Raw genomic sequence first — 40524 nt, 5'->3', positions numbered from 1 at the left:
CTTCGGCGTCTGAAAAACTGAGCTGAGACATGATTGAGTCCGTTAGTTTGATTTTGGCTATTATCGCTTAATTTGTTGTATTTTTCAGAGGTGCCCTAGGAATATATTGATTGCTTTATCATTCCACTCTGACTCAGCAGCGTATTTGTGCAAATAGATCACATGGGTTTTTAACTCTCTAAGAAGGCTCCAGTATTTAGCCTGATATTGACTCATTTCATTCCCCTAATCAAAAGAATCAAAAAGGCCAGTGTCATCGATATTCATCAACCTCAATTTAATTAATGAATATCCTGCACCACCCTACATTTCGGAAACCCCGAACACCCCCAAAACTCCTTCCCTGCATTCTCGCCACGCTTAACCGTGCGAAGTACCATACTGCTACCGCATTTAGGGCACTTCCGCTCTGCATTTTTATCCGCCCGCGTTTTCAGCTGCTGCACATGCTGACGATGCGTCTTCAACGTTGGCGCTAGCCTGCCGGATGCTATTTGCGATACAGCCATTGTAACCTGAGTTTCATTAAGGACGGGTTTCGTGAACGATTTGATGTACCGGATGTACCCCATGCCTGCGGTTACATTGGCAGGCATGGGGGTTTTAAAGGTGCTTTCTCCGGTGAACACTACAACGGAATGAATGGTTTCTGGCGGTAAATCTAATGCGGCTTCCAGTGCTTTTACATGTTTGTAGTTTTGCCGCAGCGGGTTTTGGAATTTGAACGATTTTTTGTATATTTTCTGCGTCCACTGGGCTTGTTTTTCATTACCGAAAATCCAGCCTTTCATGTTCTTAGTTTCTACAACAAAGATGCCGAACGGGGATACAAAGATGTGGTCTATTTGCGTGGTTCCATCGGGTGTTGGCAGGGTGACGTTATGTATTCGCTGGTAAGTTTCTTCCGGTAGCCTCAGCTTTGCGGCAAACCTCACCAATGCTTCGCCAACCTGCCCTTTGAACCAGGGGGTTTTGAAGAAACCAATAATGAACATGATGGGCAGAAGCCACCACAGTTTGAAAACCTGGTTGATGATTGGGGAGTAATCCATCGCTCACACTCACCTGAATGTCACATACCGCGGGGCGGCGTTGCGGAGCGCTTTTTCGGGTTGAAGTCCTTAGCGGCTCCTCCTTTACTGCGATTATATTCGCGCTGTGAGCTATGCCTGTCAAATTGAATATCGAAGAAAGCACCGCCGGGAATTCACCCGCCTTTTTGGGGCGGCAAACTGTACCGGCAAGCACCACGTTACCCGCTCGAATTTTAACTTCCTGTTCGTACATTTATTACCTTAGCGGTTACCAGCCAACTCGCTGAAAAGTAGTGGTGAATGCCTTGCATAGGCCCACCCAGCGGTAATCCTGCAAATATACACACAGGGGTGAGGCCGATTAAGCGAATCTATGGCCCTGTCACGCCCGGTTTAACGCGCTTTGTTTTTCTTATTTTTGTACATAGCGGCATCTGCATTGGCAATCATTTCTTCCAGCGAAAGTTCGGTATCGTAGGGAAAGCTGGCCAGGCCAGCGCTGTATTCGATGGTATAAGGTTTATTAATCGCTTTGTTCATGGCATCCATTTCTGCCTTAATACGATCCAGAACCGCCGAGATTTGTTCGCCACTGGCATCGGTCAGCATGGTTACAAACTCGTCGCCACCGAGCCGGCCAATTACGTCGCTTTCGCGGAATACTTTGCGCATGACCTCGGCAAACTGCTTTAACGCAAAATCACCCTCGTGATGGCCGAAGTTATCGTTGATCGGTTTAAAGTCATCCAGATCAAACAGAATCACAGACATATCGATATAGTTGCGCCGGCAAACATTACGGCTGTGTTCAGCCAGCGTTATAAAGCCTCTGCGGTTCGATATCAGGGTTAATTCATCCAGCGTTGCAAACTGAATGGACCTGATTTCTTGCTCTATCATTGCGCCCAGGTCGTTTAACAGTTGCTTATCTTCTTCATCCAGGTACTTGGGTTTGGAGTCTATCAGGCACAGCGTGCCCAGATTTATGCCTTGCCTGAGCTTCAGCGGATAGCCCGCATAAAAGCGGATATTGGGTGCATCGGTCACCAGCGGATTATCACAGAACCGCTCATCGTCAATCGCGTTAGGAATAATAAACAAACCATCTTTGTTAATGGCATGGCCACAAAAAGAGATGTCCCGTGGTGTTTCTGTGGCATCTAAGCCCTGAGCGGATTTAAACCATTGACGGTCTTCATCAACAAGGCTGACCAGCGATATTTCGACACCGAACATACGTTTGGCCATGCGGGTAACGCGATCAAACCGTTCTTCGTGAGAGGTATCGAGTATTTGGAGTGTCCTTAAGGCATGAAGCCTTTCGGCTTCATTGGCCGGTAGTTCTGGCTTAATCATATCGGCTCCTGCTTACTGTTTAGGGTAAGTATAGGTTGTCTTAATGATTAGTCAGCTTGCGCTGGCCATAGGCTTGCGCCCTGCCAGCCGGCATAGTCTATTGCAGGGAGTAATCCACCGGCACCACCAGCGTTATCTGCTCGTCGGCCATGAGCTCGGGAAACGCTTTAAACGAGGTTTTCGCCATGCGTAAGGTGGCGTCATCCAGCCGTTCAAAGCCGCTGCTTTCGGCTATGGATGCCTGTTCTACCTTGCCATTGGCGTTGATAGTGACCGATATTTTAGCGATGCCCTCTTCGCCCTTTCGGCGCGATAAGGTTGGGTATTTTTTGTTTCGGGCCAGCTTTTTCATCACCGTTTGAATATAAGCGGCTTTGGCGGCCTCTGCTTCGCTGGAGCGCACCTTAGTAACACCCAGTTTATCGCTGACCACGCCCTGCCCGCTGCCCTGAGCAGAATTGGAACCGGCATAGGCACCTTGCGCCTGGCCTTGGCTGGCGTTGGCTGAATTCGCCTCACCTGTCTGCACGGCATTACTGGCGTTCGGGTTTGCGGCCGTCATTGGCGTTGCTGGCTCTGGTTCTGGCTCTGGCTCTGGCTCTGGCTCTGGCTCTGGCTCTGGCTCTGGCTCTGGCTCTGGCTCAGGCTCAGGCTCTGGCTCAGGCTCTGGTTCTGGTTCTGGTTCTGATTCTGGTTCTGGCTCTGGCTCTGGCTCTGGCTCTGGCTCTACAAAATAACTGACTGTGCTTGCCTGCTGGAATGCGGCCATTTCAATCTCGGCTTCCGGGCGTGGCTTGTGCGGTTGTGGCTGTGGTTTGGGTGGCTCATCCGGTGCGGTCCATAGGGGTACACTCACCGCCTGCTGTACCGGGCCATCGGTTGTGCCGGTGCCCAAGGTGCGACTACCCTGAAACAAGCCGGCAAAGGCTACAACGTGCAAACAAAAAGCAAAGATAAACGAGACTAAGTAAGATTTTTTCATCAGATATTTTTCAGTAGAGTCGCCAGGCTGACCCGGCGAATGCCGCTGGCTTTAACGTCCGATAAAATATGTTGCAGTTCAACCGCTGAAAAATCGGCGTCTACCTGCAGCAGCAAGTGCACAGACGCAGGTTGCGGGCTCGATTCCAGCGTCGTTGCCAACGTTTCAGTTAATACCGCTTGGGCTATGGGTTGAGCATCCAGCTGCATTTGGCCGGTGTTATCGATATACAGTTTTATAACCTGTTCTGATATTTCATCGTTACTGACAGAGAGTGGCAGCTCTACATCAATGTTGTCGGTTTTTTCTATATGCCCGGCCACCATAAAGAAGATGAGCATTAAGAAAACGATGTTGATGAGCGGGATCATGTTGTCATCGTCGCCCAGGGGTTTCGGTTTATTGGCGGAAACATTCAGCATCATTCAAGCCCCTGCAGGGAAACGTGCTCGGCACCGGCGTGGGTTAAGGCATCCATCACTTTTACAAGTTGTTGGGTGGTCACAGCATCCGTCACCGAAACCAGATACACCGCATCGGGCTGCACTGCAACCAGGCTCTGCAAGGCTGCACCCTGCTCTATAGATACGGTCTTTCCGGCAACTGTAATGGCCGAGCCACCCGTTTCTACCTGCACACTCAACAACACCGGCCCGGCATTCGGGCTGGCATCCGGCAAGGGTACGGGCAGCTGCCGGTAGGTCACAAAACTGGAAGACAGCATAAAAAACAGCAACAGAATAAACACCACATCGATCAAGGGCGTCAGGCTAATGGCCTTTCTGCTTGGCTTAGCAGGTAAATTAAGCAACACGCTGGTTGGCACCCAAAGCCGTGACGTTAGATTTCAGCGCTTCCGGCAGCTGGGTAAAGACGCGGGTCACGGCATCGTCCATTTTACTTGCGACAGAATCGACCCGGCGCTCCAGCCAGGTGTGCATGGCAACCACAGGTATGGCGACAGAGAGCCCCATTGCCGTCGTCAGCAGCGCTTGCCAGATACCACCGGATAATACCGATGGGTCAACATTGGCACCGGCGATTTCCATTTGCTGAAAGGCGGTTATCATACCCAGTACCGTGCCTAACAAACCCAGCAGCGGCGCTAAGGTTGCTATCACTTCCAATGGCCGTAACAGGCTGCGCAACGAAAGCATTTTCAGCTGCGCTATGCGGTTAAGCTCTTGTGTTAAGCGATCTTCCGGTAAATTTTTCTGTTCTACACCCTGCACCGCCACCTGCACAACATGCGATACCGGGCGCGAGGTTTTTAACGCCGCGATGGCTTTGGCAACGTCACCTTTTTGCCAGTGCTGCAAACAGGTTTCAACATCGGCCGTGCGGTTTGCGCCGCTGTACAGCAGTTGCCAAACCTTGATAAAAAAGATGGTCAGTGCCAGCACCGACATAGATAAAAGAATCCATACAATCGGGCCGTATTCAATGAGAGTCTGCATGGAAAATCCTTAACGATATTGAGTTTACTGAGTGATAACGACGAAAAACGTAGTTCATTTTCAATGTAATGAGATCCTATTGCATATAGGAATGATTCTCAAATCAAAAAATTATAAATTGGATTCAGATCAAAAAAAGCCTGCGCAAGGCAGGCTGAAAAGGACCAACCAACTATGAACTTAGATTCTGTATGAACTTACATTCTGAACGTGGCGTTAAAACCGATGGTGCGGGTTTGGCCAACAGAAACACGCTCGATTGCGCCATTATCCCAGTACACGATGTCTTCGTTGGTCAGGTTTTTAACGTAGGCATCCAGGGTGAAATCGCCAATAACATAGTTAGCGCGGATATCAGCAGTCACATAATCTCCGGCTTTGTAGTCACTGGTGTTATCCAAATCTGAATAGTATTCGCCCACGTAAACCACATCGGCACCTACCGAGAAGCGGTCGCTGAAGTACTGAGTGACACCCACACTGGTATTGAATGCAGGTGCGTTTGGCAGCTCGTTACCGTCAATAGTGTCATCATCGCTGATGACTTCAGTTTGTGTATAACCAACGGATGCACGCAGTGATGTGGAATCGGTCAGCCATTTATCGCCTTCCAGCTCTACACCGTAGGTCAGAGCATCTTCAACGTTTTCAATGTACTGAAGGGTATCGTCCAGGCTGCTGTCGTATTCAGAAACAAAGGCCTGATAATCTGCGTAGTCGTTAATGAAGGCGCTGACAGCCACGTTAGCGCCGGCAATGCTGGTTTTCAACGCAGCTTCATAGGCCCAAACGGTTTCAGAATCGTAGGTGTAGTAGCCGATGTTATCGGTATCCGATGCCCAGTTAACGGCACCACCGCCGGCGTTATAGCCTTTACGCACCGAGGCGCTGACAACTGTGTTGTCGGTCAGCTCATAAATGGCGGCAATTTTCGGCAGCAGAACATCTTCAGAGACACTTTCATCGAAGTTGTAATTGGTGTTACTGGCGTGATCCAGCATTCTGTCGGTCGATTCATTTTCATAGCGCAAACCGGCAATCAGGCTTAATTCGTCAAGCAGCTGATACGAGGCTTCACCAAACACGGCAGCTGTGGTGACATCACTTTCAACATCGATAACGCTAAAGATATCCTGCGTGGTTTCGGTGTTAGAAAGATACACACCAACAAACGCGGTTGCGCTGTCATCGCTTGCGCGGAAGTTAAGGCGATTCTCAACGGTTACATTATCGACATCCGAAATCACCGTACGCGAAGATGTGTATTCGTTAAATTCAACATCAGTCTCGGCATAAACAATCTGGAAGCTGTTAGATATCTGATCTGTCAGCTGATAATCCGCATCACCGGCAACCGATTTCACTGTGGAATCCTGAATACGGGTGTAATCCCGATCCGCACTGCTTACGGTAAAGGTTTGGGTGGAATAGTCCTCGTCTGTATCGTTCGCCCAGTTCAGGTAACTGCCGTCAAAGCTGCTGTAATTAACGGTGGCTTTGGCGCTTAACTCAGGAAGAAAACCAGGCTCCCAGAGCAGTTTGGAACGCAAATTCAGGTTGGTGGTGTTATCTAAATCGGGTGAATCGTCCAGCTCGGTGGCTGCCTGCTCGTAAGTGATGTAGCTTTCACCGGTGCTGCCATCAACAGCCAGGCGGAACGCCAATTCATCTTCAATCAACGGGCCGGATGCCATAACTGCAAGGTTAGACAGCGTGTTGCCGTTTTCATAAACCTCGGTACCCAGGCGAATGGCCGCCTCCTGGTAATAGGTAGGGTCGTTCGATTCAACAACCATGGCACCACCGATAGAGTTAGTACCCTGCGTGGTTGATTGCGGGCCACGGTATACCTCGACCTGTTTAACATCCCACGATTTTGAAGGCGTGAAGTTATAGCCCGACCAGGACTGGCTTACCCCGTCCACTATGGTGGAAACACGGGCACGCGCGCCGCTGTAAAAAGCGTAACCACCGGTCGCTGCGCCGGTACCGTCTACACCGCGAATACTAACCGCACCAAAACCGCCGTTAATGACATTGGGTGTGCTGGCAGCAATTTCGTTGATGGTTTGCGTTTCAGTGGTTTGTAACTGGTCTTCCGTAATCACGGTAACCGCAGTGGTCGCCTCTTTCAGGCTACGTTCAATCTTTTCACCTGAAATGACAATGGTGTCTGTTTCTATTTCGGTTGAGTCGTTTGCAACGGCAACATTTGTTGCTGTTAAACCGGCCTGGCTAACCAGCGCAACAACAAGCGCCTTGCGTTTAAATTGAGTTAAGGGCATTGATATTTACCTTTGTACACCTGTGAAGGGATGCAAACGATAATCATTATCAAATACAATCTCAACAAGTTATTTACAATTTTTTATAACTTGAGCGACCGGTTATTAAGTTTCCTTATGTTTAGAAGGGGTATTTCGAACACAATTACATCGCAAATGATAATCATTGGCATTTACAACCAAGGCTCTATTCGATAGCATCGCCGCAGCTTCAAAAAGGTGACTCTATGCAACCACTCAAACTGAATGTTTCAGCAACCTACCCTATTGGCACCTCGATGCACCGGCTGGTTTTAACCGGCCCGGGGCTGACAGAAGAAAGAATCCCCGCCAATTACGGCGGTTTACACATCAAGCTGCTTTTTAAAACCAAGACACAAGCCAAGCTTGAATTGCCCGAATACACCCATGGAAAACTGAAGTGGCCAGCACCCGATAAAAAGCCTGTTGCCCGCACCTATTCCATTGCAGGTTTCGATGCCACCCGGAAAGAACTGACGGTAGATTTCGTTAAGCACACCCCTGCTGGCATCGCCTGCGATTTCGCAACCCACTGCGCCGTGGGTGATGAAATAGGTTTCAGCGGCCCGGGTTTAAAACAATTAATCATTCCTGACGTAAAAAATCATCTGCTTGTCGGTGATGCTTCCGCCGTACCGGCGCTTTCTGCGGTACTTGCACACATACCTACTTCGGCAACGGTTCACATTTTTATTGAGCTGGAAGAACTGACAGAAATTGAAGAGATTCAACGGACTTATTTTTCTGAAACGTCTGCAAGCGTCACCTTTGTTCCGCAACGCTTTAGCCCTGCAGAAACGCTGACACCATTGCTGGAACAGCTTGCTATACCCGACGAAAGTTCAGACTGGAGCTTTACGCTTGCTGGCGAACACCAGACCGTCGTCGATTTACGCAAGCACCTTTCGCAAAAGAAAATTCCTAAAGAATTCATCTACGCCGTGCCCTACTGGCGTAAAGAATTTACCGAAGAGGGTTACCACCAGATGCGTCACGACACCATGGATAACGAACTGTAACCCTTAAACTGATAACCCCTTAAACCGACACCCCATATTTAACCAGACAAATTCGGAGACACCATGATTAAGCTTAAAACCGCCGGCCTGGCAGTGACGTTCGCTGCCCTGCTTCCTCTGGCACAGGCAAAAACAGTGACTCATGCACAAGGCACTACCGAAATAGACGCGGTGCCTGAAAAAATTATCGCTCTGGATTTAGCTGCAGTAGATACGTTAAACACCCTGGGGGTAGAAATTACCGGCCTGCCTAAACCACACGCTTACGATTATCTGGAAAAGTTCACCGGTGATCAGTACACCTCTGTCGGGTCATTCTGGGAACCGGATTTTGAAACCATTGCTGCATTGCAACCCGATCTAATTGTCATTGGCGGCCGCAGCCAAAAACAATACAAAGCGATGAGTAAGATTGCGCCTACTGTCGATGCCACCGTTTGGAACGAGCCGTTCCTGGATCAATTCTACAGTGTTACCGAAATGCTGGCCGATAGCGTTGATAAATCGGCACAGGCCGAAGCTGAACTGGCAGCCATTAAAGCACGCGTAGAACAGATTAAAACCGCACCACAGAACAACAAGAATGCCCTGTTTATTTTAACTTCCGGCGGCAAGATTTCGGCATTTGGCCCAGGCTCCCGTTTTGGCTGGATTCATGATGAACTCGGTATTGAACCAACGGTTAAAGATGTTGAAACAGAAACACATGGCGACCCAATCTCCTTTGAGTTTCTGCAGAAGGTCAACCCGGACATGATCTTTGTAATGGACAGAGATGCCGCCATTGGGCAAGATTCACAAGCCGCTAAAGCCCTGCTGGATAACGAATTGGTTCATCAGCTGACGGCCTATAAAAATGACGACATCACCTTCCTGAACGGCTATTCATGGTACATGGTGGCTTATGGTCTGACCGCGATGAACAACATGCTCGATGAGATCGAAACCGCACTCGGCATTGATCAATAAACCAGGATACGACAAATCTCATGAGGCTAACGACACCTGTAACGCTAATGCTGGCTATCGCCGCTGTGACCGGCCTGGCCGTGGTCAGCCTGTTTATTGGCGTAGCAGATATCAATTCGTTTGACGAATTCTGGTCGCTGGTTTTTCTTACCAGGCTGCCAAGAACGCTGGCCGTTATACTCACCGGCCTGTCGCTTTCGGTCGCCGGTGTTGTTATGCAATCGCTGGCCCGCAATAAATTTGTCGAGCCCACCACCACCGGTACAGTTGAGTGGGCGGCGCTGGGTATTTTACTGCTGCTGCTGTTTTGGCCGCAGGCATCTATGACAACCAAGCTGATTGTCGCCAGTTTGTTTTCACTTATCGGCGCCAGCAGCTTTCTGTTTATTCTCAGCCGTATTCAACTGCAGAGCAGCCTGATTATTCCGCTGGCCGGCATTATGTATGCCGGTGTTATCAGCTCGGTGCTGGCCTTTATTGCCTACCGGTTTGATCTGATGCAATCGGTCTGGACATGGATTCAGGGCGATTTTTCCATGATTCTAAAAGGCCGCTACGAATTATTATGGATCAGCGCGGCGCTGTGCGGCCTGGCTTACTTTACGGCAGACCAGTTTACGCTGGCCAGCATGGGGAAGCACACGGCGCTGAACCTGGGGCTGAACTATCGCTTCACGCTGTTCTGGGGTGTTTCCATTGTTGCCATGATCTCCGGCATTACCGTGGTTATTTCGGGCATCATTCCGTTTGTTGGTCTGGTTGTTCCAAATATTGTCAGCCTGCTGTTTGGTGACAATTACCGGCGAACCCTGCCCTGGGTGGCAGTGATTGGCACCGGGTTGGTTTTGACCTGCGATATTCTGGCCCGGGTGCTGGCCTTCCCTTACGAAATACCTGTCGCCACGGTCATGGGTGTTATCGGCAGTATTATTTTTCTGATTCTTATTCATAAGCAAAACCAACATGCATAGTAGCGCTTTACCCTTTACAGCCACAAAACCCCGATTGAGCTTTTCCAGCACCGGCATTCGGCTGGCCATTTTGTGCGCGTTTCTGCTGGTATCTGTCACCCTGTTTTTAACCTGGAACGTAAAAGCCAGCTGGGCATTTACCCTGGAGTACCGGGGCATGAAATTGCTCAGCCTGGTAATCGTTGGGGCTTCTATCAGCATCGCCACACTGTTATTCCAGACTATTTGTGGTAACCGAATCTTAACGCCCGGCATTATGGGGTTTGATTCGATGTATATTTTAATTCAGACCATCCTGATATTTTCGCTGGGCTCTGTTGGTTTTTCATCGATGAGCCCCTATTTGAAGTGGGCTCTGGAAACGGCCGTGATGCTCGGCTGTGTATTGCTGCTGGCGTGGATGCTGTTCCGCGGAACCTCGCAATCGCTGCACTACCTGATTCTGGTCGGTATTATTTTTGGTGTGCTCTTCACCAGCCTTTCTTATCTGTTCAGCCGCATGCTCGACCCAACTCAATTCTCGGTACTGCAAGATTCAATGTTCGCGTCTTTCGGTTCCGTTGACCCTGCCCTGCTGCTGATATCCGGTTTTGTGTTTACGGCAACAGCGCTATTTTTGTTTCGCATACATGCAGAGCTGGATGTTATGTTGCTGGGAAGGCAGTCTGCCCTGAATCTAGGTGTCGATTTTTCCAGACGTACACTCCAAACACTTTTTGTTACCGTTGTGCTGATCGCGCTTTCAACCGCATTGGTTGGGCCTGTTTCATTTTTCGGCCTGCTGGTCGCCCACCTCACTTACCGCCTGTGTGGCAGCTACAAGCACGGCATTATGATTCCGTTTGCAACGGTGCTTGGCATATTAACGCTGGTTTCCGGCGAGTTTGTGCTTCAACACCTGCTCAGCTTTCAAACCCGGTTGAGCATCATCATCGAGTTTATTGGCGGTGTTTTCTTTTTAGTCCTCATTATTCGACAGGGTAAAGCATGATTCAATTTAATAACGTTTCTGTTGATATTCGCTCCACACCTATTTTAAAGGACATCAGTTTCAGCATTCCTGAAACCGGATTAACCTCGGTGATTGGGCCGAACGGTGCTGGCAAATCGACCCTGCTTTCAGCACTCACCCAAACGGTTCCAACCAGCGCCGGAGAGATTCTGATCGATGACAAGCCGATTCAGTCTTACGAAAAAAACAAATTGGCGCGCACGCTGTCCATTCTGCGTCAGGATAACCACCTAACAGCACGATTGACGGTGGAAGATCTGGTCACCTTCGGTCGATTCCCCTACCACAAAGGCAGACCGACAAAAGAAGACGCACAAAAGATTGCCACTGCGATTGAATTTTTAGGGCTGAATGAATTCCAACACCGCTTTTTGGATCAGCTTTCCGGGGGTCAAAGGCAACGCGCCTTTATAGCCATGGTGCTGGCGCAGGATACAAAATACGTGTGCTTTGATGAACCGCTGAACAACCTGGATATGAAGCACAGCCAATCGATCATGAAGCAGTTGCGTCTGGCCTGCGACAGCCTGAATAAGAGCATTATTGTGGTGCTGCACGATATTAACTTTGCCGCCAGTTACAGCGACTCAATTATAGCGATGCACAACGGAAGGGTTTTCGAGATTGGTTCACCGGAAGAAATCATGCAGGACAACATACTGCAGGCGTTGTACGACATGCCATTGCATGTTCAAACCATCAATGGCCAGCCGCTTTGTCTTTACTACAGTTAAGCAGCCATTAGCTTAATGGCTGGTTTGTCGTGGAGCGCAGCAGAATATCTTTTAACGGCTGCATTGCAGCTTCTACATTGTTGACGGCAGATACGCTCATCAGGCGGAAGTAAACCTCATTATAAACCGCCAGCAAATTACAGCTGGAATCGTAACGCACCAGCGCACCGGCAAACTCAACAGCCGTTTCTACATAGCGACTGGCGTTTTCGTAAACGGGTTGATTGCTGAGCACGATCTCAGCAATTTCCAATGCATTACCGCCATACAACACTGCCCTGCCCAGATCATCGTTGACCGCATAAAACTGAGCAAGCTGAAGGGTTTTATGCCAGGACGTTTTAGCCTGTTTGGTGCAGGCCATTAAAATAGAGCGATGATGATCACATAGAAATTTCATTGTTTTTCCCACTAATACTGGCTGATGCTTATACCGAAAGTTCGCTGACCAATTGACTGCACTCGGCAATGAGGTGCTCTGTCCAGCTTGCTATTTGATGGTCTGTTACGATAGAGCCGTGATCTGCTTTTGTAACAGCAAGTTTATCTGCCGCAAATGGACAGGCCCGGTTACAGGCATTGGATGGCCAAAGGTTCACAACGGTAGCGCCGGTTTTGGTGACACATTGCGAAAGCCAGCTCATGGCATGGAGAAAGTAACCTTCCAGTTTTGGCGATTCGGCCATGACATAGATGGCGGCTATTTTTCCGCACAGATTACTGCAGGCGAACTGGGGTTCTATTCCTTCCCAGCAATGCTGAGTGTAATGGTAATCCCATGCAGGAATAGCAAAAATAAAGAAGTCGTAAGACTCACAGACCTTTGAATTAGCATCTGCGATATCCAGCACATCAACATCTATACCGTGCTTTGCCATTTGCTGTTGAATACGGGAACCGACCTTTTCGAACGTCTCAATATTGCTGCTAAGGAACAGACCGATATTCAGTTGGAATAATTCCATAATCACCCCCCATTAAAGATAACCTTGATTTTAATGAGAATAATTATCATTAGCAACTAAAACCGAACATCAGCATCGATTTTTTCGTACCTGCGAACAACGACCCGTTACAGGCCCTAAGAAACCTGATCATCCTTAAACATAAACCAGCTGCTTTCATGTTTTTCAAAACCAATCTTCGGGTAATAATTAACAGCCTGTGGAGCAGAAAGCAGCGTTAATAAACACCCCGGTTGCAGGCGTTCCAGTGTGCCTTGCACCAGGCCGGTTCCAATGCCCTGCCCCTGATGTTCGTTAGAAACCGCCAGGTCAGAAAGGTAGCAACAAAAATGAAAATCGGTGACTGAGCGTGCAACCCCAACCAGCTCATTACCCAACCATGCGGTTACCAGCAAGTCGGCATGCTCTAGCATGGCAGACATACAGGCTGGGTTTTCAACCGGGCGTCGGCCGCCCAAAGTAGTCTTCTTAAGAAGCGTCACAAACTGATCTACGGTTATCTGACGGTCAGAAAAATACTCAATGTTCACAAATACTCCTTTCTGCTTTGCAATAAAAAAAGGCTGATCACATGATCAGCCTTTCAGGGGTTTTAAGCTGTTACGGCTTAGAGTGACATCGCCTTTTCAAAGACAACGTGGCTGTAAGCACCCTCAGGCTGCTTGGTAATAACCGGCGCAGATTCGCTGCTCAGCAAGACATCAACAGTACGCTGATAATCAGCAGGGTCGAGGTAGCCAATGCCTTTGCCTTCAGAGCTCAACAGTTTGGCTACTTCAGTCATCATACGAATTTGATGCTCTTCGGTTTGTGCGCCGGTGTCATCGTAATCCAGAATGATCATGGCCGCATCTACTGGGTTTTCTTTCGCCCATTCCCAGCCTTTGATCGTTGCTTTCAGGAACTTGGCGTAGTTTTCAACCATTTTGCTGTCGGCCAAATCTTCTTCCATAACGTACAGACCGTCTTCCAGCGTAGCTACACCTTCGTCTTCATATTTGAACAGTTGCAGTTCTTCCGGCGTTAAACCGCCATCCAGAACCTGGCCGTATTCGTTGTACGTCATGGTGGAAACACAATCAGCCTGCCCCTGGAAGATTGGGTCGACGTTAAAGCCCTGCTTAAGAACCGTAACACCGCTGCCGCCCGTGGTTTCGTAACCAAGTTTAGACATCCAGCTCAGGAAGGGATATTCATTACCAAAGAACCAAACACCCAGTGTTTTGCCGCCAAAATCAGCCGGTGTAGAAATACCGCTTGATTTCAGACAAGTCAGCATCATGCCGGATTTATCGTAGATCTGACCAATATTCACCAGAGGCAAACCCTTTTCACGCGTTGCCAGTGCTGAAGGCATCCAGTCGACAATGATGTCTGCGCCGCCACCGGCTAATATCTGAGCGGGCGCGATATCCGGGCCACCCGGTTTGATGGTGACATCCAAACCTTCGTCTTCATAAAAGCCCTGTTCAAGCGCAGCGTAGTAACCGGCAAACTGCGCCTGGGTTACCCATTTCAACTGCAGTGTCAGTTCATCAGCCGCTTGTGCAGTTAAGCTGGACGCAAAAAGAGCTGCGCCAACTGCTAGAGAAGCAACGTATTTCTTCATTTAGATTTCCTCGTAGATTCGCCTAACAAAAGGCACTTTGGGTTTATCTGCCGCTTCTTACAGACGGATGCCAGAATAAAACCGCTCGCTCTAAAAGAGCTAAAGCACCGTAACTCATGGAGCCGGCCAGGGCCGCGACCAGAATCGTCGCCCAAACCATTTCCATATTCATTCGACCGACCTCGGTCGAAATTCGAAAACCCATACCAACGATGGGTGTGCCGAAAAACTCCGCCACGATGGCGCCAATAAGGGCCAGAGTAGAGTTAAGTTTTAGGGCGTTAAAAATGAATGGCATTGCCTGTGGCAGCTGACTTTTAGTAAACGTCTGAGATTTCTTTGCCGCATAGGTATGCATTAAATCTTTGTGCAGCGCATCAACCGATTGCAAACCGGCAAGCGTATTAATAAACATGGGGAAGAATGTCATCACCACAACAACGGCGGCTTTAGATGGCCAGTCGAAGCCGAACCACATCACCATAATGGGTGCGATACCGACAATAGGAATGGCAGAAACAAAGTTACCCAGTGGCAACAAACCGTTCTGCAGGAAGCGACTTTTAACCGCCCACTGCGCAACAATAAAGCCAGAGATACAGCCCATCAGATACCCGGCGATCACCGCCTTTAAAAAGGTTTGACGGAAGTCGGCCCACAGTGTTGGCAGGTTACTGAAGAAGGCGACGATGATTTCACTCGGTGCCGGCAGTAACACCTGCGGCACATCGTAACCCTGGGTCAGTGCTTGCCAGCTGACGACAACGACCAGTGCAAAAACAGAGGGTACTGCAATCTTAAGCGACTTTTTAAACGGATGATTCGCATCGACCAGCGCAGTGCAGGCAGACATCATACCAGCAGCGGCAAAGAACGAAGCCAGCAGAAGGAACAGCAACAGCGGCGCGCGCTCGTAGAAACCCGGCTCGGTAAAAAAAGCCAATGCTACCTGAGCGAACAGTACGGCTGCATAAATCAGTAATTTAGGCGTCTGGTTCATACGCTGACTCCTCGACGGCGTAACAGAATTTTTTCAAACAGACTGACCACAGTGACCAGAGACAGGCCCAATAAGGCAGCCATAAATAACGCGGCCCAAATCTGTACCGTCTGCCCGTAATAAGAGCCACTCAGTAAGCGTGAACCCAAGCCACCCTGCGCACCGGTTGGCAGCTCGGCCACAATCGCGCCGACCAGCGCCGCTGCAATAGCAACCTTGAGGCTGGCAAACAGGAAGGGTTGAGCCGAATACCAGCGCAACATCCAAAAGGTTTGAGAATTAGAGGCGTTATAGGTTTGCATTAATTCCAGGTGCATTCTGTCGGACGAACGCAAGCCCTTAACCATACCGATGGTGACCGGGAAGAACGACAGGTACATCGAGATGATCGCCTTCGGAACCACACCAGTGAGGTTGATGGCCCCTAACACCACGACAATAATCGGTGCGATGGCCAGAATCGGAATGGTCTGCGACGCAATCACCCACGGCATAAAGCTCATTTCCATGGTGCGGTTGTGAACAATACCGATGGCGATCGCAACGCCCAGTACCGTACCTAATACAAAACCGAGCATGGTGGATTGCAACGTCACCATGGTGTGATACACCAGAGAACGCTTAGAGGTTACCTTGGTATCAAAAACTGTTTTATACCACTGCGCAAACACCTGATGTGGCGGCGGCAACATGGGCCGTTTAACCTGATAGGCCTCGGCAATAATGGTGCTGTAAGTCCATTCCTGGTTCTTACGTTCGTAGGTTTTAACCAGCTGGTTGCCGTTCATCCACAAGGCGGCTGCATACCACAGTGCAGTAATCGCGATGATAAAAACAACAATGGCAAACCACTTCTTATCAAAAATAGATTCTTTCACGCTTGCTCCCTGCTCTGGGCTCAATCAATGGCATGTTCTTCTGCCAGTGCTGCACGTATTTCTGCTGCCAACGCATGGAAGGCTTCGGTATCTCGCAGCGCCAGGTCTTTCATGCGCGGTAGTGGGCTTTCAATGACCTTGGTGATTCGACCCGGCCGTGGCGACATGACCACGATATGGGTTGAAAGCATCACCGCTTCAGAGATGGAATGCGTTACAAAGACCACTGTCTTTTTAGTTTCATCCCAAATTTTCAGCAGCTCAACGTTCATGTGGTCACGGGTAATTTCATCCAACGCGCCGAAGGGTTCGTCCATCAACAGAAGGTCTGGCTCAATGCATAGGGCGCGTGCAATCGAAGCGCGCTGCTGCATACCACCGGAAAGCTGCCATGGATACTTTTCGTGAAAATCCTGCAGGCCAACCATTCTTAAATACTTATCAATCTGCTTATTCTGGTGCGCTTGCGAGTGACCGGAAATTTCCAACGGGACTGCACAGTTCTTTTTAATGGTTCGCCACGGCAGCAAGGCTGCCGCCTGAAAAACGTAGCCATAAAGACGGTTTAAACGCGCGTCTTCCGGCGTTGTGCCGTTCACGCTGATTGAACCGGCGGTTTGCTTTTCCAGATCGGCGATCACACGCAGCAAGGTTGTTTTACCGCAGCCGGAAGGCCCGATAAACGAAACGAAATCACCTTCACCAATTTTCAGATTAATATCTGAAAGTGCATTTACCGGGCCATCGTTGGTCTGAAACACCAGCGAAAGATCTTTAACATCAATCATCACACGCTTGTTTGATGACGGGCTTTGTGGCGACACGCTCTCTTCCGCCACTGTAGAGTTTTCAACAGCGTACATAGTCGGCTCTCTTAGTAATCCTGATTAGCGGGGCGGCGTTTACCGCTCTACCCCTTTTGGCTGGTGCAATTCGTTGTACTTTTGTACCGCATCAAAAATGGTCGGGAAGGCCGGACGCTGTACATAGTTACCGGCGCCTTCAACAACGTTCAGCTCACCATTGGCATAAACAACCTTGCCCTGGCTGATGGTGGTATCCGGTGCGCCCTTAACAGTGCGGCCTTCAAAGATGTTGAAGTCGATATTCTGATGATGCGTTTTTGCAGAGATCAGATGCTCTTTGTTGGCATCCCAAATAACGAGGTCGGCATCGGAGCCAACAGCAACACAACCCTTACGCGGATAGATGTTGAAGATTTTCGCAGCGTTGGTCGAGGCTACTGAAACAAACTCGTTTTCAGTCAATCGGCCCTGATTGACGCCAGAATCCCACAGAATCATCAGGCGGTCTTCAACACCGGCGGTGCCGTTAGGAATTTTCGTGAAGTCGTCCTTGCCAGCCGCTTTTTGCTCGGCACAGAAACAGCAGTGGTCAGTCGCCGTTGTTTGCAGCGTGCCACCCTGGAGTGCACTCCACAAAACTGCCTGATGCTTTTTAGGGCGGAACGGAGGGCTCATAACGTGTGCAGCAGCAGCGCCCCAGTCTTCATTTCGGTATACGGAATCGTCCAACTCAAGGTGACCGGCGAGAACCTCACCGTAAACGCGCTGACCCTCATGACGGGCACGGGCAATTTCATCAACCGCTTCCTGACAGGAAACGTGCACCAGGTACAAAGGCACGCCCAAAGATTGCGCAATTCGGATGGCGCGGTTGGCAGCTTCGCCTTCAACTTCTGTGGGTCGGGAAAGCGGATGCGCTTCCGGCCCGGTCAGGCCAGCGGCCAGCAACTTCTTCTGCAGGTGATAAACCAGCTCACCGTTTTCGGCATGAACCGTTGGCATCGCACCCAGTTCCAGGCAGCGGTTAAAGGAATTCACCAGCGTTTCATCTTCAGCCATGATGGCATTTTTATAAGCCATAAAGTGCTTAAAGCTGTTCACACCATGCTCGTTAACCAGCTTACCCATATCTTCGTAAACGCTGTCGTCCCACCAGGTTACGGCAACGTGGAAGGAGTAATCGGCAACCGAACGGGATGCCCAGCCCATCCAGGTTTCGTAGGCTTCCATCAAGGGTTGCTGCGGGTCTGGAATCACAAAGTCGATAATCATGGTTGTACCACCGGCCAGTGCCGCGGCGGTACCGGTGTAGAAATCTTCGCTGGCAACTGTGCCCATAAACGGCAACTGCATGTGGGTGTGCGGATCAATACCGCCCGGCATAACCAGTTTGCCTGCCGCATCCACGACCTCTGCATCGGACGGTACATCCAGGTCGGTTCCGATCTGCTTAATAACGCCATCTTCGCAATAGACATCGGCAATAACAGAAGCATCTGCGTTAACGATCTTTCCGCCCTTGATCAATAATCCCATGGTGCATCCCCTCCAGAACAATATTTGTTTGCTGAGTATTTTTAACGTTCGTTTCAGCTTTGTCTTAATGCCCTATGCAATCCGCTGACCAATTGGACAAAAGGTGTAAAAATATTTCTGCTCCTGCTTTATAAGCAACGCTAAAAAATTGATTTAACTTGGTTTTCTTTTTGGGCCGACAATTTGTCGCTTGTCTGACAAAGTGTTCACTTCTGAACCAACATAGAGCGAACTTTTTACATTCTGGTGCACAGCCTTCGAATTTATTTTTCTCCTGTGCCAACTTACGGCCTGAGAAGCATTCCCTTTTGCTAATTGTTTTCTTTTATAAACAAACACTTAACAAAAAAAATTTAACCTTTTGTCCAATTGGTCAGAGGATTGCTAATAATTTCCCACCAGCGCTATGCGCTCAGGACTAATCAAGGAGCCACCAGAATGAAAACTTTTAATATCAACAGCGACCGTCTTTGGAATAGCCTGATGGAAATGGCCAAGATCGGCGGCACCGAAAAAGGCGGTTGTCGCAGGCTGGCATTAACTGATTTAGACAAGCAGGGCCGTGAGCTTTATATCAAGTGGGCCGAAGAAGCCGGCTGCACGGTGAAAGTCGATCAGGTGGGTAATATTTTTTGTACCCGTCCGGGAACAGACAACAGCCTGCCACCGGTAGGCACCGGCAGCCATTTGGATACCCAGCCTTCCGGCGGTAAGTTCGATGGCGTGTTTGGCGTACTCTCTGGCCTGGAAGTTGTGCGCTCCTTGAATGACCATGGCATTAAAACAAAACACCCTATCGAAATTTCTGTTTGGACCAACGAAGAAGGCTCTCGCTTTGCACCGGCGATGATGGGCTCCGGTGTGGTCTCCGGCCGTTTTTCTCTGCAGGAAATTCTGGATACCACCGATGTCGATGGTGTGCGCCTCGGTGATGAACTGGAACGCATTGGCTTTGCCGGCAGCGAACCAGCAGGCAACCGTGCCTACCATGCCTTCTTTGAAACCCATATTGAACAGGGCCCTTACCTTGAAGCCGAAAACAAACAGATTGGCGTAGTGACCGGTGGCCAGGGCCAGCGCTGGTTTAATGCAACTGTCACCGGCCGCGAATCGCACGCCGGCACTACACCGATGCATCTGCGTAACGATGCCCTGCTGGCGACCACGAAACTGATTCAAAAGATCGAAGCTATTGCCAAAGCACACCCACCGGGTTGCGGCACCGTCGGCTTTGTTCAGGTTGGCCCCAACTCCCGCAATACAATTCCCGGTGAGGTTTCCATCAGCATCGATATGCGCCACCCAAACGATGATGAACTAACCCAAATGGATAGCGAACTGAAAGCCTATGTGGAACAGTTAACCGCGGAAGACGGTGTTGAAATTCAGCTTGACCCATTCTGGTATTACGAGCCGATTCCGTTCGATGAAAACTGCATCAGCGCGGTGCGCAATGCGACTCAGGCACTGGGCTATTCACACATGGATATCATCGCCGGTGCCGGACACGATGCCTGCTATGTTTCAGATTTTGCGCCAACCAGCATGATCTTTACCCCTTGCCTGAATGGCATCAGCCACAATGAAATTGAAAGTACCACTCCGGAAGAATGCGAAGCGGGTTGCTCGGTTTTATTGAATGCGATGCTGACCATGGCCGAGGTTGCTGAAGCACCTGAAACCGTGAAAGAAGAAGCTGTTATTTAAACTACAGGTCGGGCCTCGGCCCGATCCTCCTGGACCGGATTAATTCTATGCGGGCGAGACGCCCGCGTTCCACACAAGCTCGCCTTCAATTGCCCCATCTGGACCGCGGGCGTCCCCGCCCGCATACCGCTCCGCTACATTCTACTTCCTGCCCTCTGCTACTATTTCCCTGACACACAATGCTTCGCGATGCTGTCATTACATAGGCATCACTCCGTGCGGGCGAGACGCCCGCGTTCCACAAGCTCACCATCAATTGCCCCATCTGGACCGCGGGCGTCCCCGCCCGCATTCCACACATCTGTTTTATGCACCACAAACTTGCAAAATAAAAACACCACCAACCGTTACCGCGCATTTTTCCCGACGTTCACCAGCCTCTTTCCCTCTGCTCAACAGCGACGCCGCAATGAATGTGCAAAGTGCACATAAATTGCAATCAAATTATCAGCACCCCGAACAGTGACACAGGCGTTCAATTTATTTGGCACCGCTGTTGCTCCGATGTTTCCGGCGGCTCAGGCCGATCACCCACTACTGCGAAAGGAAATGTTCTATGAAAGCTTCAGACTATCCACTCAGCGAAGTGCCCACTTCAGACCGTAAAGGGGTGCTCTCCACCTCGATGGTGCTTCTTGGCTTTACCTTCTTCACCGCAACCATGTTTGCCGGTGGCAGCCTAGGTACGGCGTTCACCTTTCCTAACCTGTTGGTTGCGATTGTGATCGGTAACCTGCTGCTCGGCAGTTATGCAGCCGCACTTGCCTATATCGCTTATAAAAGCGGATTAAATTCCATTCTTATGGGGCGTTTCTGCTTCGGTGAAAAAGGCAGCAAGCTATCTGATTTTATTCTTGGCTTTACCCAGGTTGGCTGGTACGCATGGGGCACTGCCACCATCGCAATCGTACTGGTAAAAACACTGGGGTTAAGCGAAGCGCTCACCATTCCTTTGACCATCTTTTTTGGCTTTGCGTTCTGCTTTACAGCCATGATTGGCTACAAGGGTTTGGACTGGCTTTCCCGTTTTGCCGTACCGGCCATGATGATTTTTATCATCATCAGCCTGTATAAAGGCATGATCGATGTAGGCGGCTTCAGCGAACTGACAGCCACTCAACCCACCAGCAGCATGAGCCTAACCGCTGCCATTACCGTGGTCATTGGTACCTTTGTCAGCGGTGGCACGCAGGCAACCAATTGGAGTCGCTTTGCCAGCAGTGGCAAAATAGCGGTGTTTGCGACCATGGCCGCATTCTTTGTCGGTAATGGTTTAATGGTTTTCACCGGTGCAATCGGCACACTGATTTACCAGCAGGCAGATATTGTGGATGTGATGATCGCACAGGGCTCTATCACGCTGGCTATCCTGATGCTGTTTCTTAATTTGTGGACCACGCAAGACAACACCATTTACAACTTTGCCGTAGCCGGCTGCAACCTGCTGCGTACCGATAAACGTAAAATCGTAACAGTTTGCGGCGCTGCCATCGGCACCCTGCTTGCACTCGGTGGCATGTACAACTATCTGATCCCTTACCTGATTCTGCTCGGCACCTTCATTCCACCGATCGGTGGCGTCATTATGGCCGACTTCTGGATACGCCATAAAGGCCAGTACCCGCTGTTGGCTGACGCACAAATACCGGCATTCAACTTCATCGGCCTGGGAGCGTATGTTTTAGCCTGCCTGTGTGCTTACTTCCTGCCCTTTATGCCACCGGTGACCGGCGTTATTGTTGCGGCACTGACTTACGGCGTGGCAATCAAGATTGCTGAAAAAGCGCCACAACTGAGCACCGCGGGGAATTAATGAGCATTTGTGTTGCAGATGTGCCCAATATTCCCGGCCTGGAAAGTATTCGTTTCCGGGCTGGATTTCAGGGCGCATCTGCACAGATACGCTGGCCGTATGTTGCTGAAAATGAATCCATCTCTCCGTGGATTATGGGTGGCGAACTGATATTCGTCACCGGCATCAACCACACCCGTGATGAAAAAAACCTGATCCAGCTTATTGAAGAAGGCTACCGGGCGCAGGTATCTGGTTTTGTTATTTTAACTGGCCACGAATTTATTAAAAAAATACCGGCCTCCGTGCTGAAAAAAGCCAATGACCTGTCTATTCCCATTCTGGAACAGCCTTATAACCTGAAGATGGTTTTAGTAACTGAGATCCTCAGTAACACGCTGGTTCAGGACAGACTGATGGGCCAATCACTGAGGTTGTTCTTAAGCCGGCTGGTCAACAGCTTTACCGAGGCACCCGAGCTTGTCGAACTGCGCGCCAGAGAGCTTGGCATTCACGCGGATGAATCGATGGTCAGCGTTTGCCTGCGCAGCCGGGTGGCAACGCAGATGGCCGATAACAAATGGCTGGCAGAACGCCTGCGCATTGAGCACTGGCTTGAATCCCGCTTGCCCGACCGCGGAGTGAACCTGCCAATACTGAATGAAGGCCAGGACTGGCTGATATTCTGGCCAGCAATACACGGGCAGTTTCCAGAGATGATTGCAGATCTGGAAGCACTGCTGGAAAGCCTGACCAAGCAATTCCCGCAGTGTACGTTTCAGGTGGGTGTGAGCAACTCATTTCATCACCTGAGCAAGATCAGTGAAGCAGCAGAACAGGCGCGGAAGGCACTAAGCCTGACTCAGCTCTACCAGAATGAGCCGATCTGCCGTTACGACCAGATTGGTATTGCGCAACTGTTTTCACAAATCTCCAACAGAAAACTGCTGCTGGAGTTCTGCCAGGATCAACTGCAAAGCCTGTGCTTTTGTGAGTCCAGTCAGAGCCTGGAACTGAAGCGAACGCTGCGCTGCTATCTGGACTATTCCGGCTCCAGTAAGAAAGCAGCCGAGCACATTGGCATACACCGCAATACACTCAGCCAACGAATTAAAAAATTAGAACAGCTGCTGGATAAGGATCTGAACAATCCCCTGCAGCGATTAAACCTGCAAAACGCATTAATCATCGAATGCATTTTAATACCTGCAAAGTCGACAGACACTGCTCATAAGGAATGTTGATGAAACTGATAAACGCACGCCTGCGCCATAGTGAAAAACTGTTCACCCTAACCACTGAAAACGGTAAGTTTTCCGCCATTACCGAACAACAGACCGAGCTGCCCGCACAGGCAGAAGATTACAACGTTGCCGGCAATCTGCTGTGCGCACCGTTTGTTGAGCCGCACATCCATCTGGATGCTGCACTGACCGCCGGCGAACCTAACTGGAACAAAAGCGGCACCCTGTTTGAAGGCATTGAGCGCTGGGCTGAGCGTAAGCCGATGCTCACCGAAACCGACGTACACACGCGGGTTTATAAAACTCTGGATCTGCTGATGAGCAACGGCATTCAGCACGTTCGCACCCATGTTGATACCACCGACCCGGATTTAACCGCGCTTAAAGCTATCTGTAATATTCGCGATGCCGTGAAAGATAGCATTGATATTCAGGTGGTTGCCTTTCCTCAGGAAGGCATCTTGTCGTTCCCGAATGGTAAGGCCCTGATGGAACAAGCCATGGAGATCGGCGCCGATGTGGTCGGTGGCATTCCGCATTTTGAATACACCCGCGATCTGGGTGCCGAATCCATGAAGTGGGTAATTCAACTGGCTAAACGCTACGACCGCCTGGTTGATGTGCATTGCGATGAAATTGATGACCCGAACTCGCGCTTTTTAGAGGTGCTGGCCAGTGAGGCGCTGTTCAACGATATGGGCGAGCGCGTAACCGCCAGCCACACCACCGCCATGCACAGCTACGACAACGCCTATTGCTCAAAGCTGTTCCGGCTGCTGAAGAAATCGGCCATTAACTTTGTTTCCTGCCCTACCGAAAGCATTCATCTGCAGGGCCGTTTTGATACCTTTCCAAAACGCCGGGGCGTTACCCGGGTAAAAGAACTGACCGCAGCCGGCATGAATGTCGCTCTGGCGCAGGATTCTATCTTTGACCCCTGGTACTCATTAGGGAACGGAAAAATGCTGCGCATACTCGATGCTGCCATGCACATCTGCCAGATGATGGGCTACGATGACTTCACCAAAGCCCTGTCTTTTATTTCAGATAATGGCGCAAAGGCCATGCAACTGGAGAACTACGGAATTAAACAGGGCAACCCTGCAAACTTTATTGTGGTTGAAGGTGAAGATGACTATTCGGTGCTGCGCAAGCAAGGTGAGGTATTGCTGTCTGTTCGTCAGGGTGAAGTCTTACTGCAGCGGCAACCGGCAAAAATTTTGACTAAAGCCATGCTCTGAACGCGCACATTACAACAGGCTGATACCGCAGCCTTTTAATACCAGGCGGGTGATTAACTCAACACCCGCTTCGTAGTCTTCTTCCGTCATCTCGGGTTTTTCCAGCATTATGCTGCTTTGAAAGCTGTAATCGGCATAGGCCTGCGTGGAAGACCAGATCATGAACATCAGGTGCTCCGGGCTAACCGGGTCCATCCAGCGCTTGGCTATCCAACCGCGAAATACTTCACAGGTGCGATCAAACTGATCCTTCAAATCGGTTCTTAATTTTTCCTGCAAGAATTCAGCACCATGCAGAATTTCAGCTGCAAAAATGCGTGAAGAGTTTGGATGATCTTTCGATTGCTTAATTTTGTTGCGCACATAATCGCGCAGTGCATCGCGTGGGTGCTGATCTACTGTCATGGCATCCATGTGCTGCATCCAAATACCCAATTGCCGGCCCAGAACAGCTTTATAGAGAATCTCTTTGGTCTTGAAGTAATAGAGAATGTTTGCCTTGGGCAAATCGGCTTCTTCTGCAATAGCCGCAATAGTGCTGCCACGATAACCACGCTCTGCGAATACCTTTTCGGCCACCAGCAGAATCTGATCTGAATTATCTTTTCGAATATCCGCCAGCTTTCTGCGTACCGGTTTCTTCGTTGCTTTCTCGTTTTTCATGGCTGTTTTTTGCACTCTTGTGTATCTCTACGCTTTTTTTCAGTGCGAAATTTAAACCCCAAATGCACTTATATTTTATATGACTATTTAAGTCACTTAACTCTCTTATCGTCGCAGTATAAAGAAAATCTATCGGGCCCGCATAACTTGTTGATTTGAATTTGATTGATAAAAAAACCTTAACCTTCTGACCATCTGGTCAGAAGATTGGCATAACCGATGCAAACAAATCCGTACCGACTACAACAAACCGGGAAGAGAGAAACCTAATGAATATTCAAAATAAGGTTGTGGAAGCTTCGCAGGTGAGTGTGCTGGATGAAATGTTCAGCGACATTAAGCCTGCCCTGACCGAGCGCCAAGCGAGCTATGAGAGTTCTCGCTGCTACTACTGCTACGACGCCCCGTGCGTTAAGGCTTGCCCTTCAGACATCAACATTCCGAGCTTTATCGCCAGTATTCACAATGGCGATATTGAAGGCGCAGCAGAAACCATCTACAGCGAAAATATCCTTGGTGGCAGCTGCTCACGCGTTTGCCCAACCGAGATACTTTGTGAGCAGGCCTGCGTACGCAATAAAGAAGCTGAATGTTCACCCGTTCTAATAGGACTACTACAGAGGCATGCAACAGATAATGCCCAATTCGCTGACCATCCGTTCGAAAGAGCCCCCTCTACCGGCAAAACCATTGCCGTGGTTGGCGCTGGACCGGCCGGTTTAAGCTGCGCGCACCGTCTGGCGCTGCTGGGTCATAACGTGGAAATCTTTGAAGCACAAAGCAAGGCTGGCGGCCTGAATGAATACGGCATCGCCAAATACAAACTGACCGACAACTTCGCACAGAAAGAGATCGACTTTATTCTGGAAGTGGGCGGCATCACCCTGCACACCAATAAAGCACTGGGTAAAGACATTCACCTGGAGGAACTGACTGAGAAGTTTGATGCAGTCTTCCTGGGCATCGGTTTACAGGGCGTTCGCGACCTGGGCATTGAAAACGAAGACAAACCGGGCATCTATAACGCGGTTGATTTCATCAGTGAACTGCGTCAGGCAGAAACCGCAGATCAACTGGTTGTGCCTGAAAAAAGCGCCGTGGTGATTGGTGCAGGTAACACCGCAATCGATATGGCCTGCCAGCTGAAACGACTGGGGACCGAAGAAGTCACCCTGGTTTACCGACGCGGCACTGAAGACATGAGTGCCACTAAACACGAGCAGCAGATCGCCAAAGACCACGAGGTTCGCATTAAAACCTGGAGCCGCCCTGAAGCCCTGCTGTTTGATGAAGACGACAAACTGACCGGCATCCGCTTCCAGAAAACCGAAACGGTTGACGGCAAACTGATTGATACCGACGAGCAATTTGATGTGCCCTGTGAAGCCGTATTCAAAGCCGTTGGCCAAACACTCACCTACCCGGCCAGCGAACCGACAACACCGGATAGCGGCAGCAAAATTACCACGGCAGAAAACTTCAAAACCAGCATCGAGAAGGTATACGCCGGCGGCGACTGCACTGGCGTTGGCGAAGACTTAACCGTTGAAGCCGTTCAGCAGGGCAAACTGGCGGCGATCGCCATTGACGAACAACTAAAAACTGAGGGCAACTAACATGGCAGATTTATCGATTGATTTTGTAGGCATTAAATCACCGAATCCATTCTGGCTGGCCTCGGCCCCACCGACAGACAAAGCCTATAACGTAGAGCGCGCCTTTGAAGCGGGCTGGGGTGGCGTTGTCTGGAAAACCCTGGGTGAAGACCCGGCGGCGGTGAACGTTTCTTCGCGCTATTCCGCTATTTACGACAGCTACGGCGAGGTATCCGGCTTCAATAACATTGAGTTGATTACCGACCGCAGCCTGGAAGTAAACCTGCGCGAAATTGAAGCCGTTAAGAAGAGCTGGCCCGATCGCGCTCTGGTGGTCTCGCTGATGGTGCCCTGTGAAGAGCAGGCGTGGAAAACCATTGTTAAAGAAGTCGAAAAAACCGGTGCCGATGGCCTGGAACTGAACTTCGGTTGCCCGCACGGCATGCCGGAACGCGGCATGGGTGCGGCCGTTGGCCAGGTGCCCGAGTACGTTGAACAGGTGGCGCGCTGGTGCAAAATGTATTGCAAGATGCCGGTCATCGTAAAACTGACGCCCAATATCACTGACATCCGTTTCCCGGCCCGTGCGGCAAAACGTGGCGGCGCCGATGCGGTATCGCTGATCAACACCATTAACTCCATTACCGGTATTGATCTGGATAACATGGTTGCCCGGCCGATAGTTGACGGCAAGAGTACCCACGGCGGCTACTGTGGCCCGGCGGTTAAGCCGATTGCCCTGAGCATGACCAGTGAAATTGCCCGCGACCCGGAAACCATGGGCCTGCCCATCTCCGGCATTGGCGGTATCAGCAACTGGCGTGATGCGGCCGAGTTCATCTCGCTCGGTGCTGGCTGTGTGCAGGTGTGCACGGCGGCCATGATTTACGGCTTCCGCATTGTTGAAGAAATGAAGACTGGCCTGGCCAACTGGATGGACAGCAAAGGCTTTGAGACCATTGAAGACTTCCGTGGCTTGGCGGTGCCCAACACCACCGACTGGAAGTACCTGAACATGAACTACAAGGTGGTGGCATCTATCGATGAAGATAAGTGCATCGGTTGTGGCCGCTGCTACATCGGCTGTGAAGATACCTCGCACCAGGCGATTGACCTGAAACCACAGGCCGATGGCACCAACAAGTTCGAGATTATTGAAGAAGAATGCGTTGGCTGTAACCTGTGCCAGATTACCTGCCCGGTCGATGATTGCATCACCATGGAGCGCAGAGATGTTGGCCAGCCTTACATGAACTGGACGCAAGACCCGCGCAACCCGCATCGCGAAGTGACCGAAGAATCGACCCACGAAGCCTAATCGGGCTTAACGGTTCACCGGGCTTTCAAACAGGTCGCCCCGATCTGTTTGAAAGCCGCCATCTGGTCACCCTACCCACTCACCCAAGCCGCAAAAAAACACCACGCATTTCTCAAACTGACAAATAACCTTCATTTATCACCTTGTAAATTTGATCAGCACAAGCCCTTCCTCTACCATCTATCACCGTACTGATGTGTTATTTATTTGTAATGACTTAGTGGATTACTGATTGATCTGGCCGGTACCAAGGGAGCTACTCGGGCAACTCATCAATATTTCGTGGAAGGATCCGGCAAAATAAACTCAACTGCGCACGCAAGGCAGTCTGGCTGAGCCACCTCCGCATAAACATTAACCCTTTCGGATGTTTTTATGATTAAGCGATTTCTTCAGCTTTGGCTCACCACGCTGCTGGCCATTGGTATCAGCAGTTATTCGTTTTCAGTAACAGGCTTTTCAGATGCCTGGTCTGAGATTCTTCTGGAACACAGCATTCTGGCACAATCGAGAACCAAACCGGTTCGTATCCGTTTTCAGGAAGATGTCACCCGCACCCATCAGGCCGGACAAGACGCAAGCAGCCTGGTCAGTGTAAATAGCCAAGCGCCCTGGTCTGCGACCTTTATTTCACCGCGTGAAATAGAGATATCGCCAAAAACAGCCTGGGTCAGTGGCGAAGAAATTGAAATTACCCTGCGAGCTTCAGCGTTGCCTGAACAACACCAGAACCTGAAAGACTATCAGTTCCGTGTCAACGTTATTGAGCAAACCTACGCTATTCAGCTGAATGGCCTCACGGTCAGTTCACAAGCCCCCAGCCTGGCCAACTTTAGCGGAACCCTCTCAACGTCGGATTCCGAAACCGCCATCCATGCTGAAGCCGTACTGAAGGCCACGCTGGATAACCAACCCATAGCGATTCAATGGCAACACAGTGCCAATGGCCGGGCGCATGATTTCTACATTAACCGCATAGAAAAAACCGATGCTCAACAGACGCTCAGACTCTCCTGGAACACCGAGACCATTGGTCTGAACGAGACGGGCACACGCGACATCACCATACCTGTTAAAAACCATTTTGCTATTTCATCCATCCACCAGTACCGCGAAGGCTACCCCATTATTAAAGTGACCTTCACCAATGTGCTGGCAGCTGATCAGAACCTGAACGGGCTGGTGAAACTGAACGGCAAAAACTTTAAAGCAAAAGCCGATGGAAACGCCCTCTTACTCAACTTGCCAGCTCAATTTAAAGGCCGGGCGGAGGTCACGCTGGCCGCGGGCATTGAAGACGAATATGGCAAAGCACTGCAGAACCCGGTTTCTAAGGTGCTGAATATCAGCCGCGAAAAACCCCAGGTTGCGTTTATTGGCTCGGGCGTCATTCTGCCGGATAACGAGTTCCTGAGCATTCCGTTTAAAACCATCAACGCGCACTCTGTTCAGGTAACCGCGTTTGAGGTGTTTGATAACAACATCGGGCAGTTTCTGCAAAGTAATCAACTCACCAGCAGCGAAAACATGCACCGTGTTGGCCGTTACTTGTGGCGTAAAACCATTCGATTGCCAAATGTCACGCCGGAGGAATGGCAAAACTTCAGTCTGGATGCCACTGAGTTATTCGAGCAATCCCCGGGTTCACTGTTCCGGCTGACGCTTTCAATCAACCGCGGCAATGCCATGCTCAGCTGTACTGAGGAACAAACTCAGGCGCCTGTGGTAAAAGAGCAGAACTTCAAAAATTACGATTCAGATTATATGGTTGAAGCCAGCAGTTGGGACTTCGCCGAGGATTATTTCAATATCAATGGCAATTCGGGCAATTCCAATGACCCGTGCGAAAACAGCTACTACCGCTGGTCTGAAAACACACAAGCCAGCAAAAACTTTATGGCGTCGAATATTGGTCTAATCGCCAAAGGCGATAGCTCAAACCGTTACAGCGTTATTACCACCGATATTGCCTCGTCTGCGCCGCTCAACAACACCGAACTTGAATTCTATAATTTCCAGAACCAGGTGATCGCAACCGCCAAGACAGATGATGAAGGCTTTGCCAGTATTTCATTACCGGCCAAACCTTTTTATCTGCTTGCAAAGTACGGTAAAGAGCGAGGTGTATTAAGGCTGGAAACCAATGCCAGCTTACCGGTCAGCCATTTTGATGTCGGTGGGCAACAGATATCCGATGGCCTGAAAGGGACGATATTTGGTGAGCGTGGTGTTTGGCGTCCGGGTGACGATATCTTCCTAACCTTTGTCCTCTCCGATGAAGAAAGCAGCCTGCCGGAAAACCACCCGGTTACGATGCGCCTGTACGATGCAAGAAACCGTCTGGTGGATACACAAACCAATAACACCCCGGTGGGTAACTTTTACCGCTTTAATTTCGCCACGGAAGAGGAAGCCATTACCGGCAATTGGGAGGTTCGTGCGCAGGTTGGCGGTGCAACATTCAGTAAGAAACTTAAAATTGAAACCGTGCAGCCGAATCGCCTGAAGGTAGAACTCGATTTTGGTGACGAAAACACCTTGCTGTATGCAAACCAAACCATCAAAGGGCATGTTTTTTCTCAATGGCTGCATGGTGCCACCGCAGCCGAACTGAGCACGGATGTCGCCGTGTCACTTTCCTCACAGAAAACACATTTCGATCGCGGTGCCGATTTTATTTTTGATGATGCCACCCGCCAGTACCGGGGTTATAAGCAGTACTTAGTAGACAGCACACTGGATGCCGAAGGCCACCTGCAATTTGAAGCCGAGATCAACCGCCCTGCCAACGCACCCGGTATGATGAATGCCAACTTCACCACCCGCGTTTATGAAAGCAGCGGCCAGTTTTCAATGGCCACGCAAAGCGAGCGCTTCTCTCCATTCGATCACTATGTTGGCATTAAACTGCCAAAAGGCGACGCCGCCCGCGGTATGTTGCTTACAGATGTTGACCATACCGTTGATATCGTCTCTTTAGATGCCGAGGGGCAACCCGTCGCCTTAGAGGAGGTTGCGGTTAGCCTGCATAAAATCAGCTGGCGCTGGTGGTGGGAAAAAGGCACCGACGATCTCGGCCAGTACAACTCGCGCGATTACAAGCAAGGCATGGCTCACGGGGTTGTTAAAACCAATAAACAGGGCCTTGGTTCGTGGAGCTTTAATGTCAGCTACCCAACCTGGGGGCGTTTTCTGGTTCGTGCCTGCGACTTAGAAGGCGGTCACTGCACCTCAAAAGTTGTCTACATCGACTGGCCCGGCTGGGCTGGCCGCGCTCAGGAATCGAAAGGTGTGGGTGCTTCTGCTCTGACCTTAACAACCGATAAAACCAATTACAGCGTGGGCGATACCGCGCAGGTAACGGTGCCTGCGGCACAACAGGGCCGAGCGCTTGTCTCCATTGAAAATGGCAGCGGTATTGTTGACCAGTACTGGCATGAACTTACTGAAGACAACACCACTCTCGATATTGCGATTACCGAAGAGATGGCACCGAATGTTTATGTCAATGTCACCCTCATTCAACCCCACAGCGGTAAAACCAACGATCGCCCTATTCGCATGTATGGCATTGTGCCGTTGCTGGTTGAAAACCCAGAGACCCGGCTAACCCCCACCTTAGTGGTGCCAGAAGTTTGGGGCTCGAATAAGCAGGCGGAGATCACCGTTGCAGAACAGGACGGTAAACCCATGGCCTATACGCTTATGGTCGTCGATGAAGGTCTGCTCGGGTTAACCCGTTACCGCACACCAGATCTGCACAGCGACTTTTACAAGAAAGAAGCGCTCGGCGTTACCAGCTGGGATATGTTTGACGACGTGGTCGGTGCTTACGGCGGAGAATTAGAGCGCCTGCTGGCACTGGGCGGTGGCGACTCTGAAGAGGATTCCGAAGCCGAAACCCGCAAGAAACGTTTCCCGCCGGTGGTTCGTGTTTTAGGGCCGTTTACGCTGGCCGCAAACGAAAGCCAGACGCACAGCTTTGATATGCCCGAGTATTTGGGGCAGGTTCGGGTGATGGTCGTTGCCAGTCAAGACCGGGCCTATGGATCGGCCAGTGAGCAGGTTTACGTGCGGGAGGCACTCAACATTTTGCCTTCAATACCCCGTGCGGTCAGCCCTGGCGAGCAAATCGCCGTACCGACACTGATCTTCCGAAATGACCCGTCTTTCGATACCGCCAACATGACCATTGAAGTACTGGAAGGCGATGCAACGGTTGCCGGTGAACCGACTATGCAGATTCATTTTGATGAATCCAATGAGCAAATAGCCTTATTCAACCTAAACGTTGGCAACTCTGTCGGCTGGGCAAAAATCAAAGTCACTGCTGAAGCAGGTGACAACCAGGCCGTTGCCACGGTCGATTTACCGATCGTTGCGGCCACGTCAACCACAACTCAGGTGATCAACCAAAAAATCGAGGGCGGTGAGCAGTGGAGCTTCAGCGCCGAACCCCACGGTCTGGCCGGCACGAACCATACCTCACTGATGCTTTCAGGGGCTCTGCCGTTTAACCTGGACAGCCGCTTGAACTATTTGATTCGCTACCCCCACGGTTGTATTGAACAAACAACGTCTGCCGCCTTCCCGCAGCTCTATTTGAACGGCTTAACAAACCTGACAGAAGAAGAGATTGCACAAACCGAAGACAACATTCGAAAAGCGCTGGTTCGGCTAACCTCCTTCCAGACCAGCAATGGCGGCTTTGCCTATTGGCCAGGCCAGGGCGAAGCTAACGAATGGGGCACCAATTATGCCGGTCACTTTATGATTGAAGCGATTGACGCTGGTTATTCGGTACCCAACGAGCTTTTCAGCAACTGGCTCGACTATCAGGCAGAACAGGCGAATAACTGGACGGCATCAAACCAGGAGCGCTCAATGACCAGCCAGGCTTACCGCCTGTATACGCTGGTGCTTGCCAACGAGCCAGACCTTGCCGCAATGAACCGGCTGCGTGTGGTTCCGGGTCTGAGTAAAACGGCGGCGTTAATATTGGCGGAAGGCTACCATCGCTATGGTCTGGCCAATGCTGCGGCATCGCTCAACACCCATTTACCCAGCGACTTTACCGAGGCATCCGACAACAGCACTTACGGTTCATCTGTGCGTAATCAGGCCATTGCATTACGCAGCGCGGTTGTGCGTGGTAAAGACCAGGAAGCCGAACAGCTTGCAACACAGCTAGGCGAAGCCATGGCCAGCAACCAATGGTACAGCACGCAAACCATCGCCTACACCCTGCTTGCCTTTAGTGAGTACCTGGAAGGCGGCGGTGTGGGTGTTGATGCCAGGGTGCGCATTAATACTGCGAAACCGTTTGATGTTAAATCCGAGAAACCGGTTAACACGACAGATTTAAATGCAGTGCAGGATGAGCCGGCTCAGGTTGAAATATCCAATAACATGAAGCGCCCGCTTTACGCATCTGTCCTGATAGAGGGCCTGCCTGAGGCGGGCGATGAAGTGGCCGTTGCGAATAAGCTTTCACTCAACCTTGAATGGCTCGACAGCGATGGGAACCCGCTAGAAAGCGTGCAATCATTAACGCAAGGGAATGATATTCGACTCATCGTGACCGTCAGTAATGACACCGATCGTGATGTCGATAACTTAGCGCTGACCAAGGCGTTCCCATCCGGCTGGGAGATCGAAAACAAGCGTTTTGAAGGCGAACTAAGCGATGATGCATTCGATTATCAGGATATTCGGGATGATCGGGTTCATACCTACTTTAGCTTAAAGGCCGGCGAACAACGCAGCTTTAACGTCGCCCTGCATAGCACCTACGCCGGTATTTTCTACCTGCCGGGCGTTCATGTAGAAGCCATGTACGATAATACCTATCAGGCATCCACTGTTGGCCAGTGGGTCGAGGTTATTCGTTAATACATGAGGTTGTTGCCATACATCAATGCACGGATGCGCCGGTTTTCACAACGGCGCTTCTGGTTCATTCCAATCGTTGTTTTGTGCCTTTTAGGGTTCTGGTTTTCATTGCCAGAGCCTTTATTTAACACACCCTACTCCACCATTCTGCTGGATAAAAACAATCACCTGCTGGGTGCAAAAATTTCTGCCGATGAACAATGGCGTTTCCCTGAGGGCAACGCGGTGCCTGAACGTTTTAAAATCGCCATTACCACCTATGAAGACCGGCGCTTTTATCGGCACGTTGGCGTTGACCCTATCGCGGTGCTGCGCGCAATCTATTCAAACCTTGCCAATAAACGTGTGGTCAGTGGTGCCAGCACGCTGACCATGCAGGTTATTCGGCTTTCAAAAAACAACCCATCGCGAACCTACTGGAATAAGGCTAAAGAAGCCCTGCTGGCTGTGCGCTTAGAGGCCAGCTACAGCAAAGAAGAAATTTTGACGCTGTATGCCAACCATGCGCCCTTCGGCGGTAATGTGGTAGGGATTGAAGCCGCGGCCTGGCGGTATTTTGGCCGCCCGGCGGCTAACCTCAGCTGGGCAGAAACGGCCACGCTGGCGGTACTGCCAAACCAACCCAGCCTGATTCACCTGAGCCGCAACCGCGAACGCTTAAAACAAAAGCGCGATGAACTGTTGGCAGATTTATACGCACAGAGCAGATTCGATCAGATTGAATATGAACTGGCTCTGCTGGAGCCGCTTCCTGCGGAACCTCAGCCGCTGCCAAGATTAGCACCGCACCTGTTTGACCGCTTAGCACAATCCAATACAGGGCACCGCATTGAAACCACTCTGGATGCGGAGATTCAGGCATCATTAACAGAAGTGATGGACTACCAAAGCGAACTGTTGCTGAGGAAAGGCATTCACAATGCCGCCCTAATCGCGATAGATCGCGACACCATGGAAGTTGTCGCCTACATCGGCAACAGCCGCTGGCAAAGCACCGGTGACCAGGGTTACGCATTAGACCTGGTACAGGCGAAACGCAGTACGGGCAGTATTCTTAAACCGTTTTTATATGCAGGTATGCTGCAAAGCGGACAAATTCTACCGTCAACGCTAGTCGAAGATCGCCCGTCGGTTTTTAAGGGCTACCGGCCAGAAAATTACGATCGGCTTTACCGGGGTATTGTTCCGGCCAACGAAGCACTCACTCAATCGCTGAATATCCCGGCCGTACGCATGTTGCTGGAATACGGCACTGAGACCTTTTACGACGATTTGAAAACCATGGGCATGACCACTCTGTTTCGTGCGCCAAAAGACTATGGGCTACCGCTTATTCTGGGCGGTGCAGAGGGCACGCTCTGGGACATCAGCCAGATGTACGCCAACCTGGCCAAGGCAAGCCAGGCCAATACCCTGCGACCTTACGTTGAGCCGATACAAATTATGAAACCCACCGGCACAACGGACGCCAGCGCAGAGCCTCTCGCCAGCCAGAAAACCATGCCCTTTGGGCCGGGGGCTGCCTGGCTGACGCTGAACGCCCTGCTGGATGTAAAACGACCGGGGCTTGATCATCACTGGCGACAGTTCAGTTCCAGCCAGAATATCAGCTGGAAAACCGGTACCAGTTATGGGCTGCGGGACGCCTGGGCCATTGGCAATAATGGTCAGTACACTGTCGCGGTGTGGGCTGGCAATGCAACCGGCCAGGGCAATGCTCAATTAACCGGGCTGCAGGCCGCGGCCCCAATCATGTTCGATGCCTTCAACAGACTGGGAAATCACCCCTGGCTTAGCGCACCGTCGCGATTCCTTAAAACCGTTATTATTTGCGAAAAAGATGGCTATTTAGCCAACGGTAAATGCGCTAGCCAGCCAGTCAATGCACCGAGTGACAGCTATTTTGAAAAAGCCACACCCTTTCATAAAACCATTCATCTGGATGCCACCAAGCGGGTACGGGTACACAATCAGTGCGAACGTGTCAGCAATATGCGCAGTCAAAACTGGTTTGTTTTACCCCCGGCGTTGGAACACTTTTACCAACAGTCTCACGATGATTATCGGCCATTGCCCCCCTACCGTTCAGACTGCGTTAATAACAGCACCAGTGATGACAACCCTATCGGGCTTATTTATCCGGAAGCGAATGCAGAAATTTATATTCCAACCGATTTAGATGGCAACCAAAGCGCGATCGTTTTTGATGCTGTCCATCGTAATGACAACGCGATTATGTACTGGCACCTGGATAATCACTACTTAAAGCAAACGCGTGGTTTTCATCAGGTGGGTGTAACGATATCACCGGGGTGGCATACCGTTACGCTGGTCGATGAAACAGGCAATAGCGTGAGTCGAAGTTTCCTCGTACTTGGCCAGTAGCTCTAAAAAAACATTTTCGAGCGGTTAGGCTGATGGGTTATTGAGTGGCTCTCTACCCCACCACAAAACACTGGCGAAGAAACACAAAACCATAAAGAACCCGAACAAAGTGTTCACCGCCATTGAATCTAACAACCAACCCGCAATAAACAATCCAAACGGCACGCCCACAAAGCGGGTTGATGAAAAGGCGGCAAAAATACTGCCCCGCATATTTTCAGGTACATAAGTCTGCAGCAATTTCGCATCCATCATACTGCCAACACCCAAATTCGCACCGAACAGAAAAAGGCCGCCGGCGACCAGAATCAATGGCCATCCCATCACCAGCACGGTAACGATGATCAACAAACCGATTACCTGCCCAATCGGCGTTATTTTCAGCAGGGTTATAGGGTTTAGGCGATGGCCGAGCCAGGAATAGAGTGCTGCGGTGAGTGTTGTGCCGCATGCAAAGCCAGACATCCACAGCCCATAGAGGGTACCGTTGCCCGAGAAATTTTTCGCCAGCACCGGCAAGGCAACGGCCAGCAGCGCCGTGGCAACTGTGTTGAGTACGGCATCGTAAATGGCCAGCTTTCTAACAATGGGGGTTCGAAACAACCAACGCCAGGCCACCCAGACCGAGACAGGCCGGCGCTCATGATGGCTGTGTTTTTTGAGACCGAAACCCAATGCAATGATCAAAAAGGACAAACCGAAGGTTATGGCATCAATCACCATCAGGTAAACAGCCCCAATCAGGGTTAACAGCAGGCCGGCGATGATCGGCCCTATCAAATCGGCAATGGTATCGAGCAACGAATAAAGGCCATTCACCCTGTCGCGCGGCAGTTGATGTTTTTCAATCAGCTCTGCCAGCATGACGTGTCTGGCCGTGTGCCCCGGGGTATCAAATACCTTGCTAAAAAACACCAGCATGCCCAGCCAAAGCATATCCAGGGCATTCAAATGAAACAGCAACGGGATCAGCGCAATGGCCATAAAATTTACCGCATCGGTAAACAAGCTAACCGCCTTAGCGCTGAACCGGTCAATAAACTGGCCGCTGAACAGGCCAACCAGAATGTTTGGCAATTGGCCTGCAATCATCACCCCGGCGGTCGCCGTTGCGCTGCCGGTCAATTCATAAACAAACCAGGGCACCGCCAATTCTGACAACACATTGCCAATTAACGACAGCGAATTTGCAACGTACAGCGAGACGATTGATCGCTTTGCTGAATTGGGGTTGTTGTTCATAAGTAACCCTGATGCATTGAGACCTCTCAATTGAACCGCGGGCATTTGGCGGCCTCTTTCAGGTGCATATATAACTTGATATTCAGTGTAGCTTTGACTGAAGCAAAAACTTACCCAACGTATCTCGTTTTGCATAAAACTGAAGGGATGGTCTTACCCTGCACTTAGCGGGCGCGTTAAATGCGCTGCTCAACCAGCTGAATATCCATCAGGTAAAACAGCGATTCCCAGCCCCAGGGCGTGCGGCCAATATTGTGAAACAGCATGCCGGTGAGAATATCTTCCGCTGAATAAAGCTGGTGATGCTCGGCAAAATAGGTGGCCGCATTGCCTTGCTCACCATCACCCAACAGGCGCTGCATATTGCCAATGCCACTGTGGTAGGTTTGCACCAGTAGCAGGTTCAAAAGACGCTGGCGTTTGTGCGCTTCAAGATGCCCGAAGCGACTCATAAACACCGGTTCCAGATTGCGCCGGTTGAGCACATACAAACGAAAGGCACAATCGACCTGTGCCATGCGGTGCCGATAGAATGCTTCAGAAATAGCGCAATCCATGAGTGCTTCCTGGCGCAATTGCAGAATACCAATGGCATTATCGCGCGAGGTAGCCCCCTTTACTGCGCCACTTTCAATCACCATCTGCGCCAGAAACAAGTTAAAACTGAGCTCGGTTAAGGCATTTTCCAGTTGGCTCTGTCGGTGGTCGAACACGATCTTTGCGGTTTCAACTAAAGAAACAGGCTGATCCTGACTGCCGGCGGTTAAACCATCCCAGGTTCCCCAAACAGATTTTTCATTCAACCGATCAATAGCGGCGTCAATTTCTACATGCGGTTGGTCACACGAAAAAGAAAACGGATAGCCCGGCACGCCCTCACTACCGGGCAACCAACGGTCGGTCCGTTGCTGCTCATAGAGCGATTCCCGCACGCTATTGAGCGCAGACTGCATTTGCTCAGGGTCTGGAGCATTATCCATCCAGGCCAGGAAACGGCCTCTGAGATCAAACAGAATATGGCGTTCAGGCTGCTCGCAGTAGCCCTCATTGAACAGCACCCAGCGTCGGAGGGTTTGAAAATTTCCGGTCATGCCCTGCGAATAGCTGTAGGGCGCATTGCGAATCAGCTGCTGCCAATCGTTGGCCAGCACCTGTGTTGCGGCCAGCAAGCAGATAGCAGCAGTTTTTAAGGTACGGGTGATCAATAGCGGCAAAATTGTAGGCCTCCAGCTGACCATGTGAATAAGGCTGCTCAGCACCTATGGGCACCGGGCAGAGGATCTATTCTGCCATAGGGATTCGCAGTCAGCCTACCTCGGATGTTACTGCTAAGTGCTCACCAGATCATAGATTCAACAATCACCAGCACCATCGCTTCCGGAGATACGCGCATACCTTTTACGTTTTCATTTACATCGCTACCGGTAAAGGCCAACTGGTTAAAGCTAGCGCTGTTGCCGCTGGCGTCTACGACGTTTACATCCATTAGTACAACGCCGTCGTACATAATTTCAGATGCACTGAGTGTACCTTCTACTGGCACACTAATAACAAATTCGGTTTGGTCTTCTTTGCTTGGGTAAACAGTTGTGTAGCCATCGGTATTGGCGAAGGCTTTTTCTGCGGCGATATCGACTACGCCGCCCGCTTCGGTTAGGGCTGATGCGCGCAGGCCTAATACGTCTGCACTTAAGCTATTTAAAAGTTAATTCTTGGGAATATCAACATCACCATTAGCAGTACCAGAAAACTGCAGGTACTGGTCTTGCGACGAACCAGTAACTGAGACTCCGTTAAAGCTGATGGTTGGGTTGGTGAATTCAACCGAAAAGAATTCGCTGTGGTAATAATGCTCACCGCTGATGTCGGTTGCGGTGACCGAAGGTGAGTTTGCATAGCTGCTGTCTAACAATACGGCAAATTCACAACTGTTGCCTTCGGTTGAGCGGATGGCATCGGCCAAACTCAACGATAGCCCGCTGACAGAAATATCTGCCAGTTGGGTACAGTCTTCAACCGCTATGCGGAAGTTAACCTCCTGTACTGTATCGGTAAGTACCTGGTCTGCACGGATGTCTATATCGCCAGTGGCAAAAACCGGGCTCGCTAATAACAACGCACTTATAAATGCTATAGGCCGAATCACGATGTGTTCCTTTTTCGTTTTTTGGCAGTTTCCTTATAAAAAAACTACCGGGTCGCAAGTTTCTTACTACTCTTAATGAATCAATAGTTTTTCCTGGTCAATTTTTTAACCAGGCCGCCATTGAATACAACCAGCCCAGGTTTTCTTTTGGGATGGTAAAAAAAACTTTGCCGACTATTTGGCTAGGGTCTATTGGGCCAAAGTTTCGGCTGTCGGTACTGTGCTTGGGGTTATCGCCTAATACAAAGTAACCGTTTATATGTTCTAGGGTTTGTTGCTCTCGGTATGCAACGGGCCTATGTGTTTTATCATCCATTACGGTAATCAGTTTTGAATAGGTCACTGATTCACCGGGCACATAAGCGATACGCTTTATTAGCTTCATTTTTTTAACATTTGGGTCGTTGAAAACGATTATGTCGCCTTTGTTAAAAGAATGATGGCTGTTTGCTTTATTTAATCGAACTACAACCAAGTCTCCTTCATGTAAAGCAGGATGCATGGAAACAGATTGAACTTGGAATAAATCGAATCCTAAACTTAATCGATAATTCCATACCCCTGCCATAAAAGGGTCTTCACCTTTTACGGTGGGTTAATGTTTCAGAGTTAGTCCACCCAGATAGAACATTATCGCGGTTTTGTAGCGTGTCTCACTTCTAAAT

General features: G+C 50.3%; 34 protein-coding genes. 13 read left to right on the top strand and 21 right to left on the bottom strand.

Features of this window, described 5'->3' with window-relative positions:
• Positions 1 to 281: 281 nt before the first annotated feature.
• The 7 genes from BCF53_RS17890 to BCF53_RS17855 form a co-directional block, all read right to left on the bottom strand.
• Positions 282 to 1052: an NERD domain-containing protein gene (locus BCF53_RS17890; RefSeq protein WP_132703913.1), complete on the bottom strand. Its 771-nt coding sequence runs from the start codon at positions 1050 to 1052 to the stop codon at positions 282 to 284.
• Positions 1053 to 1427: 375 nt separating this feature from the next.
• On the bottom strand, positions 1428 to 2390 hold the full coding sequence (locus BCF53_RS17885; RefSeq protein WP_132703911.1) for a sensor domain-containing diguanylate cyclase: 963 nt from the start codon (positions 2388 to 2390) through the stop codon (positions 1428 to 1430).
• Positions 2391 to 2487: 97 nt separating this feature from the next.
• On the bottom strand, positions 2488 to 3372 hold the full coding sequence (locus BCF53_RS19325) for an energy transducer TonB (RefSeq protein WP_207902780.1): 885 nt from the start codon (positions 3370 to 3372) through the stop codon (positions 2488 to 2490).
• Positions 3372 to 3797: an ExbD/TolR family protein gene (locus BCF53_RS17870; RefSeq protein WP_132703907.1), complete on the bottom strand. Its 426-nt coding sequence runs from the start codon at positions 3795 to 3797 to the stop codon at positions 3372 to 3374. The genes BCF53_RS19325 and BCF53_RS17870 overlap by 1 nt, the downstream gene beginning before the upstream one ends.
• Complete coding sequence (locus BCF53_RS17865) at positions 3794 to 4186, bottom strand: ExbD/TolR family protein (protein WP_165901979.1); 393 nt, start codon at positions 4184 to 4186, stop codon at positions 3794 to 3796. Before BCF53_RS17865 ends, BCF53_RS17870 begins: the two co-directional genes overlap by 4 nt.
• Complete coding sequence (locus BCF53_RS17860; protein ID WP_132703903.1) at positions 4176 to 4829, bottom strand: MotA/TolQ/ExbB proton channel family protein; 654 nt, start codon at positions 4827 to 4829, stop codon at positions 4176 to 4178. The genes BCF53_RS17865 and BCF53_RS17860 overlap by 11 nt, the downstream gene beginning before the upstream one ends.
• A gap of 197 nt (positions 4830 to 5026) precedes the next feature.
• On the bottom strand, positions 5027 to 7114 hold the full coding sequence (locus BCF53_RS17855; RefSeq protein ID WP_132703901.1) for a TonB-dependent receptor: 2088 nt from the start codon (positions 7112 to 7114) through the stop codon (positions 5027 to 5029).
• A 227-nt stretch (positions 7115 to 7341) separates the two neighbouring features.
• On the opposite strand from BCF53_RS17855, the gene BCF53_RS17850 reads away from it, so the two are divergent.
• From BCF53_RS17850 to BCF53_RS17830, 5 genes are all read left to right on the top strand, one after another.
• Positions 7342 to 8154, top strand: a complete 813-nt coding sequence (locus BCF53_RS17850) for a siderophore-interacting protein (RefSeq protein ID WP_132703899.1) — start codon at positions 7342 to 7344, stop codon at positions 8152 to 8154.
• A gap of 63 nt (positions 8155 to 8217) precedes the next feature.
• The gene (locus BCF53_RS17845; protein ID WP_132703897.1) at positions 8218 to 9123 is read left to right on the top strand and encodes a siderophore ABC transporter substrate-binding protein; all 906 of its coding nucleotides are present in this window, start codon (positions 8218 to 8220) and stop codon (positions 9121 to 9123) included.
• A 20-nt stretch (positions 9124 to 9143) separates the two neighbouring features.
• The gene (locus BCF53_RS17840) at positions 9144 to 10094 is read left to right on the top strand and encodes an ABC transporter permease (RefSeq protein WP_243645865.1); all 951 of its coding nucleotides are present in this window, start codon (positions 9144 to 9146) and stop codon (positions 10092 to 10094) included.
• A 34-nt stretch (positions 10095 to 10128) separates the two neighbouring features.
• On the top strand, positions 10129 to 11085 hold the full coding sequence (locus BCF53_RS17835) for an iron chelate uptake ABC transporter family permease subunit (RefSeq protein WP_207902779.1): 957 nt from the start codon (positions 10129 to 10131) through the stop codon (positions 11083 to 11085).
• Positions 11082 to 11840: an iron ABC transporter ATP-binding protein gene (locus BCF53_RS17830; protein WP_132703893.1), complete on the top strand. Its 759-nt coding sequence runs from the start codon at positions 11082 to 11084 to the stop codon at positions 11838 to 11840. The genes BCF53_RS17835 and BCF53_RS17830 overlap by 4 nt, the downstream gene beginning before the upstream one ends.
• 7 nt (positions 11841 to 11847) lie before the next feature.
• Here BCF53_RS17830 and BCF53_RS17825 read toward each other — a convergent pair whose 3' ends face one another.
• The 8 genes from BCF53_RS17825 to hydA all read right to left on the bottom strand — a co-directional run bounded on the left by BCF53_RS17825 (position 11848) and on the right by hydA (position 18634).
• The gene (locus BCF53_RS17825; RefSeq protein WP_132703891.1) at positions 11848 to 12240 is read right to left on the bottom strand and encodes a hypothetical protein; all 393 of its coding nucleotides are present in this window, start codon (positions 12238 to 12240) and stop codon (positions 11848 to 11850) included.
• Between the two features lie 28 nt (positions 12241 to 12268).
• Positions 12269 to 12805 (bottom strand): NADPH-dependent FMN reductase family protein, encoded by a 537-nt coding sequence (locus BCF53_RS17820; RefSeq protein WP_132703889.1) that lies wholly within the window; start codon positions 12803 to 12805, stop codon positions 12269 to 12271.
• A gap of 116 nt (positions 12806 to 12921) precedes the next feature.
• Positions 12922 to 13335, bottom strand: coding sequence for a GNAT family N-acetyltransferase (locus BCF53_RS17815; protein ID WP_132703887.1), 414 nt, complete (start codon positions 13333 to 13335; stop codon positions 12922 to 12924).
• A 77-nt stretch (positions 13336 to 13412) separates the two neighbouring features.
• Positions 13413 to 14414 carry an ABC transporter substrate-binding protein gene (locus BCF53_RS17810; protein ID WP_132703885.1) on the bottom strand — a complete coding sequence of 334 codons (1002 nt, stop codon included), beginning with the start codon at positions 14412 to 14414 and terminating at the stop codon, positions 13413 to 13415.
• Positions 14415 to 14457: 43 nt separating this feature from the next.
• The gene (locus BCF53_RS17805) at positions 14458 to 15414 is read right to left on the bottom strand and encodes an ABC transporter permease (RefSeq protein WP_132703883.1); all 957 of its coding nucleotides are present in this window, start codon (positions 15412 to 15414) and stop codon (positions 14458 to 14460) included.
• Positions 15411 to 16292 (bottom strand): ABC transporter permease, encoded by an 882-nt coding sequence (locus BCF53_RS17800; RefSeq protein ID WP_243645864.1) that lies wholly within the window; start codon positions 16290 to 16292, stop codon positions 15411 to 15413. Before BCF53_RS17800 ends, BCF53_RS17805 begins: the two co-directional genes overlap by 4 nt.
• Positions 16293 to 16312: 20 nt before the next feature.
• The gene (locus tag BCF53_RS17795) at positions 16313 to 17155 is read right to left on the bottom strand and encodes an ABC transporter ATP-binding protein (protein WP_132703881.1); all 843 of its coding nucleotides are present in this window, start codon (positions 17153 to 17155) and stop codon (positions 16313 to 16315) included.
• 39 nt (positions 17156 to 17194) lie between these two features.
• A complete protein-coding gene (hydA, locus tag BCF53_RS17790; protein WP_132703879.1) occupies positions 17195 to 18634 on the bottom strand; it encodes a dihydropyrimidinase in 1440 nt (479 codons plus the stop codon).
• Positions 18635 to 19072: 438 nt separating this feature from the next.
• On the opposite strand from hydA, the gene BCF53_RS17785 reads away from it, so the two are divergent.
• From BCF53_RS17785 to codA, 4 genes are all read left to right on the top strand, one after another.
• The gene (locus BCF53_RS17785; protein WP_132703877.1) at positions 19073 to 20341 is read left to right on the top strand and encodes a Zn-dependent hydrolase; all 1269 of its coding nucleotides are present in this window, start codon (positions 19073 to 19075) and stop codon (positions 20339 to 20341) included.
• 556 nt (positions 20342 to 20897) lie between these two features.
• Positions 20898 to 22154, top strand: coding sequence for a cytosine permease (gene codB / locus BCF53_RS17780; protein ID WP_132703875.1), 1257 nt, complete (start codon positions 20898 to 20900; stop codon positions 22152 to 22154).
• The gene (locus tag BCF53_RS17775) at positions 22154 to 23377 is read left to right on the top strand and encodes a PucR family transcriptional regulator (protein ID WP_132703873.1); all 1224 of its coding nucleotides are present in this window, start codon (positions 22154 to 22156) and stop codon (positions 23375 to 23377) included. Before codB ends, BCF53_RS17775 begins: the two co-directional genes overlap by 1 nt.
• On the top strand, positions 23371 to 24618 hold the full coding sequence (gene codA, locus BCF53_RS17770; protein WP_132703871.1) for a cytosine deaminase: 1248 nt from the start codon (positions 23371 to 23373) through the stop codon (positions 24616 to 24618). The genes BCF53_RS17775 and codA overlap by 7 nt, the downstream gene beginning before the upstream one ends.
• Before the next feature lie 9 nt (positions 24619 to 24627).
• Here codA and BCF53_RS17765 read toward each other — a convergent pair whose 3' ends face one another.
• Complete coding sequence (locus BCF53_RS17765; RefSeq protein ID WP_132703869.1) at positions 24628 to 25281, bottom strand: TetR/AcrR family transcriptional regulator; 654 nt, start codon at positions 25279 to 25281, stop codon at positions 24628 to 24630.
• A 269-nt stretch (positions 25282 to 25550) separates the two neighbouring features.
• On the opposite strand from BCF53_RS17765, the gene BCF53_RS17760 reads away from it, so the two are divergent.
• From BCF53_RS17760 to pbpC, 4 genes are all read left to right on the top strand, one after another.
• Positions 25551 to 26897, top strand: a complete 1347-nt coding sequence (locus BCF53_RS17760; RefSeq protein ID WP_132703867.1) for an NAD(P)-dependent oxidoreductase — start codon at positions 25551 to 25553, stop codon at positions 26895 to 26897.
• Between the two features lies 1 nt (position 26898).
• Entirely contained in the window at positions 26899 to 28194 is a 1296-nt protein-coding gene (preA, locus tag BCF53_RS17755) for an NAD-dependent dihydropyrimidine dehydrogenase subunit PreA (RefSeq protein WP_132703865.1), read from the top strand.
• A 375-nt stretch (positions 28195 to 28569) separates the two neighbouring features.
• Positions 28570 to 34086: an alpha-2-macroglobulin family protein gene (locus BCF53_RS17750; protein WP_132703863.1), complete on the top strand. Its 5517-nt coding sequence runs from the start codon at positions 28570 to 28572 to the stop codon at positions 34084 to 34086.
• A 3-nt stretch (positions 34087 to 34089) separates the two neighbouring features.
• Entirely contained in the window at positions 34090 to 36471 is a 2382-nt protein-coding gene (pbpC, locus tag BCF53_RS17745) for a penicillin-binding protein 1C (protein WP_243645863.1), read from the top strand.
• Positions 36472 to 36495: 24 nt separating this feature from the next.
• Here pbpC and BCF53_RS17740 read toward each other — a convergent pair whose 3' ends face one another.
• The 5 genes from BCF53_RS17740 to lepB all read right to left on the bottom strand — a co-directional run bounded on the left by BCF53_RS17740 (position 36496) and on the right by lepB (position 40427).
• The gene (locus BCF53_RS17740; protein WP_165901978.1) at positions 36496 to 37713 is read right to left on the bottom strand and encodes an MFS transporter; all 1218 of its coding nucleotides are present in this window, start codon (positions 37711 to 37713) and stop codon (positions 36496 to 36498) included.
• Between the two features lie 176 nt (positions 37714 to 37889).
• Positions 37890 to 38927, bottom strand: coding sequence for a hypothetical protein (locus tag BCF53_RS17735; RefSeq protein ID WP_243645862.1), 1038 nt, complete (start codon positions 38925 to 38927; stop codon positions 37890 to 37892).
• A 122-nt stretch (positions 38928 to 39049) separates the two neighbouring features.
• The gene (locus BCF53_RS17730) at positions 39050 to 39256 is read right to left on the bottom strand and encodes a hypothetical protein (protein ID WP_132703859.1); all 207 of its coding nucleotides are present in this window, start codon (positions 39254 to 39256) and stop codon (positions 39050 to 39052) included.
• Between the two features lie 162 nt (positions 39257 to 39418).
• Complete coding sequence (locus BCF53_RS17725) at positions 39419 to 39859, bottom strand: hypothetical protein (RefSeq protein WP_132703857.1); 441 nt, start codon at positions 39857 to 39859, stop codon at positions 39419 to 39421.
• 97 nt (positions 39860 to 39956) lie between these two features.
• Positions 39957 to 40427: a signal peptidase I gene (gene lepB / locus BCF53_RS17720; RefSeq protein WP_132703855.1), complete on the bottom strand. Its 471-nt coding sequence runs from the start codon at positions 40425 to 40427 to the stop codon at positions 39957 to 39959.
• Between the last annotated feature and the right edge of the window lie 97 nt (positions 40428 to 40524).

Source organism: Reinekea marinisedimentorum (assembly GCF_004341165.1).
Taxonomy (GTDB): domain Bacteria; phylum Pseudomonadota; class Gammaproteobacteria; order Pseudomonadales; family Natronospirillaceae; genus Reinekea; species Reinekea marinisedimentorum.
This window is presented reverse-complemented; position numbering and strand designations above follow the sequence as displayed.

What these genes read in the sequence shown, in the direction of transcription:
- BCF53_RS17890 (WP_132703913.1), bottom strand. Translation starts at nt 1,052, where the DNA reads ATGGATTACTCCCCAATCATCAACCAGGTTTTCAAACTGTGGTGGCTT.
- BCF53_RS17885 (WP_132703911.1), bottom strand. Translation starts at nt 2,390, where the DNA reads ATGATTAAGCCAGAACTACCGGCCAATGAAGCCGAAAGGCTTCATGCC.
- BCF53_RS19325 (WP_207902780.1), bottom strand. Translation starts at nt 3,372, where the DNA reads ATGAAAAAATCTTACTTAGTCTCGTTTATCTTTGCTTTTTGTTTGCAC.
- BCF53_RS17870 (WP_132703907.1), bottom strand. Translation starts at nt 3,797, where the DNA reads ATGATGCTGAATGTTTCCGCCAATAAACCGAAACCCCTGGGCGACGAT.
- BCF53_RS17860 (WP_132703903.1), bottom strand. Translation starts at nt 4,829, where the DNA reads ATGCAGACTCTCATTGAATACGGCCCGATTGTATGGATTCTTTTATCT.
- BCF53_RS17855 (WP_132703901.1), bottom strand. Translation starts at nt 7,114, where the DNA reads ATGCCCTTAACTCAATTTAAACGCAAGGCGCTTGTTGTTGCGCTGGTT.
- BCF53_RS17850 (WP_132703899.1), top strand. Translation starts at nt 7,342, where the DNA reads ATGCAACCACTCAAACTGAATGTTTCAGCAACCTACCCTATTGGCACC.
- BCF53_RS17845 (WP_132703897.1), top strand. Translation starts at nt 8,218, where the DNA reads ATGATTAAGCTTAAAACCGCCGGCCTGGCAGTGACGTTCGCTGCCCTG.
- BCF53_RS17840 (WP_243645865.1), top strand. Translation starts at nt 9,144, where the DNA reads ATGAGGCTAACGACACCTGTAACGCTAATGCTGGCTATCGCCGCTGTG.
- BCF53_RS17830 (WP_132703893.1), top strand. Translation starts at nt 11,082, where the DNA reads ATGATTCAATTTAATAACGTTTCTGTTGATATTCGCTCCACACCTATT.
- BCF53_RS17825 (WP_132703891.1), bottom strand. Translation starts at nt 12,240, where the DNA reads ATGAAATTTCTATGTGATCATCATCGCTCTATTTTAATGGCCTGCACC.
- BCF53_RS17820 (WP_132703889.1), bottom strand. Translation starts at nt 12,805, where the DNA reads ATGGAATTATTCCAACTGAATATCGGTCTGTTCCTTAGCAGCAATATT.
- BCF53_RS17810 (WP_132703885.1), bottom strand. Translation starts at nt 14,414, where the DNA reads ATGAAGAAATACGTTGCTTCTCTAGCAGTTGGCGCAGCTCTTTTTGCG.
- BCF53_RS17805 (WP_132703883.1), bottom strand. Translation starts at nt 15,414, where the DNA reads ATGAACCAGACGCCTAAATTACTGATTTATGCAGCCGTACTGTTCGCT.
- BCF53_RS17795 (WP_132703881.1), bottom strand. Translation starts at nt 17,155, where the DNA reads ATGTACGCTGTTGAAAACTCTACAGTGGCGGAAGAGAGCGTGTCGCCA.
- hydA (WP_132703879.1), bottom strand. Translation starts at nt 18,634, where the DNA reads ATGGGATTATTGATCAAGGGCGGAAAGATCGTTAACGCAGATGCTTCT.
- BCF53_RS17785 (WP_132703877.1), top strand. Translation starts at nt 19,073, where the DNA reads ATGAAAACTTTTAATATCAACAGCGACCGTCTTTGGAATAGCCTGATG.
- codB (WP_132703875.1), top strand. Translation starts at nt 20,898, where the DNA reads ATGAAAGCTTCAGACTATCCACTCAGCGAAGTGCCCACTTCAGACCGT.
- BCF53_RS17775 (WP_132703873.1), top strand. Translation starts at nt 22,154, where the DNA reads ATGAGCATTTGTGTTGCAGATGTGCCCAATATTCCCGGCCTGGAAAGT.
- codA (WP_132703871.1), top strand. Translation starts at nt 23,371, where the DNA reads ATGTTGATGAAACTGATAAACGCACGCCTGCGCCATAGTGAAAAACTG.
- BCF53_RS17765 (WP_132703869.1), bottom strand. Translation starts at nt 25,281, where the DNA reads ATGAAAAACGAGAAAGCAACGAAGAAACCGGTACGCAGAAAGCTGGCG.
- BCF53_RS17760 (WP_132703867.1), top strand. Translation starts at nt 25,551, where the DNA reads ATGAATATTCAAAATAAGGTTGTGGAAGCTTCGCAGGTGAGTGTGCTG.
- preA (WP_132703865.1), top strand. Translation starts at nt 26,899, where the DNA reads ATGGCAGATTTATCGATTGATTTTGTAGGCATTAAATCACCGAATCCA.
- BCF53_RS17750 (WP_132703863.1), top strand. Translation starts at nt 28,570, where the DNA reads ATGATTAAGCGATTTCTTCAGCTTTGGCTCACCACGCTGCTGGCCATT.
- pbpC (WP_243645863.1), top strand. Translation starts at nt 34,090, where the DNA reads ATGAGGTTGTTGCCATACATCAATGCACGGATGCGCCGGTTTTCACAA.
- BCF53_RS17740 (WP_165901978.1), bottom strand. Translation starts at nt 37,713, where the DNA reads ATGAACAACAACCCCAATTCAGCAAAGCGATCAATCGTCTCGCTGTAC.
- lepB (WP_132703855.1), bottom strand. Translation starts at nt 40,427, where the DNA reads ATGGCAGGGGTATGGAATTATCGATTAAGTTTAGGATTCGATTTATTC.